Source organism: Limnohabitans sp. JirII-31 (genome assembly GCF_002778315.1).
Lineage (GTDB): Bacteria > Pseudomonadota > Gammaproteobacteria > Burkholderiales > Burkholderiaceae_C > Limnohabitans.
Genome location: NZ_NESA01000005.1, coordinates 173,015 through 228,980 on the forward strand (window position 1 = coordinate 173,015; position 55,966 = coordinate 228,980).

Here is a 55,966-nt window from a genome sequence, read left to right on the forward strand (position 1 = left end):
TGGGGCGGTACCAGTTCTCTAAGTAGTCGCGGATGGCGTAGTCGTTGGCCACGCTGTAGCCACCCACAAAGTCGTAGGCATCGCTGCGGCGCACCCGCTTGGCGGTTTTGCCGATCACCACCGCCAATTCGCACTCGTAGTGCATGAACCTCACCTCGTTCGGGCGCAGCGTGTGTTCGTGGTGACCGATCAAGCCGCCTTCGCCTTTGACAAACACCAAGGGCTCTTTGGGCGGCTCTTTGAAGGCCAGCTCTTTGGCGTGGTCGGCATAGTTCAAGCCCAGTGCCAGCACCGTGCGCGGGCGCGCCACCGGGGCCAAGGGCGGCAGCCAACGCACGGCGTCAAAGGCGACAGACCGTCCATCGTCCAGCAGCAGTTGGCCGTCGCGCTCGGTCGCGTCGTGGGTCTGGTGTTGGTAGATCACGCGTGCGTGTTTCATGCCACAGCTCCCATCAAATGGTTACGCAAGACGCCTAAGCCTGGCACGCCGGGTGCATGAATTTCCACCACGTCGCCCACCACGGCATGCGGGCGTTGTCCGGCCTCGGCGCCGTCATGGCAAACGTCCAAGCCCAACATCAATACATCGCCGGGTCGCAAGGTCATGAACTCATTCACATCCGCCAACAGCTGGGGCAACAGGCGGCGCATCTGGCCGAGCTGCACCGTTTGACGCAGCGTGCCGTTGATGCGCACTTCCAGCGTGATGGCGTTGGGGTCTGGCAAGTCGGCAGCGGGCAGCAGCTGCGCGCCAATTCCCAAAAATCCATCGATGCATTTGTATTTCACGGGCGGGCGGTAAAAGCCTTGCTCGGCCACGCTGTGCGGCACCGACAGGTCGTTGAGCAACACATAGCCGCGCAGCGCGCCTTGTTCGCTCAGCACCGCCCCCAGGGTGGCGCCGATCTCCACCTCAGAAAGGTGCGAAGGCACCGCGATGGCATGTTCGCTCAAGGTCCAGGTGTTGGCCGTCTTGATGTAGAGCACCGGCGCTTTGGGCGGCGCTTGGTAGGGCGCGCTGCTCATCAGCGGTGCGGCCACTTGCCATTCAGCCTGGCTGTTGAGCAAAACGCCGTAGACCATGCCATGAATGGGCAGGTCGGGTGAGGGGATGTGGGCGGTCATAGGTTTGAGGTGTGAAGGGTTGGCGGCGTTGCGTTCAGTCGGTCGGCGGCAGGTCGAGCGCGATCACCTCGTCGAGCAAGGCATACAGCTGGGCCAATTTGGTTTTACCTAGGTGCTGCTCCATGGTTTGGTAGTGCGCTTCGATGGTGTGTGACAGGGTGTCCACGCGTTGCAGCCCCAAGGCGGTGGGTCTCACCACAGTGCGGCGTTGGTCGCTGGGGTCGCGTTGGCGTTGCACCAGGCCATCGCGCTCCATGCGCGTGAGCACGCCGCTAAGGCTGGGGCCGGTGATGAAGGCCTCACGCCCAATGCGTCCGGTTTCGACGCCTTGGCCTCCGTTGCCGTGGTCTTCGCCCAGCACCCGCAACACCCGCCATTGCTGGTCGCTCAGACCATGGCTGCGCAAGCCCGGTCGGGTGTGGGCCATCACCGATTCGCGTGCTTGCAGCAGCAAACGCGGCAGGTTGCGATGGACGAAGGGTTGGCGCATGGGAGCAACACGAGATGGAATTTATTTAACATGTTAAGTGAATGCTTTGCATGGACCAAGCCCTGAAACGACGTTGCCGCCTGGGATTTACCCTTGAAAAGCACAGACACTGTTTGTTTGTCCAGTACTATTGCGGCATGGCCAAAGAAAAAACCCACTATGTCTGCACCGAATGCGGTGGCAGCAGCCCCAAATGGCTGGGCAAATGCCCGAGCTGCAACGCCTGGAACACGCTCATCGAGAGCGCGGTCGAGTCGGCGGGCGCTGGCAGCAAGAACCGCTACGCGGGCATGGCCGCGCTCGCGCCCAGTGCCGAGGTGGCCACGCTGTCTGACATTGAAGCCCACGACGTGGCCCGCACCCCCACCGGCCAAGAAGAGCTCGACCGGGTGCTCGGTGGTGGCATGGTGGACGGCGGCGTGGTGTTGATTGGCGGCGACCCCGGCATTGGCAAATCCACCTTGTTGTTGCAAGCCATGGACGGCTTGCAGCGCAGCGGCATGGCCACCTTGTATGTGACGGGCGAAGAGTCGGCGGCCCAAGTGGCGCTGCGCTCGCGCCGTTTGGGGCTTGACCACAGCCAGGTGCAGGTGCTGGCCGAAACCCTGCTCGAAAAAGTGCTGGCGACGGTCGACAAACTCAAGCCTGCGGTGGTGGTGATGGACTCGATCCAAACGGTTTACTCCGACCAACTCACCAGCGCCCCCGGCTCGGTGGCGCAGGTGCGCGAATGCGCGGCCCACCTCACCCGCATGGCCAAGTCCACCGGCACGGCGGTGGTGTTGGTGGGCCACGTCACCAAAGAGGGCGCGTTGGCCGGGCCGCGTGTCTTGGAACACATGGTCGACACCGTGTTGTACTTTGAAGGCGACACCCACTCCACCTACCGGCTGGTGCGGGCCATCAAAAACCGTTTTGGTGCGGTCAACGAAATTGGCGTCTTCGCCATGACCGAAAAAGGCCTCAAAGGCGTGAGCAACCCCAGCGCCATTTTCTTGAGCCAGCACCCCGAGCCCGTGCCCGGCAGCTGTGTGTTGGTCACGCTCGAAGGCACGCGCCCCATGCTGGTCGAAATCCAGGCCTTGGTCGACACCGGGGGCCCCTCGCCACGTCGCTTGAGCGTGGGCCTGGACCGCGACCGTTTGGCCATGTTGCTGGCGGTGTTGCACCGCCATGCCGGTGTGGCGTGCATGGACCAAGATGTGTTTGTCAACGCCGTGGGCGGTGTGCGCATCAGCGAGCCCGCCGCCGACTTGGCCGTCATGCTGGCCATCCAGAGCAGCTTGCGTGGCAAGCCCTTGCCCCAGGGTTTCATTGCCTTTGGCGAGGTGGGCCTGGCGGGCGAAGTGCGCCCGGCCCCGCGCGGCCAAGAACGCTTGAAAGAAGCCGCCAAACTGGGCTTCACGGTGGCTGTGATTCCGAAAGCCAACATGCCTAAAAAGCCCATCGAAGGCATGACTTTGCACCCGGTGGAACGTGTGGATGAGGCGATTGGTTTGGTGCGCTCGCTGGGTTGAAGCGGGACCAAAGGAGCCGCAGGTTTGCGTCGCCTGTGTGGCGCGGGCAAAGACGATCGGACGATCACGGGCCTGAGACAATAGCGCCATGAACTTTCAACGATATGCGATACCGATAGGTGCTGTGGGCCTGACTGCTTGGGCTTGGCAATCCATGCAGTGGATGGGCGTGGCCATGGTCTTCACTGGCGGGGTGATGTGGCTGTTGCTCTACTTCACCCGCTTGGTGCAAATCATGAAACGCGCCAGTAAGCGCCCGATCGGCTATGTGGACAGCGCGGTCATGCTCAACGCCAAGCTCAAAACCGGCTTGAGCTTGATGCACGTCATTGCCATGACGCGTGCCCTGGGGCAACTTGAGACCGAGAAAGACGCCCAGCCTGAAGTTTTCAGCTGGCGCGATGGCTCCGAGTCGGTGGTGCGCTGCACCTTCTTGCATGGCAAGCTGCAAAGCTGGGACCTGACGCGACCAGAGGCTGAGCCAGACCACGACGCGCCCGCACTGGCAGCCGCAGAGGTCTCGGATGTGACCGCCAAGGCATGAGCCTCTGAGCGACTTCTCTGCCCTCGTTAAAATCAAACGCTAGGCTGGATCGGCCCAGCACACCTCCCATACAAGTCCAAAGGAAAACCCATGAGCGTCGTAATTCCCTCAATGTCTGACCGTGACGGCAAGATTTGGATGGATGGCCAGATGGTGGAATGGCGCGACGCCAAGATCCACGTGCTGTCGCACACCCTGCACTACGGCTGCGGCGCGTTCGAAGGCGTGCGTGCTTACAAAACCGCCAATGGCACCGCGATCTTTCGCCTGCAAGAGCACACCGACCGCCTGTTCAACAGCGCCAAAATTTTGCGTATGGCCATTCCGTTCACCAAAGAACAGGTCAACGAAGCCCAGCGCGCTGTGGTGCGCGAGAACAACCTGGAGAGCGGCTACATCCGCCCGCTCACCTGGATTGGTGACAAAAAGCTCGGTGTCAGCCCCAAAGGCAACACCATCCACCTGATGGTGGCGGCTTGGACCTGGGGCGCGTACCTGGGCGAAGAAGGCATGAAGCGCGGCATCCGCGTCAAGACCAGCAGCTACACCCGCCACCACGTCAACATCACCATGACGCAGGCCAAGGCGGTGAGCAACTACACCAACTCGATCCTGGCCAACATGGAAGTCACCGACGAGGGCTACGACGAAGCCCTGTTGCTCGACACCTCGGGCTTTGTGTCTGAAGGCGCTGGCGAAAACATTTTTGTGGTGAAAGACGGTGTGATCTACACCCCCGATTTGTCGGCCGGTGCCCTCAACGGCATCACCCGCAACACGGTGTTCCACATCGCCAAAGACCTGGGGCTGGAGATTGTGCAAAAGCGCATTACTCGCGACGAGGTGTACATCGCCGACGAGGCCTTCTTCACCGGCACGGCGGCTGAAGTCACGCCGATTCGTGAGCTCGACCGCATCGAGTTGGGCAAAGAAGGCTATGTGGGTAGCCGCGGCCCCATCACCGAAAAAATTCAAAGCGCCTTCTTTGACATCGTCAATGGCCGCAACCCCAAGTACGCCCATTGGTTGACCCAAGTCTGAAGCACAGGGAACGCACACATGACACACCCAGTTGAACTCCTGGCCAAAGACCTCAATGGCCATGGCGGCGTGTTTTGCCCCAGCGCCAAAGCCGACATGAAGCTCTGGAACAGCCACCCCAAGGTGTACCTGGATGTGGCCAAAACCGGCGAAGCCAAGTGCCCCTATTGCGGCACGGTGTACAAACTCAAAGCCGGCGAACACGTTGGCGGCCACCACTAAAAACGCCCTCGTCATCGCGCCGCAATGGATCGGCGACGCGGTGATGACCGAGCCTTTGCTGCGTCGCCTGGCCGCACGCGGTGAGCGCCTCACCGTAGGTGCCTTGCCTTGGGTGGCCCCGGTTTACCGCGCCATGCCCTGTGTGGCCGAGGTGATCGAGTTTCCATTCCAGCACGGTGGCCTGCAATGGCAAGGCCGACTGGCCATGGCGCGTGCCCTGCGCGGGCGCTTTGACGTGGCCTATGTGTGTCCGAACTCCCTCAAAAGCGCACTCATCCCTTGGCTGGCGCGCATTCCCCAACGCGTGGGCTACACCGGCGAAATGCGTTTTGGTTTGTTGACCGACCGTTTGGACAACCCCAGTGGCGAAGTACGCCCCCCGATGGTGGAGTTTTACGCCGCTCTGAGCTTGCTCGGGACCCAAGGGTCGATGCAGCTCAGTGGTGACTTGCGCCCCGTGCTGCAACTCGCGCCGGCCTTGCTGGACGAGGCGCTGGAGTTGGTGGGCCGCATGCCGCATGTGCCCACGCTGGCGCGCAACAGCTATGTGGTGTTTGCCCCCGGTGCCGAGTACGGCCCTGCCAAGCGCTGGCCAGCCCACCACTTTGCCGAGCTGGCGGCCAAGCTGGATGTCCCCGTCTTGTTGCTGGGCTCGGCCAAAGAGCAAGCCTTGTGTGATGACATCGCGCGCCAAGCCAATGCCGTGCGTCCCGGCCAATGCGTCAACCTGGCCGGCAAAACCTCGCTGGTGCAAGCCTTTGCCTTGATCGCCTCGGCCTACCGCGTGGTCAGCAACGACTCGGGCCTGATGCATGTGGCAGCCGCCTTTGGCGTGCCCCAAGTGGCGGTGTACGGCTCGTCCAGTCCCGAACACACGCCACCGTTGAACGACAAAGCACGCGTGTTGTGGCTGCGTGTGGACCCCAACTACCACCCGCCACTGGCCTGTGCACCTTGCTATGAACGCGTGTGTCCGTTGGGCCATACCCGTTGCCTGGAAGACATCACCCCCGAGCGTGTGTTGCAGGCCTTTCAATCCTGATTGATTTTTTGCCATGAACTACAGCACCGACTTCCCCAGCCTGCAACACAGCGTCTCGCCTGAAGAATGGCAAACCCGTGTCGAGCTGGCCGCTTGCTACCGTTTGATGGACCAGTTCGGCATGACCGATCTGATCTACAACCACATCACGGCGCGCATTCCAGGCACCGACCATTTGCTGATCAACCTCTACGGCTTGCTCTACAAAGAAATCACGGCATCGAGCTTGGTGAAAATTGATGCATCTGGCCAGATCATCAGCCAGCCCGACACCGACTACGGCATCAACAAGTCGGGCTATGTGATCCACGGTTGCATCCACGAAGCGCGCCCCGATGTGCGCTGTGTGATTCACACCCACACCCGCGCGGGCATGGCGGTGGCCAGCATGCAATGCGGCTTGTTGCCGATGACGCAAACCTCCATCCGTTTTGTGGGCCACCTCGGTTACCACGACTTTGAAGGCCCGGCCATTGACCTGGCCGAGCGCGTGCGCTTGGTGCAAGACCTGGGGCCTCACGACGCCATGATTTTGCGCAACCACGGCTTGCTCACCTGTGGCGCCACCATTCAGCAAGCCTTCAACACCATGTACCAGTTGGAAATGTCGTGCCGTGCGCAGGTGGACGCCATGGCCGCCCGCACCGAGCTGACCCTGCCCTCGCCCGAGGTGCTGGCGCACACGGCCCATCTGTACCAACCGGGCACACGCCGCCCCTATGGGGTGCTGGAGTGGCCCGCCATGCTTCGTCTGTTGCAAGCCGAGGGCAAAAACTCGGGCTACCCGCCTTACGACATTTGAGTGCTGCCGCCGTAGGCCAGCAGTGGCGCGCCTTGCAGCATGATGCGCAACAGGTAGCGGTATTCCTCGGGGTCGTAGTCCGCATTGGCTTGGTGCAGCACCGAGCGGTTGTCCCAAATCACCAAGTCCCCCACTTGCCAGCGGTGGCGGTATTCGTAGCGCGGTTGGGTGGCGTGGGCGTAGAGCGCTTCAATCAAGGCGTAACCCGCCTCGTCGTCCAGGCCATCAATGCCTTCCATGCGTCCGGTGTTCAGGTACAGCGCAGCCCGTCCGCTGTCGGGGTGGCGAATCACCAAGGGCTGCAGCGTGCGTGGAATGCGGGCCATCTCTTCGTCGCTGAGTTTGGCAAAGCTGCGCGGGCTGCGGCTGCTTTGGTGCACATGCAGCGAGCGCAGGCCCACGATGCGCTGCTGCATGGCCTCGGGCAAATCGTCAAACGCTTGGCGCGCATCGACAAACTGGGTGTCGCCGCCGTGGGACGGAATTTCCACCGCCACCAAGGTGGTGGCTTTGGGCGGTGCCAAGTCGTTGGAGTGGTCGGTGTGGTAGTTCTCGCCGCGCACTTGCAGCTTGCCGTTTTTGCGCGGCAAGTCGTGGGTGGAGTTGTAGCCCACCAACGGGTAGTCGGGCAGCACAAACTTTTTGATTTGCTGCGGCGTCAAGGGGCCAAAGATTTCGGCGGCTTGCATGAACTGCGGCGGCGTCAGCGGCTGCTGACGAAACACCAGCACGGCGTAGGTAGCGAACAAGTCGTTGAGCTGCGCGCGGATCTCGGCGTTTTGCGGCTGGGTCAAATCCAGGCCTGAAACTTCAGCGCCAAACCCGGCGCGAATGGGTTGTACATGGAGGGTCATGCAAAGTCTCCTGAAGGGCTGCACTTACTCGGCTTTGATGCCGGTTTGTTTGGCCAGTTGTGCCCATTTGACGGTGTCGTCGGCGATGAGTTTTTCCAATTCGCTGCGTTTGAGTGGTAGGGCTTCGGCCCCTTCCGAGGCAAAGCGCTGGTGCATCTCGGGCGTGGTCAGCACCGCATTCACTTCGCGGTGCAGCGCGTCCACCAAGGGCATGGGCGTGCCCGCTGGGGCCAGCAGCGCCCACCAGTTGCTGGCTTCCATGTCGATGCCCGACTCGCGCAGCGTGGGCACGGTGGGAATCAGGTCCACCCGTTTGGGGCCCGCCACCGCCAGCAGTTTGATCTTGCCCGCACGCAAAAAGGTTTGCATCTGAATCAAGCTGCCCAAGGACACCTGCACGTGCCCTGCCGCCAAATCCACCAAGGCTGGGCCACCGCCTTTGTAGTGCACCACACTCAGAACGGCACCACTGCGTTGCATGAACAACTCGATGGCGAAGTGCTGAAAACTCGCCACGCCTGCCGAGCCAAAAAACACCTTGCCCGCGTTTTTCTTGGAGTACTCCACCAATTCTTTGATGGAGTTGACCGGCAGGTCTGCCGCCACCGCAATCACGCTCGGGCCCATGCCCAGCATGGCCACCGGGATGAACGACTTCACCGGGTCGTAGCTGAGCTTCATGATCGACGCGTTCATGGTGTAGGTCGACGAGATCAGCACCAGCGTGTTGCCATCGGGTTCGGCGCGCGCCACCAGCTCGGTGCCCATCGCGCCTCCGGCGCCGGGGCGGTTTTCAACAATCACGCTGCGCTTGAGGCGGGCCGTGAGTTGCTGCGCCATGCTGCGTCCCACGATGTCGTTGCTGCCACCCGGCGCAAACGGCACCACGATGCGCAGCGGCTTGTTGTCTTGTGCCTGCGCCAAAGGCGTGTGGCCGAGTGCGCCGGCACCCAAGGATGAGGCGAGCAGCCACTGAGTGAAGCGCCGCCGAGAGGCCGCAGCATCGGAGCGAGGTCGTTGCAACTCAGGGGAGGTGTGGGGCAAAGACATAGGCGGCACGGTGTGGATGGCGGTGGGCGACTCAGAAGTCGTACAAGCGCGCAGGGTTGGTGGCGAGTATTTGGCGCAGCGTGGCGGCGTCATCCACCCACGCCGCCAAGCGGTTGAGCGCATGGCCATCGTTGATGGGGTTGAAGGCTTCCACCTGATCGCGATGGCGCGGCTGACCGGGGCGACCCCCGGGATGCGGCCAGTCGCTGCCCCACAGCAGGCGATCGGGCCGGTGGGCAATCAGCGTGCGCGCCATCTCGGTCATGGCCGCGCCGTCGGGGTCTTGTGCCACCCGGTGCGGAGCCGACAACTTGAGCCAGACACGGCCACTCGCCAGCAGCGCCAGCAAGGTGTCAAAGTGCGGTTGCGAGGTGCCCAACTCGGCCCGGGCCAAACAGAAGTGGTCGAACACCACGGGCGTATCCAAGGTGTTGATCACCTCACGCAAGGACGCCATCACGCTGAGGTTGGTGAACATTTGCAAGTGCCAGCCCAGCGGCGCCACGCGCGCCGTGGCCCAGCGCAGTTGTGTGGCGGCGTAGTCGGAGTCGTGGATGCCGCTGGTCTCTAGGTTCAAGCGAATGCCGCGCACACCCACCTTGTGCATGGCCTGTAGCTCTGCGTCGGTGGTGTGGGCATCGATCACCGCCACGCCGCGTCCACGCGGGCCCAACAACCGCAAAGCGTCCAGGGTGCAAGCGTTGTCAGTGCCATAGGGGCTGGGGTGAACAATCACCACGCGTGCAATCTGTAAGCCGTCATGCAAAGCCAGCAGGTCGGGCACCAAGGCGTCGCCCGGCATGTAGTTGCGCTCGGGCGACAGCGGGTAGTTGGCGCTGGGGCCAAACACATGGGTGTGGCAGTCGCAGGCCTCAGCGGGCATGGCAAAGTTCAGCGCGTCGTGGGCCACGCCAAGCACGGTCAGGGGGGAGGTGTTCATGGGGGATGTTTCAAAAATGTCAGACCACGCGGTGGGCGACCGGCCCACCGTTCAACACATCAATCACTTGCTGAGCCACTTGGGTGGCACTGCGGCGTTGGGTGTCGTGGGTGCCGCCAGCGGCGTGTGGGGTGGCAATCAGATTGTCAAACGCAAGCAGCGGGTGGTCGGCGGGCGGTGGTTCCACCTCGAACACATCCAGCCCTGCGCCAAACAGGTGGCCACGTTGCAGAGCAGCAGCCAGAGCCACCTCGTCGACGATGCCGCCGCGCGAAACATTGATGAGCACCGCATCGGGTTTCATCAAAGCCAGCTCGGCTTCGCCGATCAGGTGGCGGCTCTCTGGCGTGAGCGGCAGGTGCAGCGTCAGCAGGTCCACATGCGGCAGCATGTCGTGTAGGTGCTGCACGCGCTGGTGCGGCAGGTCAGCCCAGCGGTCGCTGGACACATGGGGGTCGTAGGCCCAGATCTGCGCGTCAAAGGCGCCGCGCCACTTCTTGGCCACGATCGAGCCAATATTGCCCATGCCCACAATGCCCACCGACTTGCCTTGCATCTCGATGCCTAAATGCTGCGGCCGCACGATGGGTGCGCCCGCGCGCAACAAACGGTCAAAGCGTGACACGCGCCGCGTCACCGACAGCGACAAGGCAAAGGCCAACTCCGCCACCGCTTCGCTGTTGACACCCGGTGTGCGCGACACCGCAATGCCGTGTCGCTTGGCGGCTTGCAAGTCGATGGTGTCGGTGCCCACGCCTTGCTTGCAAATCACCTGCACATGCTTGGCGCGCTCAATCTCTTCGGCGGTGATGGGGCGCATGCGCACCATCACACCATCGGCGTGTTCGGGCCAGTCGGCAATGGCCGGGTCTGGCCAACACACCACCTCGGCATGGGCCTTGGCCAGCGCGATGCCGGCCTCGTGGAAGGCGTCGAGGATGTAGATTTTTTTCATTGCTTGTCGATCTTGGCTTTGCCAATGACGTCACGCCACCACTGGATGTCGCGTACCAGCAGGGCCTGCATTTGTTCGGGGGTGTTGCCCTTGGCGGTCACGCCCAGGTCGAGGAATTTTTGTTTGATGTCGGGTTGCGCCACCGCTGCGTTGACTTCGGCGTTGAGTTTTTGAATCACCTCACGCGGTGTTTTGGCGGGCACGGCCAAGCCGTTCCAACCGGCCACGGCGTAGTTGGGCACACCGCTCTCGGCAATCGTGGGCACCTGCGGCAGGCCTGGAAAGCGCTGCTCTTCGGTCACGCCCAAGACCTTGACGGTGCCGGCCTTGGCCTGTGGAATCACCGGGGCCAAGGTTTCAAAAATCGCCTGCACATCGCCGCCACGCAGGGCACGCATCACGTCGCCCGAGGTTTTGTAGGTGACGATGGTCACATCGATCTTGGCCATCGATTTGAAGACTTCGGCTGCCAAAAACTGCGCGCTACCCACCGAGATGGTGCCAATGAACAGCTTGCCGGGGTTGGCGCGTGCTTGCTCGATGAAGTCGCGTGTGTCTTTGAACTTGGCGTTGCCGTCGACTGCCAAGGCAAAGCCAAAGGTGCCGATCAGCGACACCATCTCAAAATCTTTCACCGGGTCAAACGGCAGCGACTTGAACAGCGAAGGCGTCATGGCAAAGTTACCCGCCGCGATGAAGTTCACCGTGTAGCCATCGGGCGCGGCCTGTTGCACCGCTTGCGAGGCCACGATGCCGCCGGCGCTGGGGCGGTTTTCAATCACCAGCGGTTGGCCTAGTTTGTCGCCCATTTTTTGCGCCACCAAACGCACCGTCAAATCACCCGTGCCGCCGGGGCCGTAACCCACCATCACCTTGATGGGTTTGGCGGGGAAGGTGTCGGCGTTGTTTTGCGCCTGCGCGGTGTGCGCAGCCAGCAGGCCCAGACACAGACCCAAAGACAGCCTCCAAGACAGCCCCAAAAACTGCTGCACGCGTCTTGTGGTCTGGTGGGCCCCATGCCATGCGCGCAGACCAAAGTCAAAGCCAGAGCCAGAGGCAGAGGCAGAGGCAGAGGCAGAGGCAGAGGCAGAGGCAGAGGCAGAGGCAGAGGCAGAGGCAGACCCATAGCTTGAGCCGGAGCCAGCGCGTGGTGCCTCGGGTGCGGTGTGTGCGGTCATGGGCGAAGTCTCCTGTGTGTTTCAGTCGGCGCGGATGCGCGCACGCGCCACCACGTCTTTCCAAAGGCGTTGTTGTTGGGCAATCAGGGCGGCAAATTCGGCGGGCGGGCCGCCGCCCACCAAGGCGTCTTCGCTGGCAAAGCGTTCGGCAATGGTGGCGGTGTGCAAGGCTTTGTTGCACTCTTCTTGCAAGCGCTTGACGATGTCGCTGGGCGTGCTGGCGGGCGCCATCATGCCGTACCACTGCACCGACTCAAAGCCCTTGTAGCCCGACTCGGCCACGGTCGGCAAGTCGGGCAGCGAGGCCAGCCGCTGTGGCGTGCCGGTGGCAATGGCGCGCAGTCGGCCACTGCGGATGTGGGGCAGCAAGGCCGGGGTGCCAGCAGAAAACGCTTGCGTGCGCCCGGCCAACAAATCCGTCAAGGCTGGGCCCGTGCCCCGGTAGGGAATGTGGGTCATGAACATGCCGGTGGTGAGCTTGAGGTACTCCATGGCCAAGTGGCCCGCACTGGCGTTGCCTGCCGAGGCGTAGTTGAGCTGTCCGGGGCGGCGTTTGGCGTAGTCCACCAATTCGCGCAGGTTTTTGGCCGGCACGTCGGGGTGGACCACAAACAAGCTAGGCACTTTGGCCAGCAAGGTCACAGGGGCGAAGTCGTGGTTCACGTCGTAGCCGGTGTTGGCAAAGATGTAGGGGTTGACCGCCAGCGAGCCCACATGGCCCAGGATGACGGTGTGACCGTCCCCCGCCGCGCGCGCCACCTCTTGCATGGCGGGCACGCCGCCGCCGCCCGCCTTGTTGTCGAGTACGACGGGAAAGGGCAGCTGGCGCGACAGCTCTTGGGCCACCGTGCGCGCCACGATGTCGGACGTGCCGCCAGGCACAAAGGGCACCACAAAGCGAATCGGTTTGCTGGGCCAGCTCTGCGCGTGTGCGTGCTGCCCCAGCGCGCCCAAGCTCGCCGCGACGCTGGCCTGTAGCCATTGGCGGCGGTGTGGGTTGAAGGTGTGCGGCATCAGGGTCTCTCGGTGGGTGCTGCGATTCTGACCACCCGCAAGCCGCTTGCCGACTGGCGGGCGTCCAGTCGGTGACAGCCCTTTCCAAGAGGTTTGCAAGAGGGCTGCAACAGGCCAGCCAGATGGCGCAGGCCTTGACTCAGAATTTGGTTCAGACCCAAGGCCGCGCCGGGTGCAGTGGGTCCCACGGCAGGCAGCTTTGCAGCCGCAATGCCAGGCCCAATAGCCGGTCGTCGCTGTGTTGGGCGGTGGCCAGTTGCAAGGCCATGGGCAGGCCACTGCTGTGCAGGCCCATGGGCAGGGTGAGTGCCGGGTGGCCGGTGAGGCTGTAGAGCCGGTTGCAACTGCTGCGCTGGCCGGTGGGGTTGTGCATCAAGGCTTCCAGTGTTTCGGGTGGCATTTCGCGCCCGGGCGACAGCAGCACATCCACCTGCTGGGTCAGCACCTGTTCAAGCGCTTGTTCAAGTTGCCAGCGGGTGACGTTGGCTTGCCAATGGTCTTGTGGGGTCACCTCGGCGGCGCTCACCAAGCGGCGGCGCAGGCCTTGGCCCAGCAGCTGCGGCTGGTCGCGCACCCAGTGCTGCAACTGTTGGTAGCCCTGAAAGCCAATCAAGGTGTTGGCCAGGCTCACGGCTTGGTCGCTGCCCTCGAGGTCGATGTCCATGACGTGCGCGCCGCTGGCGCGGCAGCGTGCCAGCACCGCTTCAAAGCATTGCCAAATTTCGGGGTCGTGGGCTTGCGTTTGCAACTGGCGGCGCATCACGCCAATGCGCAGGCCGGGCAAGGCGGTGCGCGGTGGGGGTAAGGTGCCTGAGGATGCGCTGGCTTGTGGCGAGGGCGCACCAGACGCACCAGACGTGTGGGGTGTGTGCACGGTGGGCGCAGCTGCCGCGTCACCGCGCATGGCGGCAAACATCCACACCGCATCGCCCACGCTGCGCGTGAGCAGGCCCACATGGTCCATGCTGGGCGCCAGTGGAATCACCCCGTCCATGGGCAGCACGCCCCGGGTGGGCTTGAAGCCCACCAAGCCGCAGGCGGCGGCGGGGTGACGCACCGAGCCGCCGGTGTCGGTGCCGGTGGCGCCCAAGCAAAATCCGGCGGCCACCGCGGTGCCCGAGCCACTGCTCGAACTCCCGGGCATGTGCTGCGGGTTCCACGGATTGCGGGCGGGAGGAAACACATCGTCAGAGGCGGGTGAGCCAAAGGCAAATTCATGGCAGGCGGTTTTGCCTAGGCTGATGGCACCTGCTTTGGCCAAGCGCTGTACCACCACCGCGTCGGTGTCGGGCACCCAGTGTTCCAGCGCGCGTGAGTGCGCGGTGGTGCGCACGCCACGCGTGAGCAACACATCTTTGTGGGCGATGGGAATGCCATGCATCGGTCCGCGCCAGTGGCCTGCGGCGATCTCGCGCGTGGCCTGCTCGGCCTGTGCCAAGGCTGCGTCGGCCGTGCGGGTGATGAAGGCGTGAAGCTGAGGCTCTTGCGCGTCGGTGCGCGTCAAGCACGCCTGCACCAGCTGCAGCGGTGTCAGCGCGCGGGTGCGCAGCAGCTCACCCGCTTGCGCGATCGACAAGGCATGCAGCGGCACATCCATCGCGGGCATCACGTGCGTGGTGTGCCGGTGAGCGCCTGTTGCTCAAACCAATCACAGATTTGTTGGCCATTCCAAAATACCACGTCGTCGCGGCCGCTGAGGAACTCCAGCATTTCTTCAAAGTAGCGAATGCGGTGTGAGGCACCCGAAATGTACGGGTGCACCCCAAAGGCCAGAATGCGCGCGCCGTTGGCCGAGTCCATGTAGAGGCGGTCAAAGGCATCGCGGGTGCGGTTGAGCATGGCGTCGGAGGCTTGGTGGGCGGTCAGCATGATGCCGATGTCGTTGAGCTCAATTGTGTAAGGCACCGACACCAAGCGGCCATGGCGGGTGTTGACGAATTGCGGCTGATCATCGAGCACCCAGTCGCCAAACCACTGCATGCCGAGTTCTTTGATCAGATCCGGCGTGACAAAGGTTTGGCTGCGGCCTGGGCCCAACCAGCCTTTGGGGCGCTGGCCGGTGAAGCGGGTCAAGACGTCGAGCGTCTGTTCCATCATGGCGCGCTGGTCGGTGATTTTTTGAATCGGAATTTGTTCGTAGCAGTGGGCCATGAACTCCCAGCCTGCATCGAGGGCTGCTTGTGGCACGCGGGGGCGGGTTTCGCACACCTTGGCGTTGATCGACATGGTGGGTTGGATGTTGTAGCGCTTGAAGGCGTCGAGCAAGCGCCAAAAGCCCACCCGCATGCCGTACTCATGCCAGGTCCAGTTGGGCACATCGGGCACTGGCGCCACACCGCCGGGCGGGGGCGAGGCCATGCGGGGCATGGGGCGTGCAATGTCCCATTCTTCGATGTTGACCACCGGCCACACCACCACGCGTGCGCCGCCTGGCAGTTGCAAGGGAGGGCGGTCGACGATGGCTGAAAAATCAAGCCGCTCGTGCGGGCGCCATGCGTTGGCTTCTTCGTCTGACATGAGAGAGGTGTCCTTGTGTGAGAGTGGGAGTGGTTTATTGAATGCCGCCTGGAATGGCGGCTGCAATTTGGCGCAGCTTGTCGGTCTCGGTGCGAATTTCGCGCACCAGCTGCTCGGGCGTGCTGCCCACCAGGGTCATGCCCATGGCGGTGAGTTTGCGTTGGGTCTCGGGCTCGGCCAGCACGGTGCGCACGGCGGCGTTCAAGCGGGCTTGAATTTCAGGGGCCATGCCCTTGGGGCCAAACAAGCCCACCCAGTAGGTCAAGTCATAGCCCGGCAAGCCCGCTTCAGCCAGGGTGGGCATGTCTGGAAAACGCGGGTCGCGAATGGCGCTGGTGGTGCCCAAAAATCGCACCTTGCCCGCATCGATTTGGGTTTTGGCAGCGCCGTCAAAAATGACTTGGCACACGCCCGCGAGCACGTCTTGCATGCCAGGGCCGGAGCCTTTGTAGGGCACATGGACCATGCTGGTCTTGGCCATGCCGTTGAACAACTCACCTGCAAAGTGCAAGCCGCTGCCCATGCCCGAGGAGGCGTAGTTGACCTTGCCGGGGTTGGCGCGTGCGTAGGCGATGAACTCTTGCAGGTTGCGCGCGGGCACCGAGGGGTGGGTGACCATGAGCAAGCCATAGCTGCCCACCAGCGAGACGGGCGTGAAGTCGGCCACCGGGTCATACGACAAGTTCTTTTCGGTCACCGCCATGTAGGTGTGGGTGCCGTTGGTGGTCATCAGCAATTGGTAGCCGTCGGGGGTGGCGCGGCTGATGACTTCGCTGCCAATGCGCCCGCCCCCGCCCGCGCGGTTGTCGATGACGATGGCCTGTCCGAGCGCACGTGACATGCCTTCAGCCAAGATGCGAGAGGCTTGGTCAGAAAAGCCACCTGCCGCATAGGGCACCACCATCTTGATGGGGCGGTTGGGATAGGCCTGGGCCAGCGCCCCTGCGCTGCATGCGATGGCGCACACCGTGAGAAGCGTTTGTGCGGCGTAGAGGGGCCATCGGCGCATGCTCATGAGTTCTCCTGCTAGGTAGGGGTTGTCAAAGGTGGCGCAGTATGCGCTGAGGTGTTTCTATGTGCAATCGGCGTAAAACCCCAACGTGTCGAGTCGCAAAGGCTACACATCTGAGCGCTTGCGACGCTACGACTTGGCGTGAGCGCCGTCAAAATCGCCGCACATCCAAGACCTGCGTTGTCAACCCGTACCCACACCGAGAGACAAGATGAAACACCTGCGTACTTCGTTTTTTCAATGGCTGTGTTGTGTCGTTGGTGCCTTACTGGCACTGACGGTGCTCAATGCCCAGGCTCAGACCCCAGCGTCAACCTATCCCAACAAAGCGATTCGTTTGGTGGTGCCTTTTGGGCCGGGTGGTTCGGGCGATATCACCGCGCGTGCGTTTGCGCAGTATCTCGAAGCGCAAACCAAGCAGCCCGTGGTGATTGACAACCGGGCGGGGGCCAACGGCATCTTGGGTACCGAGATGGTGAAGAACGCACCCGCCGATGGCTACACCATGTTGTTGACCACCAACACCACCTTGGCTGCCAACTTGAGCTTGTACAAAAAAGTGCCCTACGACCCGCTCAAAGATTTGGACCATGTGGGCATGTTTGGCACCGCAGCGTCGGTGGCCTTGGTGCTCAAAGGCTCAGGCATCAATTCGGTGGCCGATTTGGTGAGCTATTCCAAGGCCAACCCGGACAAAGTGTTTTATGGCCACTACAACTCGGCTTCGCAAATGACGGCAGAAATGTTTCGCGTCAAAACCGGTGCGCCCATGACCGGCGTGCCCTACAAAGCCATTGGCTCAGCGCTGCAAGACTTTTATGGCAAACAGCTGCAAGTGATGTTCATCGAGTACCTGCCTGCGATGGCGCAAATCGACAACGGCAAGGTGCTGGCGTTGGGCGTGACCGCGCCGACACGCTTCAAGGCGTGGCCGCAAGTCCCCGCCATTGCTGAAACTTATCCCGGTTATGAGTTGGGCTTTTTCTTGGGCCTGGCCGCACCTGCTGGCATGCCGCCAGACGTGATGAAAAAAATGGAAGGCTGGTTGAACGCCGCCTTGAAAGACGAGGGCTTTTTGGCGCGCTTGAACCAACTGGGCTTGGAGCCTTCCAAGTTGTCACGCACCGACTACACCAAGTTTGTGGGCAGCGAGATCACGCGCTGGGCGCAAGTCATCAAAGACGCGGGCGTGCAGCCCGAATGAGCGGCAGAAATTTTCAATTGAAAACACAGAGAGAAACACCATGCGTTTAGGCTACTTCACCATGCCCTTGCACCCTTTGCATCGGGACACCACGGAAACGCTGCACGAAGATCGGCAAACCATCATCTATGCCGACCGCTTGGGCTTTTACGACGCATTCGTGGGCGAGCATTTGACCGACAAAGCCGAGAACGTCACCAACAGCTTGATGTTTTTGGCGACGCTGATTTTTGAAACGCAGAGCATCTTGCTCGGTTCGGGCACCAGCAATTTGTCGCATGCGCACCCCACCTTGATTGCCTCGCAAGCAGCCATGTTTGACCACCTGGCCAAAGGCCGCTTCATCTTTGGCATCAGCCCCGGTGCCTTGGCGTCTGACGCGGAATCTTTGGGCATGTTGGACCAAGATCGCAACAAATTGTTTGCCGAAGCCATCGACGTGATCTTGGCCATTTGGCAGCGCGACCCGCCCTATGACATTGACTTTGAGAACAACCGCTTCAAGGTCACCACCCGTCAAACGGCGGTGCCCGCAATTGGTCGCGGGGAGTTGATGAAGCCTTTCCAAAAACCCTATCCCGAAGTGGTGGGCACGGTGGTGGCGCCGTTCTCCAAGGGCGTGATCGCCATGGGCCAGCGCGACTTTCACCCCATGTCGGCCAACTTCTTGCTCTCGCACTGGTTGCCCAGCCACTGGGCCAACTACGCCGAAGGCAAGGCTTCGGTGGGCCAACAAGCCAAAGCCGCCGACTGGCGCGTGGCGCGCACGATTTTCGTCAGTGACGACGCCAGCACCGCCAAGCGCTACGGCCACGAAGACGCCAACAGCCCTTACCGCTACTACTACCAACAGATGTTGACGAAGATGAAGATCTCGAACCGTCACGTCATTTTCAAGCGCTCGCCCGACGAGGACGACAGCTTGTTGACCTTGGACCGCTTGATGGGCGATTTGGTGATCACCGGCACGGTCAATGAGGTGGTCGATCAAATCTTGGCGCTGCGCGAGACCGCTGGTGACTTTGGCGAAATCGTCTACGCGGGCATGGACTTGGTGGACCCCGCTTTGGGTCGCCGCTCCATGGAGTTGATGGCGCAAGAGGTGATGCCGCGTGTCAACCAAGCTTTGGGTTTGGGCTCGGTGATCAACGCTTAAATCAGGCGTTGTTTGGGCGCGTGTCCTGTGCGCTGGGCACCTCAAGCTCTGGGCAGTTGCACCACAAAGCTGGCACCGCCGCCTGGGCGGTCTTCGCAGTGCACTTCGCCACCGTGGCGCTGCACGATGGAGCGCACCAAGGCCAGCCCCAGGCCCACGCCACCATCGCGTTCGCTGGCGCCGGGCAGGCGATAAAACGGCTCAAAAATACGTTCTCGCAACTCGGGCGGCACGCCAGGACCACGGTCACACACCCGCAACACCACGCGGTTGGGCTCGCTGGGTTCGAGTTGCACCTCGATGTCTGCGGTGCCATAACGGCGCGCGTTTTCTAACAAATTGCGCAGCATGCGACGTAGCAGCTTGGGCACACCGGGCACGAGCAAACTTTGGGGTTGAGCCCCCAGCTCAAGTGCGGCGTTGACGCGCGCGCATTCTTCGCTGGCCAGGCCCGTCAGGTCGACGTTCTCCACCGTGCCAATGTCGGCCTCTTTGGCATCCAGTCGGCTGGCCAGCAAAATTTCGTCAATCAACTGATCCAGCTCGCCCACACTGCGCGAGATTTCTTCTTTCATGGTCGGCGAGGGTGTGTCGCCCATCAGCTCCAGCCCCATGCGAATGCGCGTGAGCGGCGAGCGCAATTCATGCGAGGCATTGGCCAGCAAGGACTTGTGCGAGGTGACCAGTTGCTCGACTTGCTCGGCGGCATGGTTGAAGCGTTCGGCCAGGTAAGCCACTTCGTCACCGCCGTGCACCGCCACGCGGGCAGACAAATTGCCAGTGCCCCATTGCTCGACGCCTTTTTGCAATTGTTCGAGCCGACGCGTCAACCGTCGCACGATGGGGTAGGTGGCCAAGGCCACAGCAAGGCCTACCAGACCGAGGGTCCAGAAAAAACCAAACGGCGGGCGCGTCCAAAACGACCGTTGCTGGCGTGGCAAGTGAATGTGGATGAGTTCGCCGTCTTGCATGCGCACCATGAATTCAGGCCCGGTGCCGAAGCGGCCAGGTGGTGGTGTATCCATGTCGGGTGAGTTGTGCATGCCTTGAGGGGGCATTGGCGTTGCAGGCCCGTCCCCCGCCTCCCTTTCCTGCGGGTGCAAAGGACGACGGCCTTGACCCACCACTTCCCCGGCTGCGTTGCGCAAGACCACTTCGCGCAAGGGTGGGTCTGCGCTGATGCGCGCCACCCACCCTGCCAACAGGGTGAGCAAGGCCACCGCCAACACCACGGCCAGCCAAATGCGCACATACAAGGGCAGGTGCAAGGCGCGGCTGGACGGGGTCACTTCGGGCATGGAGTTGTCAGTCTTGTTGTTTGGCAAACACGTAGCCCACGCCGCGCACCGTCAAGATACGTTTGGGTGTTTTGGCGTCGTCTTCAATGGCCGCGCGGATGCGGCCCATGTGGACGTCGATGGAGCGGTCAAATGCTTCTAACTCACGGCCACGCACGGCCTCCATGATTTGATCGCGCGAGAGCACGCGCCCGGCACGCTCGGCCAAGACCCACAGCAAATCAAACTGGTAGGACGTGAGATCACAGGGCTGGCCGCGCACGGTGACGCTGCGTGCGTCACGGTCGAGCACCAGCGAGCCAAACTTGAGAGGCTCTGCACCTGCGGCGCTTGTGTTGCCGGGTTGGTGGCGGCGCAGCACGGCGCGGATGCGCGCCAACAGCTCTCGCGGTTCGAACGGTTTGGGCAGGTAGTCGTCAGCCCCCAGTTCCAGGCCCACGATGCGGTCCATTGGGTCGCCCTTGGCGGTGAGCATGAGCACCGGTGTTTGTGCCAAGGTGCCAGGCAGGGCGCGGATGCGGCGGCACACTTCCAGTCCGTCGATGTCGGGCAGCATCAAGTCCAGCAGCACCAAGTCCACAGGGGTTTTGAGTGAGAGGCTGTGTTGCAACACATTCAAACCGCTTTGCCCGTTGGCCGCGTGCAGCACTTGAAAACCCGATTGGGTGAGGTACTCGCCCACCATCTGTGCGAGACGATGGTCATCTTCAATCATTAACAGTGTGTTCATGGTGTCTCCATCATGGACAAGCTTTGCCAAGACGCGCTTGCTGCTCTGTAAAGACTGTGTAAATCAATGTCTGCCCTCAGACGTGTTGGCTTGAACCGGCAGCACGCGTGAAGCCAGCCACACCAGCACCAGCACTGGTGCCCCTAGCAGGGCCGTGCTGGTGAAGAACGCTTCATAGCCATGGGCATCGACATACACGCCTGAAAACCCCGCCAGCCATTTGGGCGCGAGCAGCATCATGGAGCTGAACAAGGCGTATTGCGTGGCGGAGTAGTTGACGTTGGTCAGGCCCGAGAGATACGCAATGAAGGCCGCCGAGGCGATGCCGCTGGCCAGGTTGTCGGCGGAGATGATCCACACCAGCGCGGTCAGGTCATGCCCACGGGTGGCCAGCCAGGCAAACAGCAAGTTGGTCAGCGCGCTCAACACCGCGCCCAGCATCAAGATGCGCATGACACCCAGGCGCATCGACAACACACCGCCAATGAATGCCCCCAACAGCGTCATGACCACGCCAAATACTTTGGTGACGGCGGCCACTTCGTCTTTGGTGTAGCCCATATCCACGTAAAACGGATTGGCCATGATGCCCATCACCACATCGCTGATGCGGTAGACCGCGATCAACCCCAAGATCAAGGCGGCTTGCCAGCGGTAGCGGCCGATGAAGTCGGCAAAGGGTGCCACCAAGGCCTCTTGCAACCACGCCCGCAGGTTGCGTGCAGGGGGCGTGGGGCGTTGCGCAGGCTCTGGCGACAGCAACACGGTGAGTACCCCCAGCCCCATGGACGCCGCCATGACCAAGTAAGCGGTTTGCCACGCTGCGTGTTGGTAGCTGTTGCTGTCTGTGCCGGAGGCGCGTGCGGCCACCCACAACACACCGGCTCCGGCCCAAATCATGGCCAGTCGGTAACCGGTTTGGTAGGTGGCCGCCAAGGCTGCTTGGCGTTGCTGGTCGGCCGATTCGATGCGGTAGGCGTCAAGCGCAATGTCTTGGGTGGCTGAACCAAAGGCGACCAACAAGGCGCACCACACCACAGGCTCCAGGGCCTGCTGCGGGTCCAGCAGTGCCATGCCTACCAACCCGGCCACAACCACACTTTGCGCCAACAACAACCAGCTGCGGCGTCGCCCCAGCCAACGGTGCAACAGTGGCAAGGGCAAGAGGTCGACCAAAGGTGACCACACCCACTTGAAGGCGTAGGTCAAGCCGACCCAACTTAAAAATCCAATCGTGCTGCGGTCGATGCCCGCTTCCCGCAGCCTGAAACTCAAGGTACCTAACACCAACAGCAGGGGCAGCCCGGCCGAAAACCCCAGGCAGAGCATGCGCCACGAGGCAGGCTCCAAGTACACCCGCACCGCATCGTGCCAGCTTTGCGCGGGCTTGGCCGCAGGCTGCGCAGTTGGGGGACTTGTTGTATCGTTCATCGTCCTTATTTTCAGGCTTTCTGAGAGAGCTTTTTGCCATGCGTCTTCAACGTGCTGTTCTCCATGCTTGTTTGGCTTTTGTCTGTTGCGCACCCAGCGGTGCGTTGTTGGCGCGCGAGGGCGTGGAGGTGGGGCAAGAGTCGGCGTTTGCCAAACTGGTACCCGCTGCAGAGGTGGAGCAATCGTCCTTGCAGCAATACAGCCAAATGCTCAAACAGGCGGCAGAAAAAAATGCCTTGGGGCCTGCCGACCACCCGCAAGTGCTGCGCTTGCGTCGCATTGCCAAAGACTTGATTCCACACAGTTATGACTGGAACCCTCGCGCTCGCGAGTGGAAGTGGGAAGTGAACCTGATTGGCTCCAACCAAATCAACGCCTTTTGTATGCCCGGCGGCAAGATTGCGTTCTACACGGGCATCTTGAAGCAACTGGAGTTGACGGACGACGAAGTGGCCATGGTGATGGGCCACGAGATTGCCCATGCCTTGCGCGAACACGCGCGCGAGCGCATGGGCAAGTCGGCCGCCACCAATGGGCTGGCCACCATTGGCAGCACCGTGGCATCGGTGTTTTTTGGCGTCAACCCCAACTTGACCGACTTCGTGGCCAAGCAAGGGGCCAACTTGATCAACCTCAAATTCAGCCGCGACGACGAAACTGAAGCTGACTTGGTGGGCATGGAGTTGGCCGCTCGTGCGGGCTATGACCCGCGTGCGGGCGTGACGCTGTGGCAAAAAATGAGTGCGGCCAGCAAAGGGGCACCTCCGCAGTGGCTCAGTACTCACCCTTCGGGCACGACCCGGATTGATGAAATCCAGGCCAACTTGCCCAAAGTCTTGCCGCTGTACCAGCGGGCCAAAGACAGCAAGTAACACCGTCTAACCAAATGTAGGTGCGCAGCTCACGGCGGTGAGCTTTGCGCGGCATGGCGCTGTCCGAAGCGCGGCGGTGATTCGTTTTTCGCAAATCACCTTCAAGATTTTCTTGAAACGCTAAAAGTTACTAAAAATGTCTCTATAAAACAACGATTTAGGAGATTTTGTTAACCAAATAGTTTTATGCATGGTGTTTGCACAGAGTACGCCATAACATACATCCAACGTATTACTTTTTATATCTAAATGACAAAAATCAATACCTTGGGGCTACACAGTTCGGGAAATGGTTTGCATTTCAAAAAGCCGCCCAAGCCGATTGATTTTGGGTTGTCGTTGCAAAAAGTGACAGAAGGCCAATTGCGTGAGTACGCCAAAGCCAAGGCCGTGAAAGAGGAGTCCATTGTTCAAACAGACGAAGGATTCATATTGACCTTCACCTTGTCTTGGGCATCGGGTGTTTTTACCCTGTTCACGGTCAGAGGCGGTCGTCCTCGCACGTTTGTCTCGCTGGATCGGATGCTTCGATTTTTGGATTCAGAAAACCTGCTTCTGAAAGAAGTGACCCTCAAATTGATGCCAACGCTGAGTCAAGTCAGCACAAAACAATGAACGCCTGGCTTCCATTTTTTCGACAAGGCATTGCCGCTGTGTGCGTCATGTGTTGGTTGTCGCCCGCCTATGCCAAAGACGAGGCTGGTTTGGATAGCCTGCAACAACTGGTCACGCAGTGGCAACAAGGCATTGCCTTGGGTGATCTGGCTATGTTGTTGCCCCTGTATGTCAGCGCTGACCAAGCCAAGGTGGCTCAGGCACTTCCGTTTGTGAAAACTGGCCAAACGACCTTGCCGTTTGCTGCAGAAATGGTGGATGGTCGTTGGCTCATGCGCGGGGACGACATTCAGGTGCCTGATGTGCCCTTGCCGATCCAATTCGCAGCGGTGCTCACGCCTGAGCCCCGAACTGTGGCGCAGCTTGAACCTTCGGTGACCACCGTGCTGCCAGCAACGCCAGTGCCCGTGTTGGCTCAGCCGATAGTGATAGATAACCAGCCAGCCATCGTGTTACCTGCTACCCCACCTGTTGTGCCTGTGCAAGCCAAAGACAACGCCGTGTCAGATCAGCCTGCGCCGCTTGCCGTGCAACAGCAAACCTATTCGGTGGGGCTGTCCGATCAGAACTTTCGCAAGGTGTTGACGCGTTGGGCCAATACGTCGGGTTGGATGTTTGAGCCGGAGCACTGGAGCGTGGCGCGTGATATTCCAGTGGGCGGGACGGATTCGGTGATGGCTGATTTCAAGACCGCCGTGAGGCGTTTGCTCAAAAGCACTTTGTTGACAGATTTGCCAGTGCAGCCTTGCTTTTATTCGAACAAGGTGTTGCGTGTAATTCCTGCGTCTGAGCTTTGCTCGCGTACAGAAAATTAAAGGGCGGCACACCTCGTGAAATTCTTTCAATATATCGCGATCATCGCCGTCACGCTGACAAGCAGTGGCTGTGGCACCTTTGTTGCAAGTCAGCAAATCAAAACAGATTTTGCGGACATGACCAATACGGCCAACACCATGCAGCAAGCGGTGACTCAGCGTGCCAAAAATTATTCGGCACAAGCCATTCAACAGCAAGATGTGGACGAACCCTGGTTGGCGGGTAAGAGTGTTCCGCTGTCGCGCGATGTGGCTTTGCCCGCCGTGTTGCGAACACGTTTGCGCTTGAAAGGTGAGACGCTTGACGCCTTGGGGCAGACCAAAATCACGGCGCTCACCCCAGAGTGCAACCCCAGCAACTACACCTTGCAGCGCTTGGCCAGTTGCATCATGGCGCTGGTTGGAGTTCCGGTACGCATCAAACCGGAAGCACTACTGCCCGTGTCGCAATTTGCTTTGCGTCGTGGTGCTGGAGGCGGCGGCGGAGCAGCACCCGCAGGGGGTGGCGTTGGCGGCGCGCCCCAAGCTGACTTGTTGACAATTCCTCCGGTGGATATAGAGCTTAACGCCTTGCTCGACTTGGCCGATGCCACCTGGGGCGTTAACCATCGCCTCACGGACACTGGCACGATTGAAATCTACCGACTTGAATCTCGTGTACTCCGTCTGAAAGCTTTGGCGCAGCGAATTCCCTCCACAGTCACGTCCTCTGCAGGGTTCAAAGACGAGTCTAAAACCACTTACGAAAACACAGCGGTCGACGTGCTGACAAGTATCAAAACCTCATTGACGGCGCTAGGTACCCAGGCTGGAACGATCGACATCAACTTAGACACCAAGTCCGTGGTGGTCGTCGACACGCCTGAGGCCATTGCCAGGATCGAGGCTTATCTTGAGTCAGAGAACAAGCGCTTGACGCGCCGCATCACGCTTATCTTTGAAGAGCTGTATGTCACGAACGTCCAAGGGCGTGAGGCTGTAATTGACTGGAATGTGTTGTACACAAAAACCAATGGTGCAACTGGAAGTTTGACCTCGCCTGGTAGTTTGGCTACGCTGAATGGTGGCAAGGTGGGGTTCAGTGCTGCAACTATGGGCGACTACGCCGGATCGACGGGATTTATCAGAGCTTTGAGTGAAATGGGCTTGATGGTCAACCGCAGAACCTTTCCTATTTCTACTTTGTCGGGCAATGCGCAAACCATTGGTTTGCCTACCGTGTTTGACTATGTGGCTTCGGTGACCAGTAGCACAACCACCTCCACATCAGGTACCTACAGCGCGCCGACGGTGACACAAAAAGAAGACAAATACGGGGTGTTTTTAACTGTTACCCCAGAGGCTCAAGATGACGGCCAAATTTTGATTGGTCTGAACTTGGCGGATCGCTCAGGCACCTTAACGGGCTATACCGTGCAAGTCAACGGCTCGGGTACCACGGTCCAGCAACGCAACATCAAAGAGGCCAACCTCACCGCGCGCACGGTGGTGCGCTCAGGGGTGACGCACCTGGTGGGGGGGCTGGATGAAGCCCTCAATACGGCATCGGCCCGTCGTATGGACGAAAACGCGCCGATTGTTCTGGGCGGCTCTGACCTGACCAGTCAAACGACACGGCGCATTGTGTTGTTGGTCACAGCCATCGCAGAAGACAGCATTTGATATGGCAACACTGGCACTTTTTAATTTGATGCGAAAGAAAGAGGGTGCGGACGCTGCATCCAAGCAGGCCTCGTCGGACCGATTTGCAGCACGTCCATTGCAATTTGTGCAGAGTGCCAACGCCAGCCGAACATTGGTGCTGGGTTTGAACTGGCGTGCGATTTTGATTTCCGGTGGCGCACAGGCGGCTTTACAGAAAGCCAGATCAGCGGGTGCCACACACTATTGCATGCTGGGCACACAAACCTTGGCGTATGGAAAAGTTCCATTGGGCAAAGGGGCCCCTGACATTCCAGAACAAGCCTATCCAGCCGCTTTGCTGGCCAGTCGTCTGACATCTGGCGACGCATTGTTCGCTTTGACCTTGAGTTCCACAGAAGTGTGGGTCGCTGTGATTCGCAATGGTCGCCCCTACGGTATGGATGAAGTGTTGGCAGACCCGGGTGGCAGTTTGACGGTGATCGCCCGTGACTGGTTGGTCGAAAAGTTGGGTCAATACACCCAAGCTGCTGTGTATTCGGATATTGATCTGGGTGCGTTTGATTTCAAAATCCAAAACTGCTCTTTGGCCAATTTGATGACGGCCACCACGATGGCCGGTGATCGGCTGTTGAAGCTGCCCCCTGTCAGTTGGTTGGCCAAGATAGAAATACCCAAGCCTGTGTTCAAAGTGTTGGCTGTTTTGGTGCTTCTGTGGTTGGCTAACAAGGCTTATGACCTGTGGTCTGCGCAAGTGGCTGATGAGCTCAGGGCCATGAAAAAAACCCAAGAATTGCAAGTGGATGACCCAGCCATACGTTGGCCTCAAGCTATGGCGGAGTTTGCTCGTTCACGAGCCCATCCCGGCTTAGAAGGCCTGCGGGTTGTTCGCAAAAGCCTAGGTCAATTGCCGCTTCATTGGAAAGGCTGGAAATTGGGCAGCGCGAACTGCAAAGCACAACCCCCTGCGGCTGGACAACAAGTTTGGGATTGTTCTGCAAGCTACACGCCAGAAGCCAAGTCAGGTGCTGGTACCAATGCAGACCTGAAAGCGTCAATGCCCGAGGGGTTTGATATCAAATTTGAGTCTATGCAGCAGGTGTCTTTGGAGTGGAAGCCAGTCTACAAGGTGGAGCCTTTGGACTTGAACAAACTTCTCACCAGAAATCAACACTCATTAGAAACAGCGTCGCAACTGCAAACCTTGCTTCCGGCCATGTCGAGCATACCCAGCTTGTCTTTCACGTCTTCGGGCGTATCGCCGCCTAAAAGCAATTCGGGGGCCGATATTCCTAAACCTGCCAACATTGTGTTGCCCAGCGAGGCACCTTTCAGTATCAGTGGCCCTTTGCGAACCATAGACACGCTGGTTGACCGTGGCATTGCCGCAGAGTGGCGCGCGCTGTCGCTCACCTATGCTGCTATGTCTGGTCCAGTGAACACCTTGCTTGGCTCTGCTTTGCAAGTACAGATCAGTGGGGTGCTGTATGCCAAGGACTAACTTCAAACAGGTGCTTGCTTTACTCGCCATGTGTGGCGTCATCCAGGCGTATGCACAAACCGGCACGGTGATGACCAGTGCCCAAACGGTCGAAGCTCTGTTGCAAGCAGAAAACAAAGCCGTGTTTGAGCGCGCCAATCCAGCCTCTGCGCCAGCGCAGGCACGTCAAATTGCGGCCAGCGAAGTAGAGCTTACTTTGCTGTCGGTCTACGGCCTGGGCTCGGAACTACAGGTGGATTTGAAGTATGGCGACCTTCGTTTTAAAAGATTGGTTGTTGGCGACCACGCAGGGCCTTGGGTGGTGGCCGCTATTCATGGCATGTGTGTGGATTTGGTGGGTGCTGATGCATTAAAAAACAAAACCAGACAAGTAGTGTGTTGGACCTTGTCGGCCTCTGTCGACCCGCGCCCATCAGTGGCACCGTCGCCTGCAGGTGCGCTACCCGTAGGAGCGCCACCCACAGGACCGTTGCCCACAGGCGCGTTGTCTCCTGTTGGCTCAATCGCCGACCCTTCGCTTTTGCAAGGCCTCATGTCTGGCATGCCTCTCGGGCGGCCTACGACAGATGCGCGCCTATCTGCGCCTAAACAGTGAGAGCTTTCACCATGTTTGCCTTCAGTCATAACAAACCAAACCCAAGTTCGGATACGCCAGTTGTCCGGCTGGTACGCACGCTGGGCGCATCCACAAGTGAACATGGCTCGGAGAACAGCCAATCACGCAAGCATTCTGCGTTCACAAACTTTGGCCCTTATCGTGTTGCGGTTGGAGAAATCAATCGGTTTGAAGACTTGGTTCATGTGCCTTTTGAAGCTTGTTTAAATGGTGCGTTGTCGCTTTCAACACACTTGTTTGTGTCGGTTGCGATGATTCAGTCTTCGAAGGTCAATAAAAACGCCATTTTGCTGGTCGCGCCCACCGTCACTGTGGATGATATCAACAGCTACGTCGAGATATTGACGGAGCACGGGTGGTCCTTGCCAGAGCAAGGGCCTGTCGCGTGGCGCGCTGCACCGTCGATCATCATGGCGGTGAGCCAAGGGCATGCTGGCAACCACAGCGCAGGCGTGTCGCTGGGGGACAGTGGCAAAAGCGCTTTGTGGCAATCGTTTGTCGATGTCACCCAATGGGCGTTTGACCAAGGCGCCAACGACATTGACTTTGCGGTTTACAGCCATGAGCCGATGTCCCAAGTGGCTTTCAAAATTGATGGCCGATACCTACAGCCCGAGCGTTGGAGGTTGCCCACAGACACCGTGTTGCAAATGTTGGGCATTGCCTGGCAACGAGGGGACGGTGGAAGTGACGCCACCTTTCAGCAGCGCATTGAGCAGCAGTGTCAGCTGCAAATTGACTTGGCCAACAACGTGCGCGTGCGGTTGCGTTGGTCGGGCATGGCGACAGACAAAGGCCCCGTCATCACCTTGCGTTTGCAAAAGCTGGGTGCTGCTGCCGTGGTCCGAACCTTAGAGGGTGCGGGTTATTTGCCCTGGCACTTAGACGTGTTCAATCGAGCGCTTCATACGAAAGGCGGGCTGACCACACTCGCTGGCACGGTGGGCTCAGGCAAGTCGGTGACCACCGCCATTTTGATGGGCATGTTGCCAAGCCACATCAAAAAGGTGACCTTTGAAGACCCGGTGGAGCTAGACATGCCGGGGGTCTACCAAAAAACCATCATCCGTGATTTGGTGCAAACCGGCGAAGGCTCCAACTCTTCTTTTGCGGCTGGGGTGCGTGCGCTGTTTCGCTCGGCTTTGGATGTGTTCATGCTGGGTGAAATACGCGACCCAGAGGGCGCACGCGTGGCCCGTGCGGTGTTGGAGTCTGGGCACTCGGTGTTCACCACCACCCACGCGCCCAGCGCCTTGGGTATTTTTTCAAAGTTTGTCAGCCCGCAAGTGGGTATTCCCGTCGATGTGTTGGCCACGCCCGGCAACATTCGTTTGAATGTGTACCAGGCGCTACTGCCCAAAAATTGTCCGCATTGCGCACTCTCCCCCACGGATTACATCCTTGAGTTCAAACTCGACTCGGTGGCGCTCAATGAGCACCATCACTACATGGACCGCTTTGAGCGCTTGTACCAATTCGACAGCAACAAGCTCAAACTGCGGAACGCCAACGGTTGCCCGCACTGCGTCAACAAAGACTTGTCTGCACTCACCGGTTTTTCTGGTCGCACCATCGCGTGCGAGATGGTGGAGCCCGATGAAAACATTTGCGAGTTTTTGCTGGCTGGTAACCACGTGCAGCTGTTTCGGTATTGGCGTGAGTTGTCTAACAACAAGTTTGACAACCCTGACTTCACAGGCAAAACCGCCATGGAGTCAGCCATTTACAAAGCTTCATGTGGCGAGGTTGACCCAAGAGAGATCGAGCTTCAGTTTGAAAGCTTTGCTGCCATTGAGCACAAGCGTGGCGTCGCGCAGCGGCCACGTGTCCATCCGGTTGCAGTCCCTCACGCCAAGACAGAGATTGCACCATGAGCGATCTCACATTGCTTGAAAAAAGAGCGGTCGGCAAGTTCCACAAAAGCCGCGCTGAATACTACGAAGACATGGCGTCGCTGTTGGTGACGACCAATCGCAAAATGCTGTCAATCTTTGAGTCGGACAGCACAAGATTTGAAGGCACACCGCGTGGCGTGTTGTCCGCATTGTGGGCACAACGCTTCATTGACAACGGTGCCAATTTGGCAAGTGCCTGGCAAGGCACGTTGCCAGACCAAGAGCTTTCTATTCTGTATGTTTTGCAAGATGCGGGCAACGATGCGATTCCTTCCGCATTGCGTGACTTGGCCACGATGGCGCGCCTTGTGGACAAAATGCGTGCGGCCGTGTTCACCACCCTAGGCGTTGGACTTTTAGCCTTATCGCTGGCCGTGGGGGCGCTTACTTTATTGCCTGGTTTTGCGGTGGATGCTTTGAAGGCCTCTATGGACATACCCGTTTCTTACTGGGGACCTGTTGGGACAGCAATGTTGACTTGGGATGAGCTGGTACGTACTTGGTGCGTGCCAGTTGGTGTGGGGCTGATGCTGGGTGTGACTTGGGTGGTGTGGTCTATCGACAACTGGGTTGGACCGGGGCGTGAAGTGGCAGACCGGGTCATCGTTTTGTACCGGATGGTGCGCGATGTCACGGCTGTACGGTTTTTGATGACCATGAGCACACTGACACAAAAACGTGGCAATGTGATGAGCACCTTGGAAGAGGGTTTGCTCAGCCTCACCGAGAGCAATATTTCAGCTTGGTTTCAATGGCGGATTGAGCAAATGCTGGACCGAATTGCCGATACGGGTGCCACAACCTGTGAGGTTTTTGATGCCGGGCTTCTCTCGCAAGAAATGTACTGGCGCTTGCGAGACGTGGAGGAAGGCCGCGGGTTTGCTGCCGCTTTTGAAGTCACCAGTCAATATGTGGCGGCAGACTTGGTTCCACGTTTGATTGCGCGTTTGTCGTTTTGGCGTTGGGCTTTGCTGCTGCTGGGCGTGGCGTGTACAGGCGGCATGGCCTTTTGGATTCAAACAGCAAGCTATGAAATGAAAGGGGCTGCGATGAACTATATGAAATAGACAAATTGAAAAAAAATCAATTTCTCAAGCGATAGCAACTTAAACGATCCAACTTATCAAAGGAACTCATCATGAAAAACCATCAACCACCTACGCTGGCACAGCCAGCGGCAATGCCAGCAGCCGCCAAAAAAGGCCGTCAGAGGGGTTTTACCCTGATTGAACTGGGTATTGTGTTGACCATCGTGGCCATCTTGGCGTTGTTTGCCGTACCTAAAGTACGCGGATTCATTATCAGTGGAAAGGTTCAATCTACCGGCGATGACTTAACGGCAGCGGTCGCAAGGATTCGCGGTAATGGTACAGGTATGGCTACGACGCCTACCTACTCAAACATTGACTCCACCGTGCTGTCAAAGGCCCTACTGACCCGTACCAACGCATTCACCGCAAATGGGACAACTGTATATCACAAAATTGGCGACAGTGCGTCTGCGGTGACAGCAGCTCCTGCAACGATCACTGCATCTAACGATGCTTTTACAGTTAGTTTTAGTGGTGTCAACATTGCAGCTTGCCCTGATCTGGCAAGTAATTTGCAGTCTTTGGCTGAAGTCATCACGGTTGCAGGTACTACTGTGAAGGCCAGTTCCGCCGCAACGCTAGACGCTCAATTAGCAGCCACTAAATGCACTGACGGCGATACAAACAGCTTCGTTTTCACCTTCCGTTGATCTGGTGATTTGAATGTCTGAAAAGCCCACACCTCATGCAAGCGTAGGCATTTTGCGATGTCACTTCGAGAGGTGTGGCCCTTCACTTTGTATCGTGAGAAATTCATTATGAGCAAAAGTCGTCAGAGGGGCTTCACCCTGATTGAGCTGGGCATTGTGTTGACCATCGTAGCCATTCTGACGCTGTTTGCCGTGCCTAAAGTGCGTGGATTCATCATCACTGGAAAGGTCCAATCGACCGGCGATGACTTAACGACAGCGGTCGCAAGGATTCGCGGTAATGCTGCGGGTATAGCAGCGGTACCCGCCTACACAAGCATGACTACCGCCGTGCTGGCAAAGGCCTTAGTGAACCGTACCAACGCATTCACCGTAGATGCAACTGTAACAACTATTTATCACAAAATTGGTAGCAGCACGGCTGCGGTGACAACAGCTCCTGCGACGATCACTGCATCTAACGATGCTTTTACAGTTACTTTTAGTAATGTCAACATTTCAGCCTGCCCTGATCTGGCAACTAATTTGCAGTCTGCGGCTGAAGTCATCACGGTTGGAGGTACTACTGTGAAGGCCAATGCCAGCGCCACGCTAGATGCTCAAACAGCCGCCACTAAATGCTCAGACGGCGACAACAACACATTCGTTTTCACCTTCCGTTGATCGAACTTTGAATGCTTAAAAAGCCCACACCTCATGCGAGCCTAGGCATCATGCGATGCAAGGTTGCAAGAGGGGTGGTGCCTGTTTTCAAACAGTGGGGCTTCACCCTGATTGAGCTGAGCATTGTGTTGACCATCGTGGCTGTTCTGACGTTGTTTGCTGTGCCTAAAGCACGTAGCTTAATTCTCGGTGCGAAGGTTCAACCGACGGCGGATGAACTTGCCTCTGCGGTGGCAAGAATTCGTACCAACAACACAACCAATGGCACGGCGTCTTATGGGGGGGTCACGGCGGCATTGCTGTCGACCACCATGATGTACCGCACCAATGCATTCACGGCAAATGGAACGACCCTTTATCACAAAATTGGCAGCAGTACGACAGCGGTGACCACTGCCACAACAAGCATAGCCGCTAGCAGCGATGCGTTCACGGTGACTCTTGACGCGGTCAATATTGCGGCTTGTCCAGAGTTAGCTACCGCGTTGCAGACAGTGGCAGAAATCATCGCCATGGGCCCTACAGGCGGGTCGCTGACAACCGTGAAAGCCTCTGCAAGTGCCACTTTTAATGGGCAAGTGGCCGCTGGTCTTTGCACTGACGGCGACACCAACAAGTTTGTTTTCACCTTCCGGTGATCGGTTGATTTGAATGTCAAACAACACAACACCTCATGCAAATCTAGCCATCTTGCGATGTGCTTTCGCGCAGGAGATGGTTTTGGCAAAGCGGCAAAGAGGTTACTCTTCGTTGGTAGAACTGGCGATCACCTTGGTTGTGGTGGCGTTCATCGCCATATTTGCGCGAGGCAAGGTATTACAGGATATGGATGATTCTGCGGCTGCTGCAACAGGCGCTTATATGGTGGCCGCATCGGTTGGATTGCAAAGATACCTGATTCTGAACGTCAGCGGGTTGACGGCATATGCGAACACTGCTTCCTTGACACCTACATTGGCAGCCTTGCAGGCGGCTACGTTAGATGGAGTGCCGCTGATTGCCACCACTTTTGCTAGCTTGTCTCCGACAGGGCAAGAGTTGCGTTTTGATATCACGCGAGCGTCCCCATGCAGCTCTGGGCAAACCTGTGCCATCGTGCAAGCCACGGCTTGCTTGAAAACTGCCTTGAGTGTGAGGGGGCAGGTACGCGATGATTTGGCGACCCAAGCCATGATGAGCATGAATGGCATGGGTGGGCGAAGCTTTGCTGGCAGTGCTGGGTATATCAATGGCCCAACGTTGGCAACCAACACAGTCACTAATCCGGTTACTAACACGGCAGGTATTTTGTGTGCGGTATATAACACCAACACCTTCTACAACTTCTTTGCACGCACCAGCGAATCAAGGACATTGAATTTTTCTGGTCCGCTCAACACCACAGGTGCTGTCACGGCAACAGGGACGTTCACTGCCACAGGCACTGTAGATGCCAGTAATGGCACATTGGTCATTCCAGCGGTAACTGCTAGCGCAACATGCAGCACGTCAGGTGCGATGGGCTGGGTATCAAGCGGGAGTAGTTATTTACCAGCTCGCTGTAGCGGTACAACATGGGTTGCAACAGGCGGAGGACTGCCGATTTCTACCGCGGGTACGACCTGCACTACAGCCGGGACTCTGGCCGCAACAGCTGCCGGAGCCACATTGATTTGTCAAGGAACAACTTTGGCCTATGTAGATTTCGTCAGCCGTATGGGTAGCTTGGTGGCGATGGAGTCACTGATTGTGTCCAACGGCTCAACGGTTACCAAACCTACTTGTGCTGTTGCAGGTGTTAATTCGGCCATTTATTTATTCCCTGTGACCGATGTGCAAACCAACCAGATTGTGTACAGGAGTGCAACTGACAACACCACTTCTTGGTCGATTTCAATACTAGACGCCAATGGAAATGCGATTCAAGGTGATGCGCTTGCAATGACATATTGTGTTTATTGATGTTTCAACTGTAAATAAGGAAATGTATGAAAAACTTTAAATTGTGTGTCTGCTATTTCACAGCTATCGCACTTGCCGCGTTGTGCACCAACACTGTTCAATCTGCAGCAGTGGTCGATTTCACACGTACAAACCGTGGCAGCGGCAGCGTCGTGATACCCACCAAGCCCAGCATTACGTGCGACAGCAGTCTTTCATGGACATGTCTGTTCACGGCAACAGACGCTTTGTCGTACAGGTACGTGTATAACGTCGCAGTCGCGCATATCAATGCAGACGGCAGTATCTATTTGCAAGAGATTGGTGACAGCGCAGACACATCAGATTATTGGAGTGTGACCCTTCCTGCTTGGTACGTCAGCAACGGCTTGACCAGCTACTCTTTGGTTGGCACGGATTGCACGTTCACCATCAAGCCCACCATCAGTGCCGGAAATGTGTCAGATTGGACTTTGTCTGTTCGAGGAAAGAAGACGAGCACCATTGTTGGTAAGGACACGGTTACGACGACTACTTGTGGCGGCGATACTGACCAGTCAGGTAAGGGTGGCAAGTCCGGTAAAGAAAAAACCGGCCCTTCAGGCAAAGGCCCAGGACCTAAGTGATGAGCCGTGTGGGTGGGCTCACGTCCCACCCACATAAGGGTTGCTCACCCGCTCGCGCCCAAAGGTGCTTTCAGGTCCGTGCCCTGGAATGAACACCGTGTCGTCGCCCATGGGCCACAAGCGTTGGGTGATGCTGTCGATCAAGTCTTGGTGGTTACCACGCGGAAAGTCGGTGCGGCCTATGCTGCCAGCAAATAGCACATCGCCCACAAACGCACGTTTGATCTCTGGCGAATAAAACACCACATGTCCCGGGGTGTGGCCCGGGCAGTGGCGCACTTGCAGCGTGTGCGCACCCAGTGTGACGGTGTCACCGTCATGCAGCCAACGCGTCGGCGTGAAGGCGCGCGATGGTGGAAAACCATAACTCGCCGCAGCCTGTGCTAAGCCATCAATCCAAAACTGATCGTCTTCTTGTGGGCCGATGATGGGAAGCCCCAAGCGCTCGGCTAATTCGGCGGTGCCACCGGCGTGGTCGATGTGAGCGTGCGTGATCCAGATTTGTTCTAGTTTCAAGCCAAGTTGTTTGACCGCAGAAAGCAACACATCCAAGTCGCCACCTGGATCAATGATGGCGGCTTGCATCGTTTCATCGCACCAGACGATGGAACAGTTTTGCTGGAAGGGGGTGACGGGGATGGTTTCGTACTGAAGCATATTGCCAATATACCGTGCGCGTGAGCTTGCCAAGCGCAGGTCTTGTAAGCAATAAGGCAATATAGAGGTATGCACAACACGCCCACACGTCTTCTACTTAATATCGGCCACGCCATGGACCACATGCTTTTGTTGGTTTTTGCCACCGCCGTCACTTCTATCGCGAATGATTTTGGATTGACGCGCTGGGAAGACCTGATGCCCTACAGCGTGGCGGCCTTTTTCTTTTTCGGTCTCGGTTCATTGCCTGCCGGGCGTTTGGGTGACTTGTGGGGTCGTCGCCAGATGATGATCGTCTTTTTTGTAGGGATTGGGCTCGCCTCCATCCTGGTTGGCATGACCCGCACACCCATGGAGTTGGCGTTGGCTCTGGCACTGCTGGGTTGTGCGGCATCCATTTACCACCCTGTTGGCATTCCTATGCTTGTTCAAGGCGCGAGCCGGCCTGGCTGGACGATTGGAGTGAATGGTTTGGCTGGCAACCTGGGACTGGCGCTGGCGGCGGTGGTGACCGGGCTGTTGATCAAGTATTTCAACTGGCGCATGACGTTTGTCGTTCCCGGTGTGATCAGCGTTCTTTTAGGCGTGGTCTTTGCTGCCTGTGTCCCTCATGATGCGATCGCACCTGCAAAGAAAAAAGTGGCGTCAGGCAAGCACGCGGGTATGTCAATTTCCAAACTGCTGCTCATCATGACGATAGCGGCCACCAGTGCAAGCATGCTGTTCAACTTTTCTACCGGCAGCAATTACGAGATGCTGACGAGCAAGTTTGGTCAAGTCTCTCAAGATCCAGCACAAATTGGCATTTTTCTGGCCGTGGCTTATGTGCTGGCCTCTTTGACCCAATTGCTGGTTGGACATTTGCTGGACCGGGTGCCACTGAAAACGCTCTATCTTTGTGTCGTGACCATTCAGTGCATTGCATTGGCCACGGCCACGGCCACAGAAGGTTGGCTGTTTTATCTTTCGCAAATCATCTTCATGGCTGCGATTTTTGGTGCCGTTCCATTCACCGATGCGATGGTGGTGCGGTTTGTGGATGACGGCATGCGTTCCCGTGTCTCGGGCATGCGTTTGGCTGTTGCGTTGGGTGCCAGCTCACTGGCGATTTGGTTGATTGGGCCGATCGTGAAATCTGCGGGCTTCACGACCCTGCTGTGGGTCATGGCTGCCACTTCGTGCATCACCTTTGCAGTGGTCAGCCTGCTGCCTCGTACACCTTCGCACCAAAACGAGTGCTGATAGTGCGGCATTTATTGCATGCTTTGAAATATCCTTCGTGACCACTTGACCTTGAGGTCACCTGGAATTTCAAAGTATCTTTTCAGTAAAAATTATTTTTTCAATGGCTGCCGCGACATCATGAAAACTAATCGGCTTGTGCAGCACTTGTACATTTAACTGAGCAAATAAGTTGATATGAGATGGTGATGTATCGGCTGTGACGATGATGGCGGGTATTTCTTCGTTGTAGTTATCTCTCAGCTTTTGTATGAGCACATCGCCAGTGGTTTGACTCAAGCGGTAATCGCTCAAGATGCAATCAATGCGATCAATCGCGACAAGTTGATCGTCAAGTTCGCTCTGATGCTCTGACAGTACTTGGACGTACGCCCCTTTGCTTGCAAGCGTTTGCTTGTACGCTTCAACGATGATAGGGTTGTCTTCAATCACTGCGATGTATTTGCCTTGAAGACTACGGTGTGAATCCTGCGTCTTGTGCGCCGGTTGTGCGGCATGGATGCCTTCTTCATTTGTAGAGACTGGAAACGGCGTGGTCACTGTGAATTTCGCACCTTGTCCCTGTGTTGATATCACGTGAACGTCAGCGCCGATGAGGTCGCACAAACGTTGAACGATGGACAGCCCAAGCCCCAGACCATCGTGCAGTTCTCGTGTTTTGTCTGCGCGGTAGAACTCATTGAAGATCTGCTGTTGCTCAGATGCAGTTATTCCGCATCCTGTGTCACTGACTTCGATGATCAAACAACCGTTCTCAGACTCAAAACGCACATTGACTTGACCGCTTTCCGTGTATTGAATGGCATTTGAAACCAGGTTGCCAATGATTTGTTGAAGCAGTAGTTTGTCTCCGCGCACCAACAAGTTGGGGTGGTTGATATTAAAAATCAAACCTTTGTTCGTCGCTTTGGATTCCGTCAGGTCGCGAATGGTGTTTGCGAATTCATCCAAACGGAAAACACGGTGGGTAACTTGCATCGCATCTGCATCGAGTTTGCTGATGTTCAACAAAGAGTCAAACATCGCATTCAGCGTGGTGATACCGTTTTTAATTTTCGAAAGAGATTTCTTTTCTACCGTGGGTAAGTTGTTTAAGTTGATCAAATCGAGATAGACGTTAACGGCATGCATGGGCTGACGTAAATCATGGCTCGCGACGGCAATGAACTTGGATTTAGCCACATTGGCTGCAATCGACTGATCTCTCTCAGTCGCCAACTCTTGGTAAAGACACTCGTTGCGAAATCTGAGCCGCACTGAATCTTCAAAAATTTTGGCAAAGTTTTTAGCAATGCTTAGGACGACGATGTATAGCGACGCTAACCCTACAGAAAATGGCCACGGAAAAATATGCACAGACCATAACACCGTACTCAACGAGGGAATCATGATGGGCAATGTGAACGCAAAAAACGTGGCGGGGTTCACGCTGTATGCGAACATGCTCGAAATCATCGCAGCAGTGGTCATGTAGACATAAATCATCCGATTCACCATTAGCAAATCAGGCGCCATCAAAATCCAGCCTAAGCCCCAACCAAAACCAACGATTCCAACGGCGTAAGTCACGATTTTTAAATCACGCTGTGGATTGAGAATTTTCTCAGCCTCGTATTCCAGTTTAAAAATCATCCACGTTCGAATAACGATGACGATGAACATATAACCGAGCCAAATTGCTAAATGTGAGGGGTGCACCTCATCTTTGAACATCGGTATGCAGAGCAAAGGTGCCAATACATTTGCAACCGTGGCTGAGCGTGCTGCTTTTGTGATGTGGGCCGATTTTTCACGCAGCAGATAGACGTTGTTGACCTCGTTGGCTGTTAATTCAAGCGTCATTGCAAAATTTGATGCTTTTGGGCTTTGAGTACGGCTTGCGTCCTGTTAAACACGCGCAGCTCTTTGAATATTTGATTGATGTGAATCTTGACGGTTTGTTCGCTGATGTCTAAGTAATCGGCAATCACTTTGTTTGAATGGCCTTGCGAAATCAAATTAAGAACTTCTAGCTGCCGTTGTGTCAGGCGAAACTCTTTAGGCTTGACGCTTTCATTGATCGCGACATAGTCGCTTTGAAGTGTCACCAGAGGCTTGAGCTTGCGAATCATGAATTCGGCCGTGCTATTTTTCGACAAAAACATAGAGGCACCGGCAGAAACTGTTTTCGGTTCCCACGCGTGTTCGTCCAGACCAGAAATTGCCACAACTTGTTGAACGTTGTGCCGCTCTTTGAAAACTTTGATGCCGGCTAAGCCACTCAGCCCCGGCATCAAAATGTCAAGCAAAATGACCCATTGCTTGTTCGTGTTTTCAATAAGTTCTAGGCCTTCGTTGGTGCTGCTTGCGACGGCAACTTCAATACCATCCTCAAAGAATTCACGTGCAAGTTTTTCGCTCAACGCATCACGGTACACCGGATGGTCGTCAATGATGAGTACGGACTTTTTGAAAATTGCATTCATGTTCGAGCGATGCTACAGGCGTGTACTGATTGCATCAACTGAACTTTAGTTACAGATTTGTCATCATGATGCTGCATTCACTCATGAATAACTAAAAATGCTTCATTTATATTTAATATATTGTTTCTTATGTGTATTTTTAAAAAACTGTGATGCACTACTGAAAGAGATTTTCGCTCACGATCTCTGCCAATTTGTGGCAAATTCTTACAGCCATGATTTTGGGTGCCGTTGCAGACTGAACGGTTCCTTGACCAACCGGGCCGTCGTAGTCGTAGTAAGACTGAGACAACCCATGCGCATATTTCTTGTATGAAAAAAGCCGATAGGACTCGCCGTTTGCGCACTTTCCTGCGAAGACAAATGTTTCTTCGTCGTTGCCAAGGGCCACGCGCATTTTTTCATCTGCTGCGCTGTCTGGCACGCCAGCCTCAGAGCCTTCACCCCATCTGAAATCGATAGGAGCTTGTGCAGCAGTTCGGTAGTTTGATGATGTTGGCGAACCACGCAGAAAGAGCATGGACGCTGTGCTGATACTGGCAATAGATAAAAGCAACGCGATCAGAATACTGGGCTTCTTCATGATTTAACTACCTTGTCCCCATGAGATTTCCGTTTTGACTTCAGGCGATGCTGTGTAGTTAGACGCTGTTGGGTAAATTCGAGAAAGAAGGGTGATGGAGACGATGCTGATAAGGGCGATGAATGCTGTTGATATCAAAGACATGACGATGACAAATCTCATGGGGATAGCTGAATTAAGAAAATGAAAATCGTAGTGGCAGCTCCATACAAACTCAATAACAAATACGCTCTAGAACCAATGTGTCGTGTCACTGTGTAAAGAAAAACGCAAGACGAGTTTTAGATCGCACGTTTGTAATCGTGCTGCGTTTTCTCAAAATGTGCCCGCAATTACTTCGTCTGGCTTCTTCATAAGCTCTGAGTGTGCGCGTGAATAATCTTGGGAAATGTTTTCAATCTTTATCGGCGGAGCAATTCCTACAGCCGGCTGTATTTCAGAGGTCGGCAAAGTAAATCTGCATGTGAACCCCTTGATAAGTTGTGCTTAGGCACATTCAACTGTGTGCAAGGGGCGAAGACAATCAACGCTTAGTTCTAGACTTTATGTATGGCTAGCGATAGAGTACTTTGCTCTCGCATGGTGGAGAGCGTCTGTCAGCATCGCCGCTTTGGCGATTGACGCTTCAAGCGTAATTTAATTTACGCCCATAAAAAACCCCGCAAAGCGGGGTTTTAAAACTCAGTAAATCGGTAGCTCAACACTCATCCGTGCTATGCCCAGGCGCCGCCTGCGTGGGCACATGGTGGCGCAAGCCCACTTGTTGGTTCTTGTCATCCACAAACACCAGTTGAGGCTCATGGCCAGCTACCTGGTCTTCATGCACTTGCGCGAATGACGCAATGATCAACAAGTCGCCCACGCTGGCGCGACGTGCGGCAGAGCCGTTGACCGAAATCATGCCCGAGTCACGTTCACCTTTGATGGCGTAGGTGATGAAGCGTTCTCCGTTGTTGATGTTCCAGATGTGGACTTGCTCGTTCTCGCAAATGTTGGCTGCTTCGAGCAGGTTTTCATCAATCGCGCACGAGCCTTCGTAATGGAGCTCACATTGGGTGGTGGCAACGCGGTGAATTTTGGATTTGAGCAGGGTGCGGAACATGGTTCAAACAAGGGCGCGTGAGAGAAAGTACGAATCATAGTGGGCTCTGGTGCCTGTGTGCTTGCACATGCGCCAACACGCCGCCTGCGGCCACACGTCCACTGGCCAAGCAGGCTGTGAGCAAGTAGCCGCCAGTCGGTGCTTCCCAGTCAAGCATTTCGCCTGCCATGAACAGGCCTGGCTGGGACTGTGCCATCAAGTCTGCGGTGAGTGCTTCCAAACGCACGCCGCCCGCGCTGCTGATGGCCTCGTCCAGTGGGCGTGCGGCATGCAGGGTGATGGGCAGGTGTTGGATGGTGTGTGCCAGTTGCGCAGGGTTGTGCATGGCTTCTTTGCTCAGCACTTCGTGCAGCAGGCCCATGTGCAAGTTGTTGAGGTTCAAGCGGCTTTTGAGGTGGCTCGACAACGACTTAGAACCACGCGGGTGTGACACCTCCTCCAGCACACGTTCAGCGCTCCATTCGGGGCGCAAGTTCAGATGCAAGGTGGCGTGGCCTGTGCGTTCAATTTCGTCGCGCAACAAGGCAGACGCGGCATACACCAAGCTGCCTTCAACGCCGGTGGCCGTGGCCACAAACTCGCCTTTACGCTTGAACACATGCCCTAATGAATCGGTGAACGACAGTTGCACCGACTTGAAGGCTTCTCCCGCAAAGCGGCTGGCAAAGTGCTCGCTCCAGCCTTGGCGTTGGTTGATCTGCACGTCAAACCCGCAGTTGGACGGGCGCAGCGGTGCCACATCAATGTGCTGTTGAGCGAGCCAGCTTTGCCACGCACCGTCAGAGCCCAAGCGTGCCCAACTGCCCCCGCCTAAGGCCAAAAGCACCACATCGGCTTGTGCTGTGTGCGGGCCGCGTGGGGTGTCAAACGCCAAGGTGAACGTGTGGGTTGGCGTAGGCGATGGCTCGGGCGTGTTGCGCGCTAACTGGCCATTCCAGCGGTGCCGCATGTGAAAGGTGACCGGTGTGCCTTGTGTGGGGTGACGCAAGCGGTGCAACCAGGCGCGCAACAAAGGCGCAGCTTTCATGTCGGTGGGAAACACGCGCTGTGAGGTGCCCACAAAGGTGTTGATCCCCAAGCCTTGCGCCCAATCCCGCGCGGCCTGGGGCCCAAAGCTGTGCAGCCACGGCGTGCAGGCTGCCGTGCGTTCGCCGTAGCGGGTGACAAATTGTTCCAAAGGTTCGGCGTGGGTGAGGTTGAGCCCGCCCAAACCAGCCAGCAAAAACTTGCGCCCCACCGAAGGCATGGCGTCGTACAAGTGGACGTTCAAGCTGGCCTGACTCAGCACTTCAGCGGCCATGAGCCCGGCAGGACCGGCGCCGATGATGGCCACCGTTGGACTGAGATGTGTCACAGAACGCCTTCGTAGTGCAGGGTGATGGGCGCGTGGTCAGAAAATTTTTCTTCTTTGTAGATGTGGGCCTGCCGTGCTTTGGCTGCCATGTTGGGTGTAGCCAGGTGGTAGTCCAAACGCCAGCCCACGTTGTTGGCATAAGCCTGGCCACGGTTGCTCCACCAGGTGTAGCAAGCGTCGGTGGTGTCAGGGTGGAGTTGGCGGTACACGTCGACCACGCCGGCTTCGGTGGTGAGTTGTGTCATCCAGGCGCGTTCTTCGGGCAAGAAGCCGCTGTTTTTCAGGTTGCCACGCCAGTTCTTCAGGTCCGCTTCTTTGTGTGCAATGTTCACGTCACCGCACAGCACAAATTCGCGTTCGGCTTTGAGTGCGGTGAGGTGTGGGTACAGCGCCGCCAAAAAGCGGTACTTGGCTTCTTGGCGTTCAGGGCCCGATGAGCCGCTGGGAAAGTAGCTGCTGATGATGGAGAGCTTTTGTGTGGGCGTGTCAAAGCGCAGTTCGACATAGCGACCCTCAGAATCGAACTCGCCGCCATCAAAACCCACCACAACGTCGCTGGGCTCATGACGGGTGTAGACGCCCACGCCGGAGTAGCCTTTCTTCTCGGCGAACTGAAAGTGGCCGTTCAAGCCGGCCAAGGTGTCGAACTGGCCCTGTACGTCGGCGGCTTGGGCTTTGATTTCTTGTACGCAAATACAATCGGGCTTGGCTTTATCGAGCCAAGCTTCAACGCCTTTGCGGGCGGCAGAACGGATGCCATTGAGGTTGAGGCTGGTCAGTTTGAACAAGGAATTTCCCATGACAGAAGGTACGGCAGCCAACAACACGTTGGCGCAAGAATTTGTGCAATTCTCGCTGGATTGCGGTGTGCTGAAATTTGGGGAGTTCAAAACCAAGGCCGGGCGCATGTCGCCTTACTTCTTCAATGCTGGCTTATTTGACGATGGCGCCAAGCTGGGCAAATTGGCCAGCTTTTATGCGCAGCGCCTGATGCAAAGCGGCATCGCGTTCGACATGATTTTTGGCCCCGCCTACAAGGGCATTCCGTTGGGTGCTGCGGTGGCGATTGAGTTGGCCCGTTTAGGCAAGAACGTGCCGTTTGCCTACAACCGCAAAGAAGCCAAAGACCACGGCGAAGGCGGCAGTCTGGTAGGCGCGCCGCTCAAAGGCCGGGTGTTGATCGTGGATGACGTCATGAGCGCAGGCACTGCGGCGCGTGAATCGATTGCCTTGATCAAGGCCGCAGGCGCCACGCCGCATGCGGTGGTGATTGCCCTGGACCGCCAAGAAATGGCGACCGAGAAAAAAGCAGACGGCACCATCCAAGACGTGCCCTACAGCGCGGTGCAGTATGTGCGCGAACAAGTGGGCTTGCAGGTGTGCGCCATTGCGGAGCTGAGCGACTTGCTGACTTACTTAAATGCCCAGCCGGGCAACGCCATGGGTGAGCATCTGGCGCGCACACAGGCGTATCGGGACCGCTATGGCGTGCGCTGAATCAGCTCACACGCCGCCTAAGCTGGCGCCGTGGCGAATCAAAATCAAAATGCCGGCACCCGCCAACAGCCCCGCCATCACAGCTGCAAACACGGGGTTGAGGTGCGTAAACCCAACCCAGCGCGGCAGCAGCTCTACATAGGCAGACAGCAAGCCTACTGCGGCAAAAGTTTTGAGGGTGAAGATGCGCCCCAGCTTGCGCCAGCCGAACACATAAAAAGGCAGGTTGATGACAAACAACACGCCACCCAGCGAATAGCCCAACAGGTAATGCGCCAAAAACGCCACGCCAGTGGTGCCGCCTGTGAACAAGCCCGCCTCGCGAAACAAACACACCCCCAAGGCGACGAACAGGCAGCCCGTCAAGAGCCCTTGTGCGTCCTCCCAGGTGCTGTGGGGCGCGGGGGCGGGTGTGAGGGTGTCAAGCTCTTGGGCGATGGCTTACCCTAGCTTCTGGTTGAGCATCTCGTTGACTTGCGCCGGGTTGGCCTTGCCCTTGCTGGCCTTCATGATTTGACCCACCAAGCCATTGAGTGCTTTGGCGTTGCCGGCCTTGAACTCTTGCACGTTCTTGGGATTGGCGGCCAGCACTTCATCGACGATGGCTTCGAGGGCACTGCTGTCGTTCATCTGTTTGAGGCCGTCATCAACAATTATTTTGTCGACGATGGTGAGGGCGTAGTCAAAGCCACCACGTTCATTGAAATCATGCACACGTTGGTCTGGATTATTCCAAAGACGATCAAACACCTGACGCGCCGCGCTATTGCTGATGGTGTTGTCAGTGATGCGGCTGATCAACGCACCCAGTTGTGCGGCGCTGACGGGCAGGTTGTCAAATGTCACGTCGCCGGTGTTCAGGCGGCGTGACACTTCGCCCATGATCCAGTTGCTAGCCAACTTCGGTTGGCCGCAGGCTTGCGAGGTGGCTTCAAAGTAGGCAGCGGCGGCTTTGCTTTGTGTGAGCAAGGTGGCGTCGTAGTCGGGCAAGCCGTACTGCGTGACAAAGCGCTCGGCCATCACACGGGGCAGTTCGGCCATCTCGGTTTTCACGCGCTCCACCCAGTCGCGACCAATCACCAGAGGGGGCAGGTCGGGGTCGGGGAAGTAGCGGTAGTCGGCGGCGTCTTCCTTGGTGCGCATGGCGCGAGTTTCGCCCGTGTCGGGGTCGAACAGCACGGTGGCTTGCTCAATCGCGTGGCCGTCTTCCAGTTGGTCGATTTGCCAGCGCACTTCATAGTCAATGGCTTGTTGCATGAACTTGAAGCTGTTCAAGTTTTTGATCTCGCGGCGTGTGCCCAACGCAGCGCCAGGCTTGCGCACCGACACGTTGGCGTCGCAGCGGAACGAGCCTTCTTGCATGTTGCCGTCGCAAATGCCAATCCAGGTGACGATCTTGTGCAACTCTTTGGCGTAGGCCACGGCCTCGTCGCTGCTGCGCATGTCGGGCTCGGTGACGATTTCTAACAGTGGTGTGCCTGCGCGGTTCAAGTCGATGCCGCTTTGTCCAATGAAATCTTCGTGCAACGACTTGCCCGCGTCTTCTTCCAGGTGGGCACGCACCAAGCGCACCGTTTTGTGCGCGGTTTCTTTGCCGATTTCCAAGAAGAACGACACCTCGCCGCCTTGCACCACCGGGATTTCAAATTGGCTGATTTGGTAGCCCTTGGGCAGGTCGGGGTAGAAATAGTTTTTGCGCGCAAAGATGCTGCGCTCAGCGACGTGTGCGTTGACGGCCAAGCCAAACTCAATGGCACGCTCCACGGCGCCCACGTTCATCACGGGCAAGGTGCCGGGCAGCGCCATGTCCACGGCGCAAGCCTGGGTGTTGGGCTCGGCACCAAAGGCGGTGGGGGCGCGACTGAAAATTTTGCTCTGCGTAGAGAGTTGGGCATGGGTCTCGAAGCCGATCACGACTTCATAGCCTTGGACAAGTTTGCTCATAAGTCTTAAACCCCCGCTGGATGTTGGAGGTGGAAATCGGTGTTCATCTGGTACTGGTGCGCCACGTTGAGCAGCTGGGCTTCTTGCAGATAGTTACCAATCAGTTGCATGCCCACGGGCATATGTCCTGTGCCAAAACCCACCGGCAGGCTCATGCCGGGCAAGCCCGCCAGTGACGCGGGTAGGGTGAAGATGTCGGCCAGGTAGTCCGCTAGCGGATCGTTGGCGTTGTTGCCTAGGGTCCAAGCCACGGTGGGAGCCACAGGCCCGGCGATCACGTCGCACTCGGCAAAGGCGCGTTGAAAGTCGTCGGCAATCATGCGGCGAATTTTTTGGGCTTGCAGGTAGTAGGCGTCGTAGTAGCCGTGTGAGAGCACGTAGGCGCCGGTCATGATGCGGCGTTTGACCTCTTCGCCAAAGCCCTCGGCGCGGGTTTTTTTGTACATGTCACCGAGGTCGGTGTAGTCCTGGGTGCGGTGACCAAACTTCACGCCGTCAAAGCGGCTCAGGTTGGAGCTGGCTTCAGCGGGCGCAATGATGTAGTACACCGGAATGGACAACTCGGTACGCGGCAAGCTGATGGGCACCAGCTTGGCACCCAGGTCTTGCAATTGGGTGAGCGCCGTGTCGATGGCGCTGCGCACATCGCTGGCCAGACCGTCTCCGAAAAACTCTTTGGGAATCCCCACACGCACACCGGCCAAACTGTTGTCCAGCTTGGCTGAGAAGTTCTCGGCAGGCACATCAAGTGAGGTGGAGTCGCGGTCCAGGTCGGGCCCGCACATAGCGCTCAGCAGCAGGGCGCAGTCTTCGGCGCTGCGGGCCATGGGGCCTGCTTGGTCCAGGCTAGACGCGTAGGCGATCATGCCGTAACGCGAGGCGCGGCCATAGGTGGGCTTGATGCCGGTGATGCCGCAAAACGCAGCGGGTTGGCGGATGGAGCCGCCAGTGTCGGTGCCGGTGGCGGCGGGGGTCAGGCCTGCGGCCACAGCGGCCGCACTGCCGCCCGATGAGCCGCCGGGTACGCGCGTGGTGTCCCACGGGTTGGTGACTGCGCCGTAGGCCGAGTTTTCGTTGCTTGACCCCATGGCGAACTCGTCGCAATTGAGTTTGCCCAAGCTCACCATGCCGGCTGAGCGCAAGCGCTGCACCACGGTAGCATCGAAGGGTGAGCGGTAGCCGTTCAAAATTTTGGAGCCCGCCGTGGTGGCGAAGTCGCGGGTCACAAACACGTCTTTGTGGGCCACGGGCACGCCTTCGAGCGGTCCGGCGGTACCGTCCGCCAGTTTGGCGTCGCTGGCGCGGGCTTGGGCGAGGGTGACTTCGCTGTCGATGTCCAAAAAGGCGTTGTTCGGATTACCGCCTGTGCGCGCCAAAAAACGGGTCGCTACTTCGACGGCGCTGACTTGTCTGCTGCGCAAACTCTCGGCGAGCGCTTTGACGCTCAGGGTGTGCAAATCGGTCATGGCTTACTCAATCACTTTGGGAACCAAAAACAAACCGCGCTCCACGGCGGGGGCACTGCGTTGGTTGGCGTCGCGCTGGTTGGGCTCGCTCGCCACGTCAGGGCGCAGTCGCAGGTGGATGCCGCCTGTATTGGCCATGGCGTCGACCGGGTGGGCCATGGGCACCACGCCGGTGGTGTCGACGGCGCTGATTTGCTCGACGATGCTGAAAAAATCGTTGATTTTGCTCAGCATGCGCTGTTGTTCGTCAGGCTGGAGCTCAAGCCGGGCCAAATTGGCAATGCGGCTGATGTCTTGGTCGGTCAGGGACATACGTGTGCAGTCAAGGTTTATGGTCAAGGTGGGCGGTCTGTGAAAGGGGCGCGCCAGCCCGAAAAAACCCGTGTTTTATGGGGGATGCGGTATTATCTCGCCTTTGTGTCCGCGCCCGCGGGCACCACGAACAACGTGGTGATGCGCCTGTTGCGCATCGCCTGAGAGGACAGTGATGTTTGGATCTTTTCGTCGGTATTTTTCCACCGACTTGGCGATTGACTTGGGTACCGCCAACACCCTGATTTACGTGCGCGACAAAGGCATTGTGCTGGACGAACCTTCGGTGGTGTCGATTCGTCACGAAGGCGGCCCGCAAGGCAAAAAAACCATTCAAGCCGTGGGCCACGAAGCCAAGGCCATGTTGGGCAAAGTGCCCGGCAACATCGAGGCAATTCGTCCCATGAAAGACGGCGTGATCGCCGACTTCACGGTGACCGAGCAAATGCTCAAGCAGTTCATCAAGATGGTGCACCCCCGCTCGGTGTTGAAGCCCAGCCCCCGCATCATCATTTGCGTGCCTTGCGGCTCGACCCAGGTGGAGCGCCGCGCCATTCGCGAATCGGCCTTGGGCGCTGGGGCCTCAGAGGTGTATTTGATCGAAGAGCCGATGGCTGCTGCCATCGGTGCGGGCTTGCCCGTGTCGGACGCCTCCGGGTCGATGGTGGTCGACATTGGCGGTGGCACCACCGAAGTGGGCGTGATTTCGCTCGGCGGCATGGTCTACAAAGGCAGCGTGCGCGTGGGTGGCGACAAGTTTGACGAGGCCATCATCAACTACATCCGTCGCAACTACGGCATGTTGATTGGCGAGCCCACGGCAGAAGCCATCAAAAAGAAAATCGGTTCGGCTTTCCCTGGCTCTGAAGTCAAGGAAATGGAAGTCAAGGGCCGCAACCTGTCTGAAGGCGTGCCACGCTCGTTCACCATTTCGTCGAACGAAATCTTGGAAGCCCTGACCGACCCGCTCAACAACATCGTGTCTGCGGTTAAGAACGCGTTAGAGCAAACGCCACCCGAGCTGGGTGCGGACATTGCCGAGCGCGGCATGATGCTGACAGGTGGCGGTGCGTTGTTGCGCGACTTGGACCGCTTGCTGGCTGAAGAGACCGGCTTGCCCGTGTTGGTGGCCGAAGACCCACTGACGTGTGTGGTGCGCGGTTGCGGTTTGGCCTTGGAGCGCATGGAGCGTTTGGGCTCTATCTTCACCAGCGAATAAGCTGGCCGATCACCCCACCTACAACTGAACTCGGCACCCCATGCCACTTGGCACGCTGGACAGATCGCCACCGGCCTTTTTCAAACAAGGCCCATCGGCCATCTCCAAACTGTTGTTCTTCAGCGCCTTGTCGGTGCTGTTGATGGTGGCTGATGTCCGCTTTGGGGTGACACAGCCGATCCGGGCTGTACTTTCCGTGGCTTTGTACCCGGTGCAGTGGTTGGCTTTGCGCCCCCAGATGATGGCTGAGTACAGCAGTGACTACATGCAGGCCCGTGATGTGGCACAAGCCGCTGAGCGGCAAGCACGTCAGCAGCTGTTGGTGCAAGCCCAACGATCGGGACAGGTGGAGCAACTGGCGCTGGAAAACCGTCAATTGCGCGAGCTACTGGGATTACGCGAGCGTTTGAGCACGACAGGCGTGGCTGCCGAGGTGTTGTATGACGCGGCCGACCCGTACACCCGCAAACTGATTGTGGACAAAGGCATGACCCACGGTGTCAAGGCTAGCTCACCGGTGATGGATGAGCATGGCATCTTGGGTCAAGTCACGCGTGTGTTGCCCCTGGTGAGTGAGGTGACGCTGGTCACTGACCGCGAGCATTCGATTCCTGTGCTCAACACCCGCACGGGTGCGCGTGGCGTGGCCTTTGGCGAGGCCGGTGGCGCGCCCCTGCTAGAGCTGCGTTTTATGGCTACCAATGCGGACATCGAGGTAGGCGACTTGCTCTCTACCAGTGGTGTGGACGGCGTATACCCGCCGGGCATTCCAGTAGCCAAGGTGACCAAAGTAGAGCGTCGCGCTGAAACCGCATTTGCCCGCATCTTGTGTGAGCCAGTGGGCCACGTGCAAGGCGCACGTCACGTGATGGTTCTGGAGCCGCTGACCGACAAATTGCCTGCGCGGCCTCAGATTGACAAGCCGCAGCCCTTGGCCAACCTCAAAGGAGGTCGCCGATGATCATGCCGCGCGGTCATCAGTTGTTGCTGCCAGCCAGTCCTTGGTTTATTGGCGGCACGTTGCTGGCAGCTTTGTTGGTGAATATGTTGGTCAACATGAGTCTGATCGGTAATGCAGCGTGGATGCCTGACTTTCTGGCGCTGGTGTTGGTGTTTTGGTGTGTCCATCAGCCGCGCATGGTGGGCATCGGCGTCGCGTTTTTCTTTGGTGTGGTGACCGATGTGCACCAAGCGGCTTTGCTGGGGCAACACGCATTGACTTACACCGCATTGGGCTTTCTGGCGGTGATGGTGCATCGGCGCTTGTTGTGGTTCACTGTGCCGTCACAAGCCATGCAAGTGCTGCCTTTGTTTTTGACGGCCCATGCCTTGGAGTTGACCGTGCGCATGATGTCGGGCTCGGTGTTCCCGGGCTGGTCGATTGTGTTGGCACCGCTGCTCGAAGCCTTGTTGTGGCCAGCGGTCAGCGTGTTGTTGCTGGCGCCTCAAAGACGCGCGCCTAATCCGGATGTGACAAGGCCCTTATGAGGGTGATTCGCAACATCGAAGGCGACTTGCGCCGTTTCAGGGAGCGCATGGTGGTGGTGACGGCCGCCATTTTGGTGGCTTTTCTGGTCTTGGTGCTGCGGCTGTTTTATTTGCAGGTCATCCGCTACGAGGACCTGAACGAACAGGCCGAGAACAACCGCACGGCCATCGTGCCAATTGTTCCTAACCGTGGCGTCATCATGGACCGCAACGGCATTGTCTTGGCGACCAATTACTCGGCCTATACCTTGGAGATCACGCCCTCTAAATTGGTGGTACCACTCGAAGAGGTGATTGAGCAGTTGGCATCTGTCGTCGATATCCAAAGTCGCGACAAGCGCCGTTTTAAAAAACAAATGGACGAGTCCAAGAGTTTCGAGTCGGTGCCGATTCGTAACCGCTTGAGTGATGAAGAGGTGGCACGCTTTGCGGCGCAGCGCTACCGATTCCCTGGGGTTGAGATCAAGGCGCGCTTGTTTCGCAGCTACCCCTACAACGAGTTGGCCAGCCATGTGATTGGTTACATCGGGCGCATCAACCAGGCTGAAAAAGCCAAGATCGAAGAGTCGGAAGACTCTGGCAACTACCGCGGCACAGATTACATTGGCAAGCTTGGCGTCGAGCAAAGTTACGAAGCGCAATTGCATGGCACGACCGGGGTGCAAGAGATGGAGACCTCGGCCGGTGGCCGTGCTGTGCGGCGCCTCAACAGCAGCCAGGCGGTGCCGGGCAACAGTGTGGTGCTGTCGATCGACATCAAGCTGCAAAAGCTGGTGGAAGACCTCTACGGCAAACGTCGCGGTGCCTTGGTGGCGTTAGACCCGAAGACGGGTGAAGTTTTGGCTTTTGTGAGCAAACCCACCTTCGATCCGAACCTGTTTGTCGATGGCATTGACTTTGAAAACTGGCAGGCGCTCAACGAGTCGCCCGACAAGCCCTTGCTCAACCGTGCGTTGCGTGGCACCTATCCACCGGGGTCGACCTACAAGCCTTTCATGGCGTTGGCAGCCTTGCAAACGGGCAAGCGCGCTGAGAAAACCTTGATTCCTGACCCGGGTTACTTCATGTTTGGTAACCACCGTTTCCGTGACGACAAAGAAGGCGGGCACGGCATGGTGGACATGTACAAGTCCATCGTGGAGTCGTGTGACACTTACTACTACACCCTGGCGCGCGACATGGGCGTGGACCTGATGTACGAGCAAATGAAGCCGCTCGGCTTTGGACAAATCACGGGCATCGACATCTTGGGTGAATCGCGCGGTGTGTTGCCATCGACCGAATGGAAGCGCACCACCTATAAGAAGCCTGAGCAACAGCGTTGGTACTCGGGTGAAACCATTTCACTGGGGATTGGTCAGGGCTACAACAGCTTCACCATGTTGCAAATTGCGCATGCCACGGGCACGGTGGCGAACAATGGCTTGAAGATGAAGCCGCACTTGGTGCGTGAAGTGGTGGATGTCGAGACCAAGGTGGCCACCTTGGTGGCCAAAGAACCGGTGGGGCAATTGCCGTTGACGCCAGAGAACTTAGAGGTCATCAAGCGTGGCATGGTGGGCGTCAACATTGAAGGCACCTCGGCCAGCAGTTTTATTGGCGCGCAGTATGTGAGCGCCGGTAAGACAGGTACGGCGCAGGTTTACACCGTCAAACAAAACGAAAAATACAACGCCGCCAACATTGACGAGCGCATGCGCGACCATGCCTTGTTCATCGCATTTGCCCCGGCGGATGACCCCAAAGTGGCCTTGGCTATGGTGGTGGAAAACGCTGGCTTTGGTGCTCAAAATGCGGCACCGATTGCACGTCGTGTGTTTGACTTTGTGATCTTGGGCCAATACCCGGCGCTCGAAGACATTGAGGCCGTGCAAAAGGGCCAAGCGACGCGCCCAATCGGCAAGCCACGCCCTGTGGCTACGGTGCCTTGGCCACCTAAGTCTTTAGAGGTGGATGAAGCATTGGCCGACAAAGCCAGTTTGGATCTCAAAGCCAAGCGTTGAGTTGAGTGGTTAACGCAAAAAAGCGTCGTAGCTTGTTTTGCAAATCAAGGCACTCACCACCACCAAGAACATGCCGCGCACAAAGCCTACACCGTGCTGCAAGGCCATGCGTGTGCCCAACAAGCTGCCTGCCACATTGGCCATGGCCAGTGGCAACGCCAGGTGCCACCAGACGTGGCCTTTCCAGGTGAAGAGCACCAACGCAGCGGCGTTGCTCGACAAATTGAGCAGCTTGGCCGCGACCGACGCATTCAAAAAGTCGTACCCCAACCAACGCACCAGCAAAAAGACGAAAAAACTGCCTGTGCCGGGGCCAAAGAACCCGTCGTAAAACCCAATCGACAGGCCCACGGCGCAAGTGGCCCACAGCTCGGCGCGACCTTCAAAGCGTGGCCGGTGGTGACGGCCCATGTCTTTGCGCGCCAGTGTGTACAGCAGCACGGCAAACAGCACCAAGGGCAACAGGCGGCGTAAAAAGTCGGGTGAGATGAGGGTGACCCACCACGCGCCTGCAAACGACCCGGCCATGGCCAAACCTGCGGCTGGCAGCAGTGCACGCCAGCGCATGGACACGCGTTGGCTGTATTGCCAGGCAGCAAAGCTGGTGCCCCAGACGGAGGCGCTTTTGTTGGTGCCTAGCAGGGTGGCGGGCGTGGCAGCGGGATAAACGGCAAATAGGGCGGGCAGCAAAATCAAGCCGCCGCCACCGACGATCGAATCCACAAAACCAGCCAGCGCCGAGGCGAAGGTGGCGATCAAAAGTTCCATGCGGGGATTGTGGTCTGAAATGAAGAGGGCAAAAGCAAAAGGCACCGGGATCAACCGGTGCCTTTTCCTATCAACGCTCTGTGAGCAGAGCTGTTTGTATGTCTCCTCGGACCCTCTTTCAACAGCGCGTTGGCTGTTGTGAGTGCTGAGAATGTACGTTTTCTTGTGTGCGGTAGTCCTCAGGACTTTCCCTTGCGGGCTTACCCGGGCGCGTCAATTCTTGAGTGCCTCGTGGGCCAGCCATTGGGCGGCTTTTTCAGCCAGCATCAAGGTGGGGCTGTTGGTGTTGCCGCTGGTGATGGTGGGCATCACGCTGGCATCCACCACGCGCAGGCCGCGCACCACGCCGCCGCGTCCATCGCGCACGCGCAGTTCGGTGTCGACCACGGCGAGTGGGTCATCTAAGCGCCCCATGCGTGCAGTGCCCACAGGGTGAAAGATGGTGGTGGCAATGTCGCCCGCCAAGCGTGCCAGCTCGGCGTCGGTTTGGTATTGCACGCCCGGTTTCCACTCAACGGGCTGGTATTTGGCAAGTGCGGGTTGAGCCGCGATGCGCCGCGTCACACGCAATGAATCGGCGGCCACTTGGCGGTCTTCGGGGGTGCTGAGGTAGTTGGGCGCGATGTGGGGCGAGTCAGCAAAGTGCGGGCTGCGGATATGCACCGTGCCACGGCTGGTGGGGTTGAGGTTGCACACGCTGGCCGTGAAGGCAGGGAAGTTGTGCAAGGGTTCGCCAAACGCATCCAGGCTGAGGGGTTGCACGTGGTATTCGATGTTGGGGTAAGGCTGGGTGGGGCTGCTGCGCGTGAAGGCGCCCAGTTGCGATGGCGCCATGCTCATGGGGCCACTTTGCTTGAACAGGTATTCCAAGCCAATCTTGGCCTTGCCCCACCAACTGTTGGCCAGCGTGTTGAGCGTCGCGACGCCTTGCACCTTGAAGACCGAGCGAATTTGCAAATGGTCTTGCAGGTTGGCGCCCACGCCGGGTAAGTCGATGACGGGTTCAATGCCGTGCTGTTGGAGCAACGCTGCGGGGCCTAGGCCCGAGAGTTGCAAGATCTGTGGTGTGCCAATGCTGCCCGCGCTCAGCACCACGGCTTGCTTGGCTGTGACGGTGACATGACCGTGGCCTGTCCACACCTGCGCGCCTGTGCAGTGGGCTTGGCCGTCGGCGTCGGTGGTCATCAGCAGTTTGACGACCTGGGCCGAGGTCCAGAGTTCAAAGTTGGGTCGCGCGTAACAGGTGGGGCGCACAAAGGCTTTGGGTGTATTCCAGCGCCAGCCATTTTTTTGATTGACTTCGAAATAGCCCACGCCTTCGTTGTCGCCTCGGTTGAAGTCGTCGGTGACGGGAATGCCTGCTTGCACGGCAGCTTGGGCGAAGGCGTCGAGCACGTCCCAGCGCAAGCGTTGGCGTTCTACCCGCCACTCGCCACCTGCGATGTGGTGGCGCAGGGTTTCGCCATACACCGTGCGGTCATTGAGCAGCACCTCGCTGCGTGTGCCTTTGGCACCGTGCAGGGCATCGGCCCCGCCGTGGTGGTCTTCGTGCAGCTTGAAGTACGGCACGCAGTTGTCCCAGCGCCAGCGTGCGTCGCCCGTGAGTTCAGCCCAGTGGTTGTAGTCACGGGCTTGGCCGCGCATATAAATCATGCCGTTGATGCTGGAGCACCCACCCAGCACCTTGCCACGTGGGTAGCGCAAGCTGCGGCCATTCAGACCTGCCTCAGCAGCGGTGTTGTAGAGCCAGTCGGTGCGTGGGTTGCCAATGCAGTAGAGGTAACCCACGGGAATATGCACCCAGTGGTAATCGTCACGGCGACCCGCTTCGATCAACAACACCCGTTTGCTGGCGTCGGCGCTCAGGCGGTTGGCCAACAGGCAGCCGGCAGTGCCTGCGCCGACGATGATGTAGTCAAACTGGGTGTCGCTCATGGAGGGTCAAGCCTTGGCTAAAGCGTTGCGATGGTGTGGCGTGGGTGGCCAGACATGGCAACTTTCTGGCGCGAAGCGACTGAGGCGCCATGGCTGGCTGCCCACGTCGCACCAGCGCAATGCGAGCATCACTTAGACGTTGGCATGGCGAACTCAGCACCTTTGCCAATGCTGTCCGGCCAGCGCTGCATGACGCTCTTTTGCTTGGTGTAGAAACGCACACCCTCTTCGCCGTAGGCGTGCATGTCGCCAAACAAACTCTTCTTCCAACCGCCAAAACCGTGCCACGCCATCGGCACAGGAATGGGCACGTTGATGCCTACCATCCCGACTTGGATGCGACGGGCAAACTCGCGCGCCACCCCACCGTCACGGGTGAAGCAGCTCACGCCGTTGCCAAACTCGTGGGCGTTGATCAGCGTCACAGCTTGGGCAAAGTCGGCCACGCGCACGCAACTCAAGACGGGGCCAAAAATTTCTTCTTTGTAGATGCGCATCTCTGGCGTGACGTGGTCAAACAAGGTGCCACCCATCCAGAACCCGTTGCCGCAACCTTCGCCTGCTTGTTTGCCGTCAAACACCCGGCCATCGACCAGCAGCTGAGCGCCTTCTTTGGCGCCTTGCTCGATGTAGCCGGTGATGCGCTTGTGCGCAATGTCGGTGACGATGGGGCCCATCTCTGCGGCCAAGTTGGTGCCGTTGAGTACTTTCAAAGTTTTGGTGCGTTCGATCAGCTTGGGCATGATGCGGTCGCCGACATCGCCTACCAACACGGCCACGCTGATGGCCATGCAACGCTCGCCAGCAGAGCCATACGCCGCGCCAATCAGGGCATCTACTGCTTGGTCGATGTCGGCATCGGGCATCACCACCATGTGATTTTTCGCGCCGCCCAGGGCTTGCA

General features: G+C 58.0%; 56 protein-coding genes (2 of these 56 cut by a window edge). 27 read left to right on the plus strand and 29 right to left on the minus strand.

Going from position 1 to position 55,966, the window contains the following annotated elements:
- The 3 genes in view from B9Z41_RS08505 to hpaR are tightly spaced (at most 34 nt apart) and all read right to left on the minus strand, a layout consistent with a single transcriptional unit that may run on beyond the window.
- Positions 1–439, minus strand: the 5' portion of a protein-coding gene (locus B9Z41_RS08505; RefSeq protein WP_100146626.1) for a fumarylacetoacetate hydrolase family protein. Its footprint begins 341 nt before the window's first position; 439 of the gene's 780 nt are visible here — the first part of the coding sequence; its start codon is at positions 437–439; the stop codon falls past the left edge of the window.
- Complete coding sequence (locus tag B9Z41_RS08510; protein WP_100146627.1) at positions 436–1,125, minus strand: fumarylacetoacetate hydrolase family protein; 690 nt, start codon at positions 1,123–1,125, stop codon at positions 436–438. The genes B9Z41_RS08505 and B9Z41_RS08510 overlap by 4 nt, the downstream gene beginning before the upstream one ends.
- A 34-nt stretch (positions 1,126–1,159) precedes the next feature.
- Positions 1,160–1,615, minus strand: coding sequence for a homoprotocatechuate degradation operon regulator HpaR (hpaR, locus tag B9Z41_RS08515; RefSeq protein WP_100146628.1), 456 nt, complete (start codon positions 1,613–1,615; stop codon positions 1,160–1,162).
- Between the two features lie 137 nt (positions 1,616–1,752).
- On the opposite strand from hpaR, the gene radA reads away from it, so the two are divergent.
- The 6 genes from radA to B9Z41_RS08545 all read left to right on the plus strand — a co-directional run bounded on the left by radA (position 1,753) and on the right by B9Z41_RS08545 (position 6,783).
- Positions 1,753–3,132: a DNA repair protein RadA gene (gene radA / locus B9Z41_RS08520; RefSeq protein ID WP_100146629.1), complete on the plus strand. Its 1,380-nt coding sequence runs from the start codon at positions 1,753–1,755 to the stop codon at positions 3,130–3,132.
- A gap of 88 nt (positions 3,133–3,220) precedes the next feature.
- Positions 3,221–3,676 (plus strand): glycerate kinase, encoded by a 456-nt coding sequence (locus tag B9Z41_RS08525; protein ID WP_100146630.1) that lies wholly within the window; start codon positions 3,221–3,223, stop codon positions 3,674–3,676.
- Positions 3,677–3,766: 90 nt separating this feature from the next.
- Positions 3,767–4,717 carry a branched-chain amino acid transaminase gene (locus tag B9Z41_RS08530; RefSeq protein WP_100146631.1) on the plus strand — a complete coding sequence of 317 codons (951 nt, stop codon included), beginning with the start codon at positions 3,767–3,769 and terminating at the stop codon, positions 4,715–4,717.
- Positions 4,718–4,735: 18 nt separating this feature from the next.
- Complete coding sequence (locus B9Z41_RS08535) at positions 4,736–4,939, plus strand: zinc-finger domain-containing protein (RefSeq protein ID WP_100146632.1); 204 nt, start codon at positions 4,736–4,738, stop codon at positions 4,937–4,939.
- Positions 4,923–5,981 (plus strand): lipopolysaccharide heptosyltransferase II, encoded by a 1,059-nt coding sequence (gene waaF / locus B9Z41_RS08540; RefSeq protein ID WP_255408410.1) that lies wholly within the window; start codon positions 4,923–4,925, stop codon positions 5,979–5,981. Before B9Z41_RS08535 ends, waaF begins: the two co-directional genes overlap by 17 nt.
- A gap of 13 nt (positions 5,982–5,994) precedes the next feature.
- Positions 5,995–6,783: a class II aldolase/adducin family protein gene (locus B9Z41_RS08545; protein ID WP_100146634.1), complete on the plus strand. Its 789-nt coding sequence runs from the start codon at positions 5,995–5,997 to the stop codon at positions 6,781–6,783.
- Here B9Z41_RS08545 and B9Z41_RS08550 read toward each other — a convergent pair.
- The 9 genes from B9Z41_RS08550 to B9Z41_RS08590 all read right to left on the minus strand — a co-directional run bounded on the left by B9Z41_RS08550 (position 6,771) and on the right by B9Z41_RS08590 (position 16,306).
- Positions 6,771–7,637 carry a TauD/TfdA family dioxygenase gene (locus tag B9Z41_RS08550; protein ID WP_100146635.1) on the minus strand — a complete coding sequence of 289 codons (867 nt, stop codon included), beginning with the start codon at positions 7,635–7,637 and terminating at the stop codon, positions 6,771–6,773. The genes B9Z41_RS08545 and B9Z41_RS08550 overlap by 13 nt on opposite strands.
- 24 nt (positions 7,638–7,661) lie before the next feature.
- Positions 7,662–8,687 carry a tripartite tricarboxylate transporter substrate binding protein gene (locus B9Z41_RS08555; RefSeq protein WP_158236154.1) on the minus strand — a complete coding sequence of 342 codons (1,026 nt, stop codon included), beginning with the start codon at positions 8,685–8,687 and terminating at the stop codon, positions 7,662–7,664.
- A 31-nt stretch (positions 8,688–8,718) separates the two neighbouring features.
- The gene (locus B9Z41_RS08560) at positions 8,719–9,627 is read right to left on the minus strand and encodes an amidohydrolase (protein ID WP_100146637.1); all 909 of its coding nucleotides are present in this window, start codon (positions 9,625–9,627) and stop codon (positions 8,719–8,721) included.
- A gap of 19 nt (positions 9,628–9,646) precedes the next feature.
- Positions 9,647–10,582, minus strand: coding sequence for an NAD(P)-dependent oxidoreductase (locus B9Z41_RS08565; protein WP_100146638.1), 936 nt, complete (start codon positions 10,580–10,582; stop codon positions 9,647–9,649).
- Complete coding sequence (locus B9Z41_RS08570) at positions 10,579–11,760, minus strand: tripartite tricarboxylate transporter substrate binding protein (RefSeq protein ID WP_158236155.1); 1,182 nt, start codon at positions 11,758–11,760, stop codon at positions 10,579–10,581. The genes B9Z41_RS08565 and B9Z41_RS08570 overlap by 4 nt, the downstream gene beginning before the upstream one ends.
- A 21-nt stretch (positions 11,761–11,781) precedes the next feature.
- A complete protein-coding gene (locus B9Z41_RS08575) occupies positions 11,782–12,774 on the minus strand; it encodes a tripartite tricarboxylate transporter substrate binding protein (RefSeq protein WP_100146640.1) in 993 nt (330 codons plus the stop codon).
- Positions 12,775–12,925: 151 nt separating this feature from the next.
- Positions 12,926–14,380 (minus strand): amidase, encoded by a 1,455-nt coding sequence (locus B9Z41_RS08580; RefSeq protein ID WP_100146641.1) that lies wholly within the window; start codon positions 14,378–14,380, stop codon positions 12,926–12,928.
- Positions 14,380–15,291: a polysaccharide deacetylase family protein gene (locus B9Z41_RS08585; RefSeq protein WP_100146642.1), complete on the minus strand. Its 912-nt coding sequence runs from the start codon at positions 15,289–15,291 to the stop codon at positions 14,380–14,382. The genes B9Z41_RS08580 and B9Z41_RS08585 overlap by 1 nt, the downstream gene beginning before the upstream one ends.
- Positions 15,292–15,325: 34 nt before the next feature.
- On the minus strand, positions 15,326–16,306 hold the full coding sequence (locus B9Z41_RS08590) for a tripartite tricarboxylate transporter substrate binding protein (RefSeq protein WP_100146643.1): 981 nt from the start codon (positions 16,304–16,306) through the stop codon (positions 15,326–15,328).
- 208 nt (positions 16,307–16,514) lie between these two features.
- Between B9Z41_RS08590 and B9Z41_RS08595 the strand changes: the two genes are divergently transcribed.
- The gene (locus B9Z41_RS08595; protein ID WP_100146644.1) at positions 16,515–17,507 is read left to right on the plus strand and encodes a tripartite tricarboxylate transporter substrate binding protein; all 993 of its coding nucleotides are present in this window, start codon (positions 16,515–16,517) and stop codon (positions 17,505–17,507) included.
- 40 nt (positions 17,508–17,547) lie between these two features.
- Entirely contained in the window at positions 17,548–18,663 is a 1,116-nt protein-coding gene (locus B9Z41_RS08600; protein ID WP_100146645.1) for an LLM class flavin-dependent oxidoreductase, read from the plus strand.
- A 41-nt stretch (positions 18,664–18,704) separates the two neighbouring features.
- Here B9Z41_RS08600 and B9Z41_RS08605 read toward each other — a convergent pair whose 3' ends face one another.
- The 3 genes from B9Z41_RS08605 to B9Z41_RS08615 form a co-directional block, all read right to left on the minus strand.
- Positions 18,705–19,961, minus strand: coding sequence for a HAMP domain-containing sensor histidine kinase (locus B9Z41_RS08605; protein WP_100146646.1), 1,257 nt, complete (start codon positions 19,959–19,961; stop codon positions 18,705–18,707).
- A 7-nt stretch (positions 19,962–19,968) separates the two neighbouring features.
- Positions 19,969–20,691: a response regulator gene (locus B9Z41_RS08610; protein WP_100146647.1), complete on the minus strand. Its 723-nt coding sequence runs from the start codon at positions 20,689–20,691 to the stop codon at positions 19,969–19,971.
- A 63-nt stretch (positions 20,692–20,754) separates the two neighbouring features.
- Positions 20,755–22,122, minus strand: a complete 1,368-nt coding sequence (locus B9Z41_RS08615) for an AmpG family muropeptide MFS transporter (RefSeq protein WP_100146648.1) — start codon at positions 22,120–22,122, stop codon at positions 20,755–20,757.
- 38 nt (positions 22,123–22,160) lie between these two features.
- Here B9Z41_RS08615 and B9Z41_RS08620 point away from each other — a divergent pair, with 38 nt between their 5' ends.
- The 13 genes from B9Z41_RS08620 (at position 22,161) to B9Z41_RS16955 (ending at position 35,027) form a co-directional block, all read left to right on the plus strand.
- Positions 22,161–22,994 carry a M48 family metallopeptidase gene (locus B9Z41_RS08620; RefSeq protein WP_100146649.1) on the plus strand — a complete coding sequence of 278 codons (834 nt, stop codon included), beginning with the start codon at positions 22,161–22,163 and terminating at the stop codon, positions 22,992–22,994.
- Positions 22,995–23,243: 249 nt separating this feature from the next.
- Entirely contained in the window at positions 23,244–23,609 is a 366-nt protein-coding gene (locus tag B9Z41_RS08625; protein WP_100146650.1) for a hypothetical protein, read from the plus strand.
- A complete protein-coding gene (locus B9Z41_RS08630; protein ID WP_233202599.1) occupies positions 23,606–24,424 on the plus strand; it encodes a TcpQ domain-containing protein in 819 nt (272 codons plus the stop codon). The genes B9Z41_RS08625 and B9Z41_RS08630 overlap by 4 nt, the downstream gene beginning before the upstream one ends.
- Before the next feature lie 117 nt (positions 24,425–24,541).
- Positions 24,542–26,086, plus strand: a complete 1,545-nt coding sequence (locus B9Z41_RS08635) for a hypothetical protein (protein WP_143474171.1) — start codon at positions 24,542–24,544, stop codon at positions 26,084–26,086.
- A gap of 1 nt (position 26,087) precedes the next feature.
- Entirely contained in the window at positions 26,088–27,566 is a 1,479-nt protein-coding gene (locus B9Z41_RS08640; protein ID WP_100146652.1) for a hypothetical protein, read from the plus strand.
- Between the two features lie 10 nt (positions 27,567–27,576).
- A complete protein-coding gene (locus B9Z41_RS08645) occupies positions 27,577–28,161 on the plus strand; it encodes a hypothetical protein (protein ID WP_143474172.1) in 585 nt (194 codons plus the stop codon).
- A gap of 272 nt (positions 28,162–28,433) precedes the next feature.
- On the plus strand, positions 28,434–30,056 hold the full coding sequence (locus tag B9Z41_RS08650; protein WP_158236157.1) for an ATPase, T2SS/T4P/T4SS family: 1,623 nt from the start codon (positions 28,434–28,436) through the stop codon (positions 30,054–30,056).
- A complete protein-coding gene (locus B9Z41_RS08655; protein WP_100146655.1) occupies positions 30,053–31,144 on the plus strand; it encodes a hypothetical protein in 1,092 nt (363 codons plus the stop codon). Before B9Z41_RS08650 ends, B9Z41_RS08655 begins: the two co-directional genes overlap by 4 nt.
- A 71-nt stretch (positions 31,145–31,215) precedes the next feature.
- On the plus strand, positions 31,216–31,818 hold the full coding sequence (locus B9Z41_RS17040; RefSeq protein ID WP_158236158.1) for a type 4 pilus major pilin: 603 nt from the start codon (positions 31,216–31,218) through the stop codon (positions 31,816–31,818).
- 57 nt (positions 31,819–31,875) lie between these two features.
- Positions 31,876–32,481: a type 4 pilus major pilin gene (locus tag B9Z41_RS08665; RefSeq protein WP_100146656.1), complete on the plus strand. Its 606-nt coding sequence runs from the start codon at positions 31,876–31,878 to the stop codon at positions 32,479–32,481.
- Positions 32,482–32,558: 77 nt separating this feature from the next.
- The gene (locus B9Z41_RS08670; protein ID WP_158236159.1) at positions 32,559–33,119 is read left to right on the plus strand and encodes a Tfp pilus assembly protein FimT/FimU; all 561 of its coding nucleotides are present in this window, start codon (positions 32,559–32,561) and stop codon (positions 33,117–33,119) included.
- 13 nt (positions 33,120–33,132) lie between these two features.
- Entirely contained in the window at positions 33,133–34,422 is a 1,290-nt protein-coding gene (locus tag B9Z41_RS16950; RefSeq protein ID WP_143474173.1) for a hypothetical protein, read from the plus strand.
- Positions 34,423–34,448: 26 nt separating this feature from the next.
- Positions 34,449–35,027, plus strand: a complete 579-nt coding sequence (locus B9Z41_RS16955) for a hypothetical protein (RefSeq protein ID WP_143474174.1) — start codon at positions 34,449–34,451, stop codon at positions 35,025–35,027.
- Positions 35,028–35,045: 18 nt separating this feature from the next.
- Here the strand turns inward: B9Z41_RS16955 and B9Z41_RS08680 are convergent, their stop codons facing one another.
- Complete coding sequence (locus B9Z41_RS08680; protein ID WP_100146659.1) at positions 35,046–35,684, minus strand: MBL fold metallo-hydrolase; 639 nt, start codon at positions 35,682–35,684, stop codon at positions 35,046–35,048.
- 114 nt (positions 35,685–35,798) lie between these two features.
- Here B9Z41_RS08680 and B9Z41_RS08685 point away from each other — a divergent pair, with 114 nt between their 5' ends.
- The gene (locus B9Z41_RS08685) at positions 35,799–36,926 is read left to right on the plus strand and encodes an MFS transporter (RefSeq protein ID WP_233202600.1); all 1,128 of its coding nucleotides are present in this window, start codon (positions 35,799–35,801) and stop codon (positions 36,924–36,926) included.
- Positions 36,927–36,995: 69 nt separating this feature from the next.
- Here the strand turns inward: B9Z41_RS08685 and B9Z41_RS08690 are convergent, their stop codons facing one another.
- The 6 genes from B9Z41_RS08690 to B9Z41_RS08715 all read right to left on the minus strand — a co-directional run bounded on the left by B9Z41_RS08690 (position 36,996) and on the right by B9Z41_RS08715 (position 43,230).
- Complete coding sequence (locus B9Z41_RS08690) at positions 36,996–38,768, minus strand: ATP-binding protein (RefSeq protein ID WP_100146661.1); 1,773 nt, start codon at positions 38,766–38,768, stop codon at positions 36,996–36,998.
- Positions 38,765–39,391, minus strand: coding sequence for a response regulator transcription factor (locus B9Z41_RS08695; RefSeq protein WP_100146662.1), 627 nt, complete (start codon positions 39,389–39,391; stop codon positions 38,765–38,767). The genes B9Z41_RS08690 and B9Z41_RS08695 overlap by 4 nt, the downstream gene beginning before the upstream one ends.
- A 157-nt stretch (positions 39,392–39,548) precedes the next feature.
- Positions 39,549–39,974 carry a hypothetical protein gene (locus B9Z41_RS08700; protein ID WP_100146663.1) on the minus strand — a complete coding sequence of 142 codons (426 nt, stop codon included), beginning with the start codon at positions 39,972–39,974 and terminating at the stop codon, positions 39,549–39,551.
- A gap of 697 nt (positions 39,975–40,671) precedes the next feature.
- The gene (gene panD, locus B9Z41_RS08705; RefSeq protein WP_100146664.1) at positions 40,672–41,076 is read right to left on the minus strand and encodes an aspartate 1-decarboxylase; all 405 of its coding nucleotides are present in this window, start codon (positions 41,074–41,076) and stop codon (positions 40,672–40,674) included.
- Between the two features lie 34 nt (positions 41,077–41,110).
- Positions 41,111–42,430, minus strand: coding sequence for a TIGR03862 family flavoprotein (locus B9Z41_RS08710; protein WP_255408411.1), 1,320 nt, complete (start codon positions 42,428–42,430; stop codon positions 41,111–41,113).
- Positions 42,427–43,230, minus strand: a complete 804-nt coding sequence (locus tag B9Z41_RS08715; protein ID WP_199172961.1) for an exodeoxyribonuclease III — start codon at positions 43,228–43,230, stop codon at positions 42,427–42,429. Before B9Z41_RS08715 ends, B9Z41_RS08710 begins: the two co-directional genes overlap by 4 nt.
- On the opposite strand from B9Z41_RS08715, the gene pyrE reads away from it, so the two are divergent.
- Complete coding sequence (gene pyrE, locus B9Z41_RS08720) at positions 43,229–43,927, plus strand: orotate phosphoribosyltransferase (protein WP_100146666.1); 699 nt, start codon at positions 43,229–43,231, stop codon at positions 43,925–43,927. The two genes, B9Z41_RS08715 and pyrE, sit on opposite strands and share 2 nt — an antisense overlap.
- A 6-nt stretch (positions 43,928–43,933) precedes the next feature.
- Here pyrE and B9Z41_RS08725 read toward each other — a convergent pair whose 3' ends face one another.
- The 4 genes from B9Z41_RS08725 to gatC all read right to left on the minus strand — a co-directional run bounded on the left by B9Z41_RS08725 (position 43,934) and on the right by gatC (position 47,649).
- Positions 43,934–44,293, minus strand: a complete 360-nt coding sequence (locus B9Z41_RS08725; protein WP_199172962.1) for a YitT family protein — start codon at positions 44,291–44,293, stop codon at positions 43,934–43,936.
- Positions 44,294–44,368: 75 nt separating this feature from the next.
- Positions 44,369–45,871 (minus strand): Asp-tRNA(Asn)/Glu-tRNA(Gln) amidotransferase subunit GatB, encoded by a 1,503-nt coding sequence (gene gatB, locus B9Z41_RS08730; protein ID WP_100146668.1) that lies wholly within the window; start codon positions 45,869–45,871, stop codon positions 44,369–44,371.
- A gap of 5 nt (positions 45,872–45,876) precedes the next feature.
- Complete coding sequence (gene gatA / locus B9Z41_RS08735) at positions 45,877–47,337, minus strand: Asp-tRNA(Asn)/Glu-tRNA(Gln) amidotransferase subunit GatA (protein WP_100146669.1); 1,461 nt, start codon at positions 47,335–47,337, stop codon at positions 45,877–45,879.
- A 3-nt stretch (positions 47,338–47,340) separates the two neighbouring features.
- A complete protein-coding gene (gene gatC, locus B9Z41_RS08740) occupies positions 47,341–47,649 on the minus strand; it encodes an Asp-tRNA(Asn)/Glu-tRNA(Gln) amidotransferase subunit GatC (RefSeq protein ID WP_100146670.1) in 309 nt (102 codons plus the stop codon).
- A 175-nt stretch (positions 47,650–47,824) separates the two neighbouring features.
- Between gatC and B9Z41_RS08745 the strand changes: the two genes are divergently transcribed.
- Genes B9Z41_RS08745 through mrdA form a run of 4 tightly spaced genes read left to right on the plus strand, consistent with a single transcriptional unit; the run spans position 47,825 to position 52,359 of the window.
- Positions 47,825–48,868, plus strand: a complete 1,044-nt coding sequence (locus B9Z41_RS08745; RefSeq protein ID WP_100146671.1) for a rod shape-determining protein — start codon at positions 47,825–47,827, stop codon at positions 48,866–48,868.
- Positions 48,869–48,908: 40 nt separating this feature from the next.
- Complete coding sequence (mreC, locus tag B9Z41_RS08750; protein ID WP_100146672.1) at positions 48,909–49,829, plus strand: rod shape-determining protein MreC; 921 nt, start codon at positions 48,909–48,911, stop codon at positions 49,827–49,829.
- Entirely contained in the window at positions 49,826–50,356 is a 531-nt protein-coding gene (gene mreD, locus B9Z41_RS08755; protein ID WP_100146673.1) for a rod shape-determining protein MreD, read from the plus strand. Before mreC ends, mreD begins: the two co-directional genes overlap by 4 nt.
- Positions 50,353–52,359, plus strand: a complete 2,007-nt coding sequence (mrdA, locus tag B9Z41_RS08760; protein ID WP_100146674.1) for a penicillin-binding protein 2 — start codon at positions 50,353–50,355, stop codon at positions 52,357–52,359. Before mreD ends, mrdA begins: the two co-directional genes overlap by 4 nt.
- Positions 52,360–52,368: 9 nt before the next feature.
- Here the strand turns inward: mrdA and B9Z41_RS08765 are convergent, their stop codons facing one another.
- The 3 genes from B9Z41_RS08765 to B9Z41_RS08775 all read right to left on the minus strand — a co-directional run.
- Positions 52,369–53,127, minus strand: coding sequence for a TSUP family transporter (locus tag B9Z41_RS08765; protein ID WP_100146703.1), 759 nt, complete (start codon positions 53,125–53,127; stop codon positions 52,369–52,371).
- Positions 53,128–53,340: 213 nt separating this feature from the next.
- A complete protein-coding gene (locus B9Z41_RS08770) occupies positions 53,341–55,062 on the minus strand; it encodes a GMC family oxidoreductase (protein WP_100146675.1) in 1,722 nt (573 codons plus the stop codon).
- Between the two features lie 128 nt (positions 55,063–55,190).
- Positions 55,191–55,966: the 3' portion of a CoA-acylating methylmalonate-semialdehyde dehydrogenase gene (locus tag B9Z41_RS08775; protein WP_100146676.1), read on the minus strand. It continues 736 nt past the right edge of the window; the window shows 776 of its 1,512 coding nt (coding positions 737–1,512); its start codon lies beyond the right edge, outside the window; the stop codon is at positions 55,191–55,193.

Coding starts and splice junctions, on each gene's coding strand:
- B9Z41_RS08510 (WP_100146627.1), bottom strand. CDS start 1,125: ATGACCGCCCACATCCCCTCACCCGACCTGCCCATTCATGGCATGGTC.
- hpaR (WP_100146628.1), bottom strand. CDS start 1,615: ATGCGCCAACCCTTCGTCCATCGCAACCTGCCGCGTTTGCTGCTGCAA.
- radA (WP_100146629.1), top strand. CDS start 1,753: ATGGCCAAAGAAAAAACCCACTATGTCTGCACCGAATGCGGTGGCAGC.
- B9Z41_RS08525 (WP_100146630.1), top strand. CDS start 3,221: ATGAACTTTCAACGATATGCGATACCGATAGGTGCTGTGGGCCTGACT.
- B9Z41_RS08530 (WP_100146631.1), top strand. CDS start 3,767: ATGAGCGTCGTAATTCCCTCAATGTCTGACCGTGACGGCAAGATTTGG.
- B9Z41_RS08535 (WP_100146632.1), top strand. CDS start 4,736: ATGACACACCCAGTTGAACTCCTGGCCAAAGACCTCAATGGCCATGGC.
- B9Z41_RS08545 (WP_100146634.1), top strand. CDS start 5,995: ATGAACTACAGCACCGACTTCCCCAGCCTGCAACACAGCGTCTCGCCT.
- B9Z41_RS08550 (WP_100146635.1), bottom strand. CDS start 7,637: ATGACCCTCCATGTACAACCCATTCGCGCCGGGTTTGGCGCTGAAGTT.
- B9Z41_RS08555 (WP_158236154.1), bottom strand. CDS start 8,687: ATGTCTTTGCCCCACACCTCCCCTGAGTTGCAACGACCTCGCTCCGAT.
- B9Z41_RS08560 (WP_100146637.1), bottom strand. CDS start 9,627: ATGAACACCTCCCCCCTGACCGTGCTTGGCGTGGCCCACGACGCGCTG.
- B9Z41_RS08565 (WP_100146638.1), bottom strand. CDS start 10,582: ATGAAAAAAATCTACATCCTCGACGCCTTCCACGAGGCCGGCATCGCG.
- B9Z41_RS08570 (WP_158236155.1), bottom strand. CDS start 11,760: ATGACCGCACACACCGCACCCGAGGCACCACGCGCTGGCTCCGGCTCA.
- B9Z41_RS08575 (WP_100146640.1), bottom strand. CDS start 12,774: ATGCCGCACACCTTCAACCCACACCGCCGCCAATGGCTACAGGCCAGC.
- B9Z41_RS08580 (WP_100146641.1), bottom strand. CDS start 14,380: ATGCCCGCGATGGATGTGCCGCTGCATGCCTTGTCGATCGCGCAAGCG.
- B9Z41_RS08585 (WP_100146642.1), bottom strand. CDS start 15,291: ATGTCAGACGAAGAAGCCAACGCATGGCGCCCGCACGAGCGGCTTGAT.
- B9Z41_RS08590 (WP_100146643.1), bottom strand. CDS start 16,306: ATGAGCATGCGCCGATGGCCCCTCTACGCCGCACAAACGCTTCTCACG.
- B9Z41_RS08595 (WP_100146644.1), top strand. CDS start 16,515: ATGAAACACCTGCGTACTTCGTTTTTTCAATGGCTGTGTTGTGTCGTT.
- B9Z41_RS08600 (WP_100146645.1), top strand. CDS start 17,548: ATGCGTTTAGGCTACTTCACCATGCCCTTGCACCCTTTGCATCGGGAC.
- B9Z41_RS08605 (WP_100146646.1), bottom strand. CDS start 19,961: ATGCCCGAAGTGACCCCGTCCAGCCGCGCCTTGCACCTGCCCTTGTAT.
- B9Z41_RS08610 (WP_100146647.1), bottom strand. CDS start 20,691: ATGAACACACTGTTAATGATTGAAGATGACCATCGTCTCGCACAGATG.
- B9Z41_RS08615 (WP_100146648.1), bottom strand. CDS start 22,122: ATGAACGATACAACAAGTCCCCCAACTGCGCAGCCTGCGGCCAAGCCC.
- B9Z41_RS08620 (WP_100146649.1), top strand. CDS start 22,161: ATGCGTCTTCAACGTGCTGTTCTCCATGCTTGTTTGGCTTTTGTCTGT.
- B9Z41_RS08625 (WP_100146650.1), top strand. CDS start 23,244: ATGACAAAAATCAATACCTTGGGGCTACACAGTTCGGGAAATGGTTTG.
- B9Z41_RS08630 (WP_233202599.1), top strand. CDS start 23,606: ATGAACGCCTGGCTTCCATTTTTTCGACAAGGCATTGCCGCTGTGTGC.
- B9Z41_RS08635 (WP_143474171.1), top strand. CDS start 24,542: ATGACCAATACGGCCAACACCATGCAGCAAGCGGTGACTCAGCGTGCC.
- B9Z41_RS08640 (WP_100146652.1), top strand. CDS start 26,088: ATGGCAACACTGGCACTTTTTAATTTGATGCGAAAGAAAGAGGGTGCG.
- B9Z41_RS08650 (WP_158236157.1), top strand. CDS start 28,434: ATGATTCAGTCTTCGAAGGTCAATAAAAACGCCATTTTGCTGGTCGCG.
- B9Z41_RS08655 (WP_100146655.1), top strand. CDS start 30,053: ATGAGCGATCTCACATTGCTTGAAAAAAGAGCGGTCGGCAAGTTCCAC.
- B9Z41_RS17040 (WP_158236158.1), top strand. CDS start 31,216: ATGAAAAACCATCAACCACCTACGCTGGCACAGCCAGCGGCAATGCCA.
- B9Z41_RS08665 (WP_100146656.1), top strand. CDS start 31,876: ATGTCACTTCGAGAGGTGTGGCCCTTCACTTTGTATCGTGAGAAATTC.
- B9Z41_RS16950 (WP_143474173.1), top strand. CDS start 33,133: ATGTCAAACAACACAACACCTCATGCAAATCTAGCCATCTTGCGATGT.
- B9Z41_RS16955 (WP_143474174.1), top strand. CDS start 34,449: ATGAAAAACTTTAAATTGTGTGTCTGCTATTTCACAGCTATCGCACTT.
- B9Z41_RS08680 (WP_100146659.1), bottom strand. CDS start 35,684: ATGCTTCAGTACGAAACCATCCCCGTCACCCCCTTCCAGCAAAACTGT.
- B9Z41_RS08685 (WP_233202600.1), top strand. CDS start 35,799: ATGGACCACATGCTTTTGTTGGTTTTTGCCACCGCCGTCACTTCTATC.
- B9Z41_RS08690 (WP_100146661.1), bottom strand. CDS start 38,768: ATGACGCTTGAATTAACAGCCAACGAGGTCAACAACGTCTATCTGCTG.
- B9Z41_RS08695 (WP_100146662.1), bottom strand. CDS start 39,391: ATGAATGCAATTTTCAAAAAGTCCGTACTCATCATTGACGACCATCCG.
- B9Z41_RS08700 (WP_100146663.1), bottom strand. CDS start 39,974: ATGAAGAAGCCCAGTATTCTGATCGCGTTGCTTTTATCTATTGCCAGT.
- panD (WP_100146664.1), bottom strand. CDS start 41,076: ATGTTCCGCACCCTGCTCAAATCCAAAATTCACCGCGTTGCCACCACC.
- pyrE (WP_100146666.1), top strand. CDS start 43,229: ATGACAGAAGGTACGGCAGCCAACAACACGTTGGCGCAAGAATTTGTG.
- B9Z41_RS08715 (WP_199172961.1), bottom strand. CDS start 43,230: ATGGGAAATTCCTTGTTCAAACTGACCAGCCTCAACCTCAATGGCATC.
- gatB (WP_100146668.1), bottom strand. CDS start 45,871: ATGAGCAAACTTGTCCAAGGCTATGAAGTCGTGATCGGCTTCGAGACC.
- gatA (WP_100146669.1), bottom strand. CDS start 47,337: ATGACCGATTTGCACACCCTGAGCGTCAAAGCGCTCGCCGAGAGTTTG.
- gatC (WP_100146670.1), bottom strand. CDS start 47,649: ATGTCCCTGACCGACCAAGACATCAGCCGCATTGCCAATTTGGCCCGG.
- B9Z41_RS08745 (WP_100146671.1), top strand. CDS start 47,825: ATGTTTGGATCTTTTCGTCGGTATTTTTCCACCGACTTGGCGATTGAC.
- mreC (WP_100146672.1), top strand. CDS start 48,909: ATGCCACTTGGCACGCTGGACAGATCGCCACCGGCCTTTTTCAAACAA.
- mreD (WP_100146673.1), top strand. CDS start 49,826: ATGATCATGCCGCGCGGTCATCAGTTGTTGCTGCCAGCCAGTCCTTGG.
- mrdA (WP_100146674.1), top strand. CDS start 50,353: ATGAGGGTGATTCGCAACATCGAAGGCGACTTGCGCCGTTTCAGGGAG.
- B9Z41_RS08765 (WP_100146703.1), bottom strand. CDS start 53,127: ATGGAACTTTTGATCGCCACCTTCGCCTCGGCGCTGGCTGGTTTTGTG.
- B9Z41_RS08770 (WP_100146675.1), bottom strand. CDS start 55,062: ATGAGCGACACCCAGTTTGACTACATCATCGTCGGCGCAGGCACTGCC.